This is a genomic window from Streptomyces sp. NBC_00353 (genome assembly GCF_036108815.1).
Classification (GTDB): domain Bacteria; phylum Actinomycetota; class Actinomycetes; order Streptomycetales; family Streptomycetaceae; genus Streptomyces.
On the sequence record NZ_CP107985.1, the window covers coordinates 4751979 to 4808316 of the forward strand.

The following is a 56338-nucleotide window of genomic DNA, read 5'->3' on the forward strand; positions in this document are numbered from 1 at the left end:
GCCGGAGAAGTACGACTCGAACGGGTCGCCCTCGCCCGTACCGACCTGCTGGAGCGCGCCGCGCTCGATCAGCTCGATCATCGGGTCGCCCGCCACCTGGTTGGAGAACCGGGTGCAGCGCGCGCAGAGCACACACCGCTCACGGTCCAGCAGCACCTGGGTGGAGATCGGGACGGGCTTCTCGTACGTCCGCTTCTTCCCGTCGAACCGGGAGTCCGGGTCGCCGTGCGACATCGCCTGGTTCTGCAGCGGGCACTCGCCGCCCTTGTCGCAGACCGGGCAGTCCAGCGGGTGGTTGATCAGCAGCAGCTCCATCACCCCGCGCTGCGCCTTGTCGGCGACCGGTGAGGTGAGCTGCGACTTGACGACCATGCCGTCGGTGCAGGTGATGGTGCAGGACGCCATCGGCTTGCGCTGGCCCTCGACCTCGACGATGCACTGCCGGCAGGCGCCGGCCGGGTCGAGGAGCGGGTGGTCGCAGAAGCGCGGGATCTCGATCCCGAGGAGCTCGGCGGCCCGGATGACCAGGGTGCCCTTCGGCACGCTGATCTCGATGCCGTCGATCGTCAGCGTGACAAGGTCCTCGGGCGGGACCGCCGCCTCGCCGCCCCCGGAGGGCGCACTTGTGGTGACTGTCATGCGTTCACCCCCTGGTGAGCGTTCTTGTCGTCGGCCCAGGCGGTCGACTTGGCGGGATCGAAGGGGCAGCCCTTGCCGGTGATGTGCCGCTCGTACTCCTCGCGGAAGTACTTCAGCGAGGAGAAGATCGGCGACGCGGCGCCGTCGCCGAGGGCGCAGAAGGACTTGCCGTTGATGTTGTCGGCGATGTCGTTCAGCTTGTCGAGGTCGGCCATCTGTCCCTTGCCGGCCTCGATGTCGCGGAGCAGCTGGACGAGCCAGTAGGTGCCCTCGCGGCACGGCGTGCACTTGCCGCAGGACTCATGGGCGTAGAACTCGGTCCAGCGGGTGACGGCACGCACGACGCATGTCGTCTCGTCGAAGCACTGGAGCGCCTTGGTGCCGAGCATGGAGCCTGCGGCGCCGACGCCCTCGTAGTCGAGGGGCACATCGAGGTGCTCGTCGGTGAACATCGGGGTGGAGGAGCCGCCCGGGGTCCAGAACTTCAGCCGGTGGCCGGGGCGCATGCCGCCGCTCATGTCGAGCAGCTGGCGCAGCGTGATGCCGAGCGGCGCCTCGTACTGGCCGGGGCTGGCGACATGCCCGCTGAGCGAGTACAGCGTGAAGCCCGGGGACTTCTCGCTGCCCATCGACTTGAACCAGTCCTTGCCCTTGCTCAGGATCGCGGGAACCGACGCGATGGACTCGACGTTGTTCACCACAGTGGGGCAGGCGTACAGACCGGCGACCGCGGGGAAGGGGGGCCGCAGCCGGGGCTGGCCGCGTCGCCCTTCGAGCGAGTCGAGCAGCGCGGTCTCCTCACCACAGATGTACGCGCCCGCGCCCGCGTGCACGGTGAGTTCCAGGTCGAGCCCCGAGCCCAGGATGCTCGTCCCGAGGTAGCCCGCCTCGCGGGCCTCGCGCACGGCCTCGTGCAACCGCCGCAGTACCGGGACGACTTCACCGCGCAGATAGATGAAGGCGTGCGAGGAACGGATCGCGTAGCAGGCGATCACGATGCCCTCGATGAGGCTGTGCGGGTTGGCGAAGAGGAGCGGGATGTCCTTGCAGGTCCCGGGTTCCGACTCGTCGGCGTTGACCACCAGGTAGTGCGGCTTGCCGTCGCCCTGCGGGATGAACTGCCACTTCATGCCGGTGGGGAAGCCGGCGCCGCCGCGGCCGCGCAGTCCGGAGTCCTTGACGTACGCGATGAGGTCGTCCGGCGACATGGCGAGGGCCTTGCGCAGCCCCTCGTAGCCGCCGTGGCGCCGGTAGGTGTCCAGGGTCCAGGACTCGGGCTCGTCCCAGAAGGCGGAGAGCACGGGCGAGAGCAGCTTCTCGGGGCTGGCCCCGCTGCCGTTGCCGCCCCCGTCGTTGATTTCGGCTGCCAATGTCATCACTCCCCCTCCTCAGCTGCGGGACCGGCCGGGTGGTCCGGGTCGGCCGGCTGCGGACGGTCCTGCGGAGCTTCCGCGCGGGCTGCCTCGCCGCGCGGGGCGACGACCTTCGGGTGCGGCTCCTCGCCCCTCGCCAGCCGGAGGCCGACGAGCGAGGCGGGGCCGGCGCCGCCGGTCGCCTCGACGGCGCCGGGGCGCTGGTCGGGGAAGCCGGCCAGGATCCGGGCGGTCTCCTTGTACGAGCAGAGCGGGGCGCCCCGGGTGGGTTCGACGGTGCGCCCGGCGATCAGGTCGTCGACGAGCTGTGTCGCGCTCTCGGGCGTCTGGTTGTCGAAGAACTCCCAGTTGACCATTACGACGGGTGCGAAGTCGCAGGCCGCGTTGCACTCGATGTGTTCGAGGGTGACCTTGCCGTCCTCGGTCGTCTCGTTGTTGCCGACACCGAGGTGCTGCTTGAGCCGGTCGAAGATGGCGTCGCCGCCCATCACCGCGCACAGCGTGTTGGTGCAGACGCCGACCTGGTAGTCGCCGCTCGGCCTGCGCCGGTACATCGAGTAGAAGGTGGCGACTGCGGTGACCTCGGCGGTGGTGAGGCCGAGCAGCTCGGCGCAGAGCGCCATGCCCGTACGGGAGACGTACCCCTCCTCGGACTGCACCAGGTGCAGCAGCGGCAGCAGCGCGGAGCGGCTGTCGGGGTAGCGGGCGATCACCTCCTTCGCGTCCGCTTCGAGCCTGGCGCGCACCTCGGCCGGGTAGGCGGGGGCGGGGAGCTGCGGCATCCCCAGACTGACTTCCTGACGTACTTCGGTCACCGGTCGACGCCTCCCATCACGGGGTCGATGGACGCGACGGCGACGATGACATCGGCGACCTGGCCGCCCTCGCACATCGCCGCCATGGCCTGAAGATTGGTGAAGGACGGGTCGCGGAAGTGGACCCGGTAGGGGCGGGTTCCGCCGTCCGAGACGACATGCACGCCGAGCTCGCCCTTGGGCGACTCGACGGCGGTGTACGCCTGGCCGGCCGGGACCCGGAAGCCCTCGGTCACCAGCTTGAAGTGGTGGATCAGGGCCTCCATGGAGGTGCCCATGATCTTCTTGATGTGGTCGAGCGAGTTGCCGAGCCCGTCGGGTCCGAGCGCGAGCTGCGCGGGCCAGGCGATCTTCTTGTCGGCGACCATCACCGGTCCCGGGGCGAGCCGGTCGATGCACTGCTCGATGATCCGCAGCGACTGGCGCATCTCCTCGAGACGGACGAGGAAGCGGCCGTAGGCGTCGCAGCTGTCGGCGGTGGGGACGTCGAACTCGTAGTTCTCGTAACCGCAGTAGGGGTCTGTCTTGCGCAGGTCGTGCGGCAGCCCGGCGGAGCGCAGGATCGGACCGGTGGCGCCCAGCGCCATGCAGCCGGTCAGGTCGAGGTAGCCGACGTCCTGCATGCGGGCCTTGAAGATGGGGTTGCCGGTGGCGAGCTTGTCGTACTCCGGCAGGTTGTTCCTCATGGTCTTCACGAACTCGCGCAGCTGGTCGACCGCGCCCGGCGGCAGGTCCTGGGCGAGTCCGCCGGGCCGGACGAACGCGTGGTTCATCCGGAGCCCGGTGATCAGCTCGAAGAGATCGAGAACCAGTTCACGATCGCGGAACCCGTAGATCATGATCGTGGTGGCGCCGAGCTCCATACCGCCGGTGGCGATGCACACCAGGTGCGAGGAGATCCGGTTGAGCTCCATCAGCAGGACGCGCAGGACGCTCGCCCGGTCGGGGATCTGGTCCTCGATGCCGAGCAGCTTCTCGACGCCCAGGCAGTACGCCGTCTCGTTGAAGAACGGCGTCAGGTAATCCATGCGCGTGACGAACGTGGTGCCCTGGGTCCAGTTCCGGAATTCGAGGTTCTTCTCGATGCCGGTGTGGAGGTAGCCGATGCCGCAGCGGGCCTCGGTGACGGTCTCGCCGTCGATCTCCAGGATCAGCCGCAGCACGCCGTGCGTGGACGGGTGCTGGGGACCCATGTTGACGATGATGCGCTCGTCGTCGGACTTGACCGCCGACTCGACGACCTCGTCCCAGTCACCGCCGGTGACTGTATATACAGTCCCCTCGGTCGTGGCCCGGGGCGTTGCATGTGGAGTAGACATCAGGAGTACGACCTCCGCTGGTCCGGAGCCGGGATCTGGGCGCCCTTGTACTCGACGGCGATGCCACCGAGCGGGTAGTCCTTGCGCTGCGGGAAGCCCTGCCAGTCGTCCGGCATCATGATCCGGGTGAGAGCCGGGTGCCCGTCGAAGATGAGCCCGAAGAAGTCGTAGGTCTCACGCTCGTGCCAGTCGTTCGTCGGATAGACCGTGACGAGCGACGGGATGTGCGGGTCGCTGTCCGGGGCCGAGACCTCCAGCCGGATCAGCCGGCCGTGAGTGATCGACCGCAGGTGGTAGACGGCGTGCAGCTCCCGACCCTTGTCGCCGAGGAAGTGGACACCGCTCACCCCCGTACAGAGCTCGAAGCGCAGAGCCGGGTCGTCGCGCAGGGTCCGAGCCACGGTGGGCAGGTGCTCGCGGGCGATGTGGAAGGTGAGTTCGCCGCGGTCGACGACGGTCTTCTCGATGGCGTTCTCGGGAAGCAGGTCCTGTTCCTCCAGGGCCCCTTCGAGTTCGTCGGCCACCTCGTCGAACCAGCCGCCGTACGGCCGGGGCGTGGCGCCCGGCAGCGTCACCGTGCGGACGAGGCCGCCGTAGCCGGAGGTGTCACCGCCGTTGTTGGCGCCGAACATGCCCTTCCGTACGCCGATGACCTCGCCGGTCTCGTCGCGCGGCGCGGGTACGCCGTTGCTGTTCTGCTCGTCGCTCACCGCAGCAGCCCCTTCATCTCGATCAGGGGAAGCGCCTTGAGTGCCGCGTCCTCCGCCTCGCGGGCGGCCTCCTCCGCGTTGACCCCGAGCTTGGAGCTCTGGATCTTCTGGTGGAGCTTGAGAATGGCGTCCATCAGCATCTCGGGACGCGGCGGGCAACCCGGCAAATAGATATCGACCGGGACAATATGATCAACACCTTGCACAATGGCGTAATTGTTGAACATCCCACCCGATGACGCACAAACCCCCATGGAGATAACCCACTTGGGATTCGGCATCTGGTCATAGACCTGCCTCAGGACGGGTGCCATCTTCTGACTGACCCGCCCTGCCACGATCATCAGATCCGCCTGCCGCGGCGATCCGCGGAAGACCTCCATCCCGAAACGGGCCAGGTCGTAGCGCCCGGCTCCGGTCGTCATCATCTCGATGGCGCAGCAGGCGAGGCCGAAGGTGGCAGGGAATACGGATGACTTCCGCACCCAGCCGGCGGCCTGCTCGACAGTGGTCAACACGAAGCCGCTGGGCAGCTTCTCTTCGAGTCCCATGGTGTGCCCCTCAGCCCCTCAGTCCCATTCCAGGCCGCCGCGACGCCATACATACGCATAGGCGACGAAGACGGTGAGCACGAAGAGCAGCATCTCGACGAGCCCGAAGATCCCCAGGGCGTCGAAGGTGACCGCCCAGGGATAGAGGAAGACGATCTCGATGTCGAAGACGATGAAGAGCATCGCCGTCAGGTAGTACTTGATGGGGAAGCGGCCGCCTCCGGCTGGAGTGGGGGTGGGTTCAATACCGCACTCGTACGCTTCGAGCTTTGCTCGGTTGTATCGCTTCGGGCCGATAAGCGTGGCCATGACCACGGAGAAGATCGCAAACCCTGCCCCGAGGGCGCCGAGCACGAGGATGGGCGCGTAGGCATTCACGCTCCTCGCTCCTTCCAGTCGTCCTTGACCGTTGGACCGCATCGGGCGACCGGCTCGCCACCTCACCAAGATCGTGCACATGTGAGGCAGTTCACAAGCCCGACTGCCCCGCATCCTATGCCTGCCGTCCTGTGATCTGCGACACGGGGTGCTACACGGGCTTTGTGATCTCCACCACCAGGCGAAGGATCATGAAGCCGGATGAGAGGTGATCTTCGTACGCAAAGCGGCCGGGTGATCACGAGACGTGACATCTGATGTTGTTACCGCTGGTCAAAGCGATGTTCCACTAACAATCAGACGCCTCGACATGCAAATTGGCAATGGGCGACGGGGAGTGATAAGAGGATCCGTCCCGATCTGAACTCACCCGCGCGAGGGGTTCACGGGGAGCGAAGTGGACACGTGCGCACATTCGCGATCTTCCGGGTGAAAGGCCACTCGCCCGGCACCGCCGACGGCACCAGGTGCGCCGGGCGCTCTTATGCCCGCCACGTAACAGTCATGCTGTGACCTGTGTCACTCCACTCGACCTTCAACAAAAGCGGGCTTGGCCATTGGTGTGAACGGATGGTAAGCGGCGGGCAATTCGGGCGAATTCCCGAAAGACCGTGATCACAGCGGTGATCACCCCTGCCCGTTTTGCCCGTTACGGCGTCAATAAGGGTCGCCAGAAAGCGGATTCACAGATTCCGTACGTAACTGTGTCGCAACACACGTTTCTTGAAGGGACCCCTGAGGCCCTGATAGCGCTAGTACCCATGTCCCACACCGCTCACATACCCAGCCACCGGAAGCCCCGCCGAAACGCCTCGAAGACGGCGCTGCGGGCCGGAGTTGCCGGTGGCGTCCTCAGCACCATCGCGGTCGCCGCAGCCGCCGGTCCGGCCCAGGCCGAGCCGGTGACTCAGACCATCGAGATGCCCACCCTCACCTCCGGGCTCTCCACCGCCGTCGCCGCATCCGCCGAAGCCACGCAGCAGGTCGCCCTGGACCTGGAGACGCAGGCCCACGAGGACGCCGCCGCCACCACCGCCGCCAAGGCCGCCAAGACGGCCAAGGCCGAGGCCGTGCGCAAGGCGGAGGCCAAGAAGAAGGCGGAGGCGGCCGCCAAGGCCAAGGCCGAAGCCGCCCTGCGCGCCTCCCGCTCCGAGGCCCGTACGACGCTCAGCGCCACGTCCGGCTCCACCTCCGTCGCCTCCTCGTCGAGCGCAACAGGTTCCGCCGCGTCCGTCGTCTCGTTCGTCAAGGCTCAGGTCGGCGACGCGTACGTGTCCGGCGGCACCGGCCCCAACTCCTGGGACTGCTCCGGTCTGGTCCAGGCCGCGTTCCGCTCGGTGGGCGTCGACCTCCCCCGCGTCTCGCAGGCCCAGTCGACCGCCGGCACCCAGGTCTCCCTGAGCAACCTTCAGCCGGGCGACATCCTGTACTGGGGCGGTGCGGGCTCCGCGTACCACGTCGGTGTCTATGTGGGCGGCGGCCAGTTCGTCGGCGCGCAGAACCCGAGCACCGGTGTGGTGCTCCGCTCCCTGGACTACGACCCGCCGTCGGGCGCGGTCCGCGTTCTCTGAGTTCCCCGGGTTCTCCGAGTTCACTGAGTTCTCGGATTCACAAGCGCATGTGATCCGGCTGAGGGCCGTCACTCCCCGCTCGGGAGTGACGGCCCTCAGCCGTGCGTACCGCCCCGGTCGACTCCGAACTCGCCCCGGGTCGAAGGTGTTCGGAAGCCCCGGCCCGAAGCGCACCTCGTCGATGCGCTCGAGGGGTTCCAGCTCGGGCGGCCGGCAATGACCCCCAGGTCTGCTCACGGGTGCACTGCTCGGCTGTCTTCCCGTAGGGAATGCCCGGCTTGTCCCACTCGGAGGCGATCGCCGGGACACAGACGGGACCGTCGCGGCCCACGCCCCGGAGAACGTGGGCCGTCATCCCGGCTTCAGGAGCGCGGGGCCACCTTCGCCAGGCCGTTGATGATGCGGTCCATCGCGTCGCCGCCCGTCGGGTCGGTGAGGTTGGCCAGCATCTTCAGCGTGAACTTCATCAGCAGCGGGTGCGTCAGACCGCGCTGCGTGGCGATCTTCATGACCTTCGGGTTGCCGATCAGCTTCACGAAGGCCCGGCCCATCGTGTAGTAGCCGCCGTAGGTCTCCTTGAGGACCTTCGGGTAGTTGTGCAGCGCCAGTTCGCGCTGGGCGGGGGTCGCACGGGCGTGCGCCTGGACGATGACGTCCGCGGCGATCTGGCCCGACTCCATGGCGTATGCGATGCCTTCGCCGTTGAACGGGTTGACCATGCCGCCCGCGTCACCGACGAGCAGCAGCCCCTTGGTGTAGTGCGGCTGGCGGTTGAAGGCCATCGGGAGCGCGGCGCCGCGGATCGGGCCCGTCATGTTCTCCTCGGTGTAGCCCCAGTCGGCAGGCATCGAGGCGCACCACGCCTTGAGGACCTCGCGCCAGTCCAGCTCCTTGAACGCGGAGGACGAGTTGAGGATGCCGAGGCCGACGTTGGACGTGCCGTCGCCCATGCCGAAGATCCAGCCGTAGCCGGGCAGCAGCCGGTCCTGGGGGCCGCGCCGGTCCCACAGTTCCAGCCAGGACTCCAGGTAGTCGTCGTCGTGCCGGGGCGAGGTGAAGTACGTACGCACCGCCACACCCATCGGGCGGTCCTCGCGGCGGTGCAGGCCCATGGCGAGCGACAGCCGGGTGGAGTTGCCGTCGGCGGCGACGACGAGCGGAGCGTGGAAGGTGACCGGGGTCTTCTCCTCACCGAGCTTGGCGTTCACCCCGGTGATGTGGCCGGTGCGCCCGTCGACGATCGGAGCGCCGACGTTGCAGCGCTCGTACAGCCGCGCGCCCGCCTTCTGTGCCTGGCGGGCCAGCTGCTCGTCGAAGTCGTCGCGCTTGCGGACCAGACCGTAGTCCGGGTACGAGGCGAGTTCCGGCCAGTCCAGCTGGAGGCGGACGCCACCGCCGATGATGCGCAGACCCTTGTTGCGCAGCCAGCCGGCCTCTTCGGAGATGTCGATGCCCATGGAGACGAGCTGCTTGGTGGCTCGCGGGGTGAGGCCGTCGCCGCACACCTTCTCGCGCGGGAAGGCGGTCTTCTCCAGCAGGAGAACGTCGAGTCCGGCCTTGGCGAGGTAGTACGCGGTCGTGGAGCCGGCTGGGCCTGCCCCGACGACGATCACATCCGCGCTGTGTTCGGAGAGGGGCTCGGTCACGGTCGGATCTCCCGAAGACTCGAAATCGCGTGCCGCGCGGCACATGTCCCGTGCAGTCTATGGGGGCCTGCTGATCGACCTTCCGAAGGGCTCCCCGATGTCGGCCGTGCCCCCCGCCGCCCCTTCCGTGCACCTGCGTGTCCCGACGGACGAGGACGCCTTCTCCTGGCACCGGGCGTTCGACGACCCCGAGGTCATGGAGTTCTTCGGCGGTACACCGGCGGAGCTCTCTCTCTACGAGGAGTGGACCGCCCTTCCCCAAGCTCTCAGCTTCGTTCGAGCAGGGGAGACCCCATGCGCAGGCACGACGCCGAACTCGGCTACTGCCTGTGGACCGTGCTCGGCGAGGACGGTGAGGTGGTCGGCTTCACCGGTGCGCAGCCGTGGTCGCAGACCGCGTACGGCCCGGTGGGCGAGACCGAGATCGGCCGGCGGCTCGGCCGGGCGGCCTGGGGCCGGGTTACGCCACCGCCGCCGCGCGCCTCACGCCGGAGCGGCTGCGCGCGGCCGGGGTGGAGCGGGTGGTGGCGGCGATCGACTCGCGCAACGAGCGGTCGATCGCCGTGGCCCGACGGCTGGGGACGAAGCGGGCGGAGACCTTCACGACCGAGCGGTCGGAACAGGTGGTGCAGTGCTTCCGGCCGGCGCTGAATGCGTGACGAGCCGGATCAGTCGATGTCGTTGAGCATCCAGGTGGACAGGGCGGTGTCGAAGATCTGCCGGGCGTCCGACCAGTAGCGGTCACGCTCGGTGGTGTAGATCGCGTACTCGGTGCCGTCGTCGGCGATGTAGCTCTGGTCGATCGCGTGGATCGTCTCGCCGCTCTGCTTGTCCTCGTACGTGTACTCCCAGATCGCGCCCCGGAGTCCCTGGAAGGTGTTGGTACCGAGCTGCAGCCGCCGGTAGTTCTTCTGGTTGGCGTCGGCGGTCCGCTCCAGGTTCTGGAAGTTCTCGTACGAGGTGTACGGGGCGTTGCGGATGACGCCGACCTTCAGCTCGGCCCGGCCGGTGGAGCCCGCGTACGTGATCTGGTGGTTCTTCTCGCTCTCCCGGTCCCACTGGACCGGGACGGCGAAGGAGAAGCCGGCGCTGTCGGAGACCATCCGGTAGCCGTCGGGGACGGTCGGCGCGGCGGGGGGTGTGGTCGCGGACGCGCTGGGGGACGTGGTCGGGGACGCGCTGGGGGACGTGGTCGGGGACGGCTTCGGGGTGGCTTCGGGGGGCGCGCTGTCGCTGCTCCCGGACGCCGCGGGCTTGTTGTCCTCACCGGCCGCCGCGGACGGGTGCTGGTGGTCGCTCCTGTCGTTCTTGAGGAACAGGACTCCGGCGGTGACCCCGCCGCCCAGCACGATGGCCGCGACGAGGGTCACGCTCCAGACGACGACGGAGCGCCTGCGGGCGGCGGTGGCCGCTGCGTCGGCGCCGTCCGGGGGCCGAGCCACTGCGGGGCCGAGTTGTACGGTCCGCGGATCGTACGGGGGGTACGGGGTGGGCGTGGGAGTGGGCGTGGGGACGGTCGCGGGCGGCGTCTGCGGCGGGGGGTTCCAGGCGGGAGGCTGAGGCTGCGTTCCCGGACCCCACGCCGGCGCCGGAGCCACCGGACCGGCCGGACGCCCCACCAGCCGCAGCAGATGCGGCGCCACCAGCACCGCTCCCCCCACCCACAGCAGCCCGAAGAGCAGCGCGTCCGGCACGCTCGGGGCGATCTCCGCCATGCCCTGACCGCCCACACCGGCGACATCGCCCGAGAGTTGCGCGGACACCCCGCTGAACCCGGTGAGCAGCAGATACAGCACGAGGAACAGCCCACCGGCGATGGCCTGTTCACGACGGTCCGCCGAGCGGCGGGCGGCCGACACACCGGCGTGGAGCGCGCAGACGACGCCGGTCAGCACCGCACCGGTCACCGCCCACCCGTTCACCGCGTCGCCCAACTCGGAGAGTCCGAAGCCGCCGTGCTCCATCCCGGAGCCGAACCAGCCGAACTCGCCTCGCACGTCGTACTCGACCGGGGCGCCCCAGCTCACCCCGAGCACCGCCAGACCGATGTTGGGCAGCACCGGCAGTGTGAGCAGCATGGCCGTGCCGTCCACCCCGTCGACGTCGGCGTACGCGATGAACCCGATCAGCGCGCAGAGCGCGATGACCGCTCCGAGCGCCCGGACCGCCGTGCCCGTCGCACGGACCACGGCGTGCGCGGCAGGGCGCTGCGTCAGCCACTGGGCCGCCGCGTCCTGTTGCAGGACGCCGCCGGTGACGAGCAGCGAGAGCACGAGCGCGCCGAGCGCCGCGAGCAGCGGGGAGGACGAGACCGAGACCCCGGCGATGTCCGGCTGGGCGAACAGCCCGAGGACCAGGATCGCGCCGGTGACCAGGGCGCTGATCCGCACTGCCGCCTCCATGCCGCCGCCCTGCTTGCGGGCCGCCCGGGTGGCGAGCAGCAGCGCACCCACCCAGAGCACGGTGACGGTGAGCGGTACGAGGGAGAGCGTGGCACCGGCCTGTCCGGCGGCTCCGTAGCCGGCGCCGAACGCGTCGGAACCTCCGGATCCGTCGGAACCGGAGCCGTACGGCGAGCCCGGCCCCTCCGCACGGAGCTCGAAGCCGCCGCCGAACGCCTGGAGCAGCATGGCGAGTGCGATCCGCAGGCGGTCGCTCCAGCCGACGACGATCTCGTCGCCCTGACCGTACGAGGGGATGGCCAGCGCCACCGCGAGCGCCAGGATCAGCCCGGTCGGCCAGGCGGCCGCCCTCAGCGACCCCGCCCAGTCGCCGCGCATCGCCCGGCCGAGGAACTCCCCCGCGGGCGACGGCCGGACGGGTGTGTGACCGGGCGGGGGCGCGTAACCGGGCGGCGCCGGTCGGGGTGCGTGGCCGGGCTGCGGGGCCGTGGGCGGCAGCGCGGGAGGAACCGGGTCCGCCGCTCCCGCCGCGGTCGGCTGTTCTCGCCCGCATTTCATGCAGAAACGCGCCCCTTCGGGCACGGCGGTTCCGCAGTGCGGGCAGTAGGTCGGCGGCATGGGAAGACTCCGGTGCAGCGACGGGGACACAGAGAACCGGTGACACACGGGAACGGAGAAAACGCGTGCCGTATCAACGGACACATCTTCCCGCCCACCGGTTCCCGCATTCACCGAACCCGGCAAATCCGTCCGGCGGAGGGGTACACCACGGTTCATCGCGGCCGCGCCGCCTCCGAACCGCCTCGGCACCGCCGCCTCCCGACCGCCGCAGGGGTCAGGGGCGTACGCCCCGGTGCAGTGCCACGACACCGCCGGTGAGATTGCGCCAGGCCACCTTCGACCAGCCGGCCTTCTGCAGCAGCTGGGCGAGCCCGGACTGGTCGGGCCAGGCGCGGATGGACTCGGCGAGGTAGACGTACGCATCGGGGTTGGACGACACGGCACGCGCGACCGGCGGCAGTGCCCGCATCAGGTACTCGGTGTAGACCGTGCGGAACGGCGCCCAGGTCGGCTGCGAGAACTCGCAGATCACCACCCGGCCGCCCGGCTTGGTCACCCGGTACAGCTCGCGCAGCGCCGTATCCGTGTCCTGGACGTTGCGCAGCCCGAAGGAGATCGTCACCGCGTCGAACGTCTCGTCGCGGAACGGCAGCTTCGTGGCGTCGCCCGCGGTGAACGGCAGCCAGGCGTGCCGCTTCTTGCCCACCTGGAGCATCCCGACGGAGAAGTCGCACGGCACGACGTACGCACCGGTCGCGGCGAACGGCAGCGAGGACGTCGCCGTGCCCGCGGCCAGGTCGAGGACCTTCTCCGCCGGGCGGGCGTGCACCGCCTTCGCGACCTCCTTGCGCCACAGCCGGGCCTGGCCGAGCGACAGCACGTCATTGGTGAGGTCGTAGTTCGCCGCCACGTCGTCGAACATCGAGGCGACTTCGTGCGGCTGCTTGTCCAGGGATGCTCGGGTCACCCACCCATTCAAGCAGCCCGGCCGACGGCGCCTCGCGCCGGTCGGCACCCGACCCGCCGGAAGCCGGCTTCGACCGTTCGGGTGCGTGGGGGCACTGCGCGTCGCGTGGAAATCCGCCGGGGCGAGAGGCGGCCCTCCACCGCCCGCCCCGGCGCGGGCTCACACCCCCGGGATGCCCCGGTCCTGGAACGCCTTCCGCACGGCATCCGCCGCGCTCCCGCCGTACATCTGCTGCGCGGTCGCGATCGTCGTCAGGGCCGCGTCCTGGAAGGACGTGTCCGGCGCGAAGCCGAACTGGGCGTTGACGATGATCCGGTCGGCCTCGCGCGCGCCGAGCGCGCCGCGGATGTCGAACAGGGCCCGCGACCAGATCTCACCGTCCGCGTGCACCTCGCCCACCTTGTCCGCGTAGGTCTTGTCGCCGTCGACGCGGCGCAGGCAGTGCGGCACGGAGGAGGTGTACGAGACGGAATCCCAGTCCGCGACGCAGCCCGGATCGGTTCTGCGCGGCCAGCCGTACTTGGAGTCCGCGTACGCGCCGACCGACACGGCCAGGTAGTCGCCCCAGGCCTCTCCGATGGACCCGGCCTCCTCCGACGTACCGAAGCCGGGAACCTGGGCGTTGTGCACGGCGTGCCCGTACTCGTGGACGATCACCTCCGCGTCCTCGGCATCGTCGACCCCGCCCTTGCCGAAGCGGATCTCGGCCTTCTTGTCGGTGAAGAAGGAGTTGTCGGCGCCCCACTGGTTGATACGGACGGGCTGGGCCCGGTCGTTGGCACCGGGCAGCTCGCTGCCGAAGCCGAGGCTCTGCAGGTACTCCTGCGCCTCGTTGACCCAGAAGTAGGCCATCACCTGCTCGAACTGGTCGTCGTTGCGGGTGTACGTGCCCGCGTCGGCGACCTTCGCGGAGGATCCGGTGTCGGATCTGATGTACGCCCACTTGCCGGAGAGCCCGCCGCTGCCGTCCAGGTTGCGCAGGGCGGCCAGGGCGTAGGCGTCGGCGGGCACGGCGGTGGCCGAGTCCTTGGCGTCGGCCAGGTTCTGGTCCCCGGAGGACTGCACGGGGTTGACCATGAAGACCCGCCCCTGCGGGGAGCCGGCGGCCGATGCCGTGACGGGGGCGGCGAGGGCGGCGAGCGCCACGGTGGCGGTGGCCGCGGCGAGCAGAACGCGGGATGTGCGGCAGGCCATGAACATCCTCCTGGTGGGAGTACGTGGGCGGCGTGCGGGGGGCGGTAGTGCGCTGCGGGATCTTCCCGCACCCCGGGCCCGTGTGACCAGGGGCCCGACGTCACGGTTCGCCCCGGTCGCCCACGCCGGAACACCGCCCCGGTCACCGCCGCCGGTACACCAGCCGTCCGCCCAGCACCGTGGCCACGCATGTCGCCGCCCCCGCGGCGCACAGCGCCGCCTCGTCCGGTACGTCGAAGACCGCGAGGTCGGCGCGGCCACCGACGGCGAGCGGGCCGTGCGCAGAGCCGGGCAGGTCGTGCCCCTCCGCGAATGGGTCCAGGCTCGGTTCGCCGATGAGGATGCCGGGGGCGCCGACGGCCGAGACCTCCGTCAGACCCGAGCGGGCGACGGCGGTGCGCACAGCCGGGTCGTGGAACCGGCCCGCGAGGTGTGTCGTCCCGTACCGCAGCATCTGCTGCAGCCCGCGCCGTACGCTGCCCGCCCGCCGCGTCGCGTCCATCCCGTCGGCCAGCCGCTCGAACGCCTCGCCCCACAACGGCCGGTCGCCGAGCTCGTCCGCCTCGCGCGGATCGGGGTGGTAGCAGCGGGTGAGCAGCCAGAGGCCGTGCCACTGCCGCAGGCCGGGAGTGATGACGCCGGGCCACTGGCGGACGCGGGCCGTCGGATGGGCGGCCACGACGTCGTCGTACGGGCCGAGGGCGGCGATCCGGTCGCCGTCCACCGCCACCGCGCCCTGCCGGACGGCAGCCGCGCCGACCGGAACAACCAGCGGCGCGGCATGAACGGTCAGCAATGCGGCCTCAGTTGGCGCTCAGGAGCTTCAGCTCCGGATGCGCGGTGCCACCCTCGATCGCGGTGGACGAGATGTGCGAGACGACGCGCTCGTCGACCGGGTCGTTCGCCGGGTCGTCGTGGACGACGAGGTGCTCGTACGTCGTGGCGCGCTGCGCCGGGACGCGGCCCGCCTTGCGGATCAGATCGATGATCTCCAGCCGGTTGGAGCGGTGCTTGGCACCCGCCGAGGAGACGACGTTCTCCTCCAGCATGATCGAGCCGAGGTCGTCCGCGCCGTAGTGCAGCGACAGTTGGCCGACCTCCTTGCCGGTGGTCAGCCAGGAGCCCTGGATGTGCGCGACGTTGTCGAGGAAGAGCCGGGCGATGGCGATCATCCGCAGGTACTCGAAGAGCGTGGCCTGCGTCCGGCCCTTCAGGTGGTTGTTCTCCGGCTGGTACGTGTACGGGATGAACGCGCGGAAGCCACCCGTCCGGTCCTGTACGTCGCGGATCATCCGCAGGTGCTCGATGCGCTCGGCGTTGGTCTCACCGGTGCCCATCAGCATGGTGGAGGTGGACTCGACACCGAGCCGGTGCGCCGCCTCCATGATCTCCAGCCAGCGCTCGCCGGACTCCTTGAGCGGGGCGATCGCCTTGCGCGGCCGGGCCGGCAGCAGTTCGGCGCCGGCTCCCGCGAAGGAGTCGAGACCGGCGGTGTGGATCCGCTGGATGGCCTCCTCGACGGAGACCTTGGAGATCCGGGCCATGTGCTCGACCTCGGAGGCGCCCAGCGAGTGGATCACCAGCTGCGGGAACGCCTTCTTGATCGCGGAGAAGTGCTCCTCGTAGTACTCGACGCCGTAGTCCGGGTGGTGTCCGCCCTGGAACATGATCTGCGTGCCGCCGAGTTCGACGGTCTCCGCGCAGCGGCGCAGGATGTCGTCGAGATCGCGGGACCAGCCCTTGGCGGTGTCCTTCGGCGCGGCGTAGAAGGCGCAGAACTTGCAGGCCGTGACGCACACGTTGGTGTAGTTGATGTTGCGTTCGATGATGTACGTCGCGATGTGCTCCGTGCCGGCGTAACGGCGGCGGCGCACGGCGTCCGCGGCCGCACCCAGCGCGTGCAGCGGCGCCGACCGGTAGAGGTCCAGGGCCTCCTCCGGAGTGATCCGCCCGCCCTCGGCGGCTCGGTCGAGGATGGGCTGGAGGTCGGCCTTCTCGGTCACCGGGCTGTCACCTTTCGGCGGTTTTTCAACGGATCTACGGACCGGTTCAGCCTACGCCAGCCCCTGCCGGGGTCAGCGGCCGGACCGGCTGAGCGTGCCGTACGGCAGGCCCGCGCCCCTCTCCTCGGACCTGAAGCGCAGTGTGCCGTCGCCGGCGAGGGTGAAGACGACATCGGTGGTGGTGCTCGTGCACAGCCCGGCGGTGTTGGGGCGGTCCGGATCGGTGCGCTCCCGGAGCGTCAGTTCCTCGGCGGTGCCCGAGGAGAGCCGGGCGATGCTGTTGCAGCTGACGCTCACTCCGAGCGTGGAGACCGTGGTGTTCATGCGGACGACGTCCGTGCCCTTCTTCCCCTCGGCGAACACGGCGGTGAGGGTGCCGTGCGGCTGTCCGGTCGTCTTCTCGGTCAGCGGCCCCTTCCAGGTGCCGACGAACGCCTTCGGCACTGCGGTGACCGGGCCCGCGCCGCCGGTGCCCGCGTCCGTCGGGGTCGACGGCCGGGTGGCGGACGTGCTGGGCGGGGGCTTGGCCGCACCGTCGTGCTCCCCGGCGCCGCCGCCACCGCTGCCCGGCAGCAGATCGAAGAGGAAGGCGCTGCCCACGGTCACGGCGGCGAGCGCGCCCGCCACCGCGAGGGCGACGGTGCAACTGAGCCTGCGGCCGCGGTTCCGGTCGGGGCGGGCGGGCCCGGAGTCGGCGCCGACGGTGAGGGAGAAGCGCGAGTCGGGGGTGCGGGGGCCGGGCAGCCCGGCCGAGTTGTCCCCGACGGCCTCGGCCGGGTGATGCGTCCGAGGAGGGAAGGCCGGCTCGATCGGCGGCCCGAACACCCCTAGCGCACCGCCGGCCCGGCCCACGGACTGCGCCTCGTTGCCACCCGGTGTCCCGCCGGCCCGGCCGTCGAGGAACGCGTTGCTGAACGGCACCGGCCCCGACTGCACGGGCGCGTCCTGCGGCTCCAGGTCCAACAGGGCCACCGCGGCCCGGCTGAGCTCACGCACCAGGGTGCCGGGCAGCCAGCCCGCCGCCACCCGCGCGGCCGCCCCGTCCGGCGCCAGCCGCCGGGCCAGCTCCGAAGGGGTGGGCCGGAGCGCCGGGTCCTTCGCCAGACACGCGGCGATCACCTCCCGCAGCTCGCCCTCGATCTCGCCCAGCTCCGGTTCCTCGTGCACCACCTTGTAGAGGAGCACCGCCGAGGAGTCGCCGAGGAATGGGGCGAGGCCCGTCGCCGCGTACGCGAGCACCGCGCCGAGCGAGAACATGTCGGCCGCACCCGAGATGTCCAGGCCCCGGATCTGCTCCGGTGCCATGTAGCCGGGCGAGCCGACCGAGACGCCGGTGGAGGTGAGCGAGGCGGTGGCGTCGATGGCGCGGGCGATACCGAAGTCGATCAGGCGGGGGCCGTCGAGGGCGAGCAGCACGTTGGACGGCTTCACATCACGGTGGATGAGTCCCTGCCCGTGCACGGCGGCCAGCGCCTCCGCCAGTCCGGCGCCCAGGGTCCGTACCGACTGTTCGGGCAGTGGTCCGTGCTCGGCGACCGCCCCCGACAGCGGAGGCCCGGCGACATAGCCGGTGGCCACCCACGGCACGGGCGCGTCCGGATCGGCGTCCAGGACGGGCGCCGTCCACTGCGCCCCGATCCGCCGCGCCGCGTCCACCTCGAGGCGGAACCGGGCCCGGAACTGCTCGTCGAGCGCGAAGTGCGGATGGACCACCTTGACCGCGACGGTGCGTCCCCCCGCGCTGCGCCCCAGATAGACCCGGCCCATGCCGCCCGCACCGAGCCTGCCGAGCAGACGGTAGGTGCCGATGGTGAGCGGCTCGCCGGCTTCCAGCGGCTGCATATGGACTCCCCCTGTGGACCGGCCGGACCTCCGACCGAAGCCTAGGGGCGAAGGTCATGCGATCACAGAGAAACCATCCGCCGATTTCGCCCCTATGGGAACGAACAGCGGTTTTCGACACAGCAAAAGGCGCGAATGTGTCGTTCACTCGAACGATTCCTGGACTCAACCGGGACTCACCCCGGACGCCATCCGCTAATCGGATACGGCGTGCGGGGTGACCGGCAGCGGCATTCGCGGCATTCGCCGGAAGGGAATCCCCGGGACCGGGCAATAAATACCGGGCTATAAATAACGCCGACGCGGACGGGAAGGGCAGAAGAAGGTTCAGCATTCACCCATTGCCGGTCCCTTTCCCGTACGCACGGATCAGTGGTCGAGCAGCTCGACGTTCACATCCGCCGGGAAGCCGGTCGTCGGCCCCGTCCGGCGCGCGAACTCCCGTACACCCTCCAGCTGGGCCGCACCGAAGCGGAAGTCCAGCGTCGTGAAGTACCGCTCCAGCAGTTCCGCGTCGAAGACCTCCCACCGCGCCGCGGTCTCCGAGACCTTGGTGACCTCTTCCAGGGACAGGTCGCGCGAGGCGAGGAACGCCCGGTGGACCTCGTTCACCATGGCCGGGTGGGCGGCCAGGTAGTCCTTGCGGGCCGCCCAGACGGCGAAGACGAACGGCAGCCCCGTCCACTCCTTCCACATCTGCCCGAGGTCATGGACCTGCAGGCCGAGCCGCGGCGCGTCGTGCAGCGAGGCGCGCAGCGCTGCGTCGCCGATGAGCACGGCGGCGTCCGCCTCCTGCATCATCAGGCCGAGGTCGGGCGGGCAGGTGTAGTAGTCCGGCGACACCTCGTAACGCTCGGCGAGCAGCAGCTGAGCGAGGCGGACCGAGGTGCGCGAGGTGGAGCCGAGCGCCACCCGGGCACCGTCGAGCTCCTCCAGCGGCCGCTGGGAGACGATCACGCATGACATGACGGGCCCGTCGCAGCCGACCGCGATGTCAGGGAAGGCCACGAGCTGATCGGCGTTGCGCAGGTACTCGACCAGGGTGATGGGGCCGATGTCGAGATCACCGCGGACCAGCTGCTCGCTGAGCTTCTCCGGGGTGTCCTTCGACAGCTCCAGGTCGAGCAGGGTTCCGGTCCGTGCCAGGCCCCAGTAGAGGGGGAGACAGTTCAGGAACTGGATGTGGCCGACGCGCGGCCTGCTGCGACGGTCGTCGCCTGCTACGGGAGAGACGGTTGAATTGTCCACATCGCGAGGCTAGACCCGCGCGGGAACCCCGGCGCCACCGGGGCTCGCAGCCTCGCCCGGACCCGCTCTCCGGACCGCCTCGGACCGCTCCCCGAGCACCCCCGGGTCCCTATGTTCGTCAGCTGATCAGCACGGCTATCAAACATCCGAGTGAAGTGATCTTTCCCTCTACCCCTCCGCACATGCTGCGTGCTAGGCTCATCGCCAAGTTGCAGTTTGGTTTCCCTTGCAGTACAGAGCCTGCGGAGCATGTAACCCGCAGGCTTTTGTAGTTTTCAGACTTCTTTGCAGGTTCTGGAGCAGGGCAACCCTTTGGCCCAAGGAGGGCTTATGGCTACCGGAACCGTCAAGTGGTTCAACGCTGAAAAGGGCTTCGGCTTCATCGCCCAGGACGGCGGCGGCCCGGATGTCTTCGTTCACTACTCCGCGATCAACGCGTCCGGGTTCCGCTCCCTCGAGGAGAACCAGGTCGTGAACTTCGACGTCACTCAGGGGCCGAAGGGCCCGCAGGCTGAGAACGTCACCCCGGCCTAGTTGCCCGGGTCGGCCGATCGCGGCCGGCATGCAGTACCCAAGGAGCCCCGCTCCTCCGCTTCGGCGGGGAACGGGGCTCCTGCCTTTTGGTGCCCCGTCGCGGTGCCGGCGCCACGGACGAGGGGTTGACCTTGACACCGTGTGAGGCCGTGCACTGGGAGACATCATGTTCACCATCGGAGACTTCGCCAGGTACGGACGGGTGTCGGCCCGGATGCTGCGTCACTACGACGCCATCGGACTCCTGCCTCCCGACCGCACCGACCCCGCCACCGGCTACCGCTTCTACGGTGCCGCCCAGCTCGCCCGTCTCAACCGCATCATCGCGCTGAAGGATCTCGGCTTCACGCTCCAGCAGGTGCAGGCCGTCCTCGACGACCAGGTCGGCCCCGAGGAGTTGCGCGGAATGCTGCGGCTGCGGCAGGTGGAGCTGGAGGCTGCCATGGCGGCAGCGGCGGCGCGACTGGCACAGGTCGAGGCGAGGCTCCGGTCGATCGAGAGCGAGGGGCACATGCCCGCTGACGAGGTTGTGGTCAAGAACGTTCCGGCCGTACGCGTGGCGGAACTGACCGGGACGGCGGCGAGCTATCAGCCGCAGGACATCACTCCGGTGATCGGACCGCTGTACGACCGGTTGTTCCCGCTGCTGGAGGCGGCCGGGATCAGGCCCACCGGTCCCGGTGTCGCACGGTACGAGGACGCACCGGACGGCAACGGCACGATCGTCGTGCACGCCGGAGTGACGGTCTCGGTGCCGGCCGGCCCGGTCGGCGACACCGGTGTCACGGTGGTGGAGCTTCCCGCGTTCGAGGCGGCGACCATCGTCCACCGCGGCTCGATGGACGGGGTCCTGATCACCGAGCAGACGCTGGCCCGCTGGCTGGACGCCAATGGATACCGGTCGCTCGGCTACACCCGGGAGATCAATCTGGAGTGCCCCGAGGACAAGGACAAGTGGGTGACCGAGCTCCAGGAGCCGGTGACCAGGGCCTGACCACGGCACGCGGGGGCCCGCCGGAGACGGTGGGCCCCGTGCCGTACCACCCGTCGGCGGGGTCCGCGCGCTACGCCCCGGACCCCGCCCACAGCCCGTCGGCCGTGAGCCCCAGAAGGTCGATCGCGTTGCGGCGCACGATCCGGTCCACCACGTCCGGGTCCAGGTGCCCCATCTGCGCCTCGCCGACCTCACGGGACTTCGGCCAGGTCGAGTCCGAGTGCGGGTAGTCCGTCTCGTACAGCACGTTCCCGACGCCGATCGCGTCCAGGTTCTTCAGCCCGAAGGCGTCGTCGAAGAAGCATCCGTACACATGCTCGGTGAACATTTCCGAAGGCGGCCGGTGCACCTTGTCGGCGACCCCGCCCCAGGCCCGGTTCTCCTCCCAGACCACGTCGGCGCGTTCCAGGATGTACGGGATCCAGCCGATCTGGCCCTCCGCGTACATGATCCGGAGGTTCGGGAAACGTTCGAACTTGCCGCTCATCAGCCAGTCGACCATCGAGAAACAGCAATTGGCGAAGGTGATCGTGGACCCGACCGCGGGCGGGGCATCGGCCGAGGTGGACGGCATCTTCGAGGAGGAGCCGATGTGCATCGCGATCACGGTGCCCGTCTCGTCGCAGGCCCGCAGGAACGGATCCCACTCGTCCGTATGTATCGACGGAAGGCCGAGATGTGGGGGTATCTCGGAGAACGCGACGGCGCGCACCCCTCGCGCGGCGTTCCGCCTGACCTCGTCGGCGGCGAGCTGCGCGTCCCACAGCGGGACGAGGGTGAGCGGGATCAGCCGGCCCCCCGCCTCGGGGCCGCACCACTCCTCGACCATCCAGTCGTTGTACGCGCGCACGCCGAGCAGTCCGAGTTCGCGGTCCTTCGCCTCGGTGAACGTCTGGCCGCAGAACCGCGGGAAGGTCGGGAAGCAGAGCGCGGACTGGACATGGTTGATGTCCATGTCGGCGAGCCGGTCCGGCACCGAGAACGAGCCCGGACGCATCTGCTCGTACGTGATGATTTCGAGCTTGATCTCGTCCCTGTCGTAGCCGACCGAGGTGTCGAGCCGGGTGAGCGGCCGGTGCAGATCCTCGTACACCCACCAGTCGCCGATCGGGCCGTCGTCCCCCTTTGCACCCATGACCGGTGCGAACTTGCCGCCCATGAAGGTCATTTCCTTCAGCGGGGCACGGACGATGCGCGGGCCGCGGTCGAGGTACTTGGACGGGAGCCGGTCCCGCCAGACATGAGCGGGCTCCACCGTGTGGTCGTCCACCGAGATGATCTTCGGGAAGGTCTCCATGCGTACCACGGTAGCGCCGATCTGACGAACCGTCAGCTATCTTGACCGGGGCCCCGTACCGGATCGTTGTCGAGGGCTTGTGCAGAGAGTCACCCACTGCTGACGTGTCCGCCCATAACAAGGCAGACTGTTGAGCGCGATAGCAACGGTAGGGCGCAATCCGGATCCACCCGGCGCACATGGGTGCACCGGTGGACATTCCGAGCAGAAGCACCAGCGGGACCAGCGTGACCGGCAGGACTGGCGGGGCGAGCAGGACAGGGGGCATCAATGGACCGTGACAACGGGCCACGCGTGCGTGTTCCGGAGCAGCGGGCTCCGCAGCAGCAGACGGCCGACACCGACCTCCGCTTCGCCGTACTCGGACCGGTACGCGCCTGGCGGGGCGGCGAACCGCTGCCCTCCGGCTCACCGCAGCAGCGAGCCCTGTTGACCGCCCTGCTCCTGCGCGACGGCCGCACGGCCACCGCCGCCGAACTCATCGACGCCATCTGGGGCGAGGAGCCGCCGTCCCAGGCGCTCGCCGCCGTACGGACATACGCTTCCCGGCTGCGCAAGATCCTCGACCCGGACACGCTGATCAGCAACGCCGGCGGATACGCGATACGGACCCGGCCCGACGCGCTCGACCTCACGGCGGCGCAGGAGCTGGCCGCGGACGCGGAGAAGGCGCGGGCCGGCGGCGACCGGTCCCGGGCCCGCGCCCTGATCAACGAGGCACTGGCGCTGTGGGACGGCGAGCCGCTGGCCTCCGTCCCGGGGCCGTACGCCGAGAACCAGCGCACCCGGCTGGAGGAGTGGCGGCTCCAGCTCACCGAGACCCGGCTCGACCTCGACCTGGAGCTCGGCTGCCACGCGGAGGCGGTCTCCGAACTGACCGCGCTCACCGCGGCGCACCCGCTGCGGGAGCGGCTGCGCGAACTGCTGATGATCGCCCTGTACCGCAGCGGCCGTCAGGCGGAGGCACTCGCCGTGTACGCCGACACGCGCCGGCTGCTCGCCGACGAACTCGGCGTGGACCCGCGCCCGGAGCTCTCGCAGCTCCAGCAGCGGATCCTGCAGGCCGACGAGGAACTGGCCCACCCGGCCGACGAGGCGGCGCCCGCACCCGCCGCCGTCCGCCCGGCCCAGCTCCCGGCCACGGTCCCGGACTTCACCGGCCGCGTCTCCTTCGTCCGCGAACTGGGCAACCGGCTGGCGACGGCCGAGGGTTCGGTCATGGCCGTGTCGGCGCTGGCGGGAATCGGGGGCGTGGGCAAGACGACGCTGGCCGTGCACGTCGCGCACCAGGCGCGCCCGCACTTCCCGGACGGCCAGCTGTACGTCGACCTGCAGGGCGCGGGCGCACGCGCCGCCGAACCGGAAACGGTCCTGGGTGCCTTCCTGCGCGCCCTGGGCACGGCCGACTCGGCGATCCCCGACTCCCTGGACGAACGGGCCGCGCTGTACCGCTCCACGCTCGACGGCCGCCGCATCCTGGTCCTCCTGGACAACGCGCACGACGCGGCCCAGATCCGCCCGCTGCTCCCCGGCACGGCGGGCTGCGCGGCCCTGGTCACGAGCCGCGTCCGCATGGTCGACCTCGCGGGCGCGCACCTGGTGGACCTCGATGTGATGTCCCCCGAGGAGGCGCTCCAGCTCTTCACTCGCATCGTCGGCGAGGAACGGGTCAACTCGGAGCGCGAGGCGGCCCTGGACGTGGTGGCCGCGTGCGGCTTCCTCCCTCTCGCCATCCGCATCGCCGCCTCCCGCCTGGCCGCCCGCCGCACCTGGACGGTCTCGGTCCTGGCGGCGAAGCTCGCCGACGAGCGCCGCCGCCTGGACGAACTCCAGGCGGGCGACCTGGCGGTGAAGGCGACGTTCGAACTCGGCTACGGCCAGCTGGAGCCGGCCCAGGCCCGCGCGTTCCGGCTGTTGGGTCTGGCGGACGGCCCGGACATCTCACTGGCGGCAGCGGCGGCGCTGCTGAACCTGGAGGTGCATGCGGCGGAGGACGTACTGGAGTCCCTGGTCGACACGAGCCTGCTGGAATCGGCGGCGCCGGGCAGGTACCGCTACCACGACCTGGTACGGCTCTACGCGCGTGCATGCGCGGAACGCGACGAGCAGCCGCCGGAGGAGCGGGAGTTGGCGCTGTCGCGGCTGCTGGACTTCTATCTGGCCACGGCGGCGGGGGTGTATGCGCTGGAGCGGCCGGGGGATCGGCTGGTGGACCACTTGGAGCCGACGAGCTATCCGGGCCTCGCATTCGCGGACCGGCACGCGGCGCTGGACTGGCTCTACGCGGAAGCCGGCACGCTTCTCGCCTACGTACGCCAGTCGACCGGCCCCGGCACCTTGCGCCGGGCCGTGGACCTTCTCTGGGCGGCGCTGGATCTGGGCGAGTCCGGTGCCAACTCGAAACAGTACGAGACCACCGCTTTTGCCGTACGGGACGCTGCCCGCACCTGCGACGACCGACGCACTGAGGTGCGCGCTCTGGTCACACTGGCCGATGTGCACCACACGTCGGGACGCTTCGACCAGGCCGAGCAGGAGGCAGAGGACGTCATGCGGCTCGTCGAAGCCGACCTCGATCCGTTGCCCGGCTGCTGGGCCCCCAACGCTCGCGGCATCATGGCGCTCTACCAGAGTCGGCACGACGACGGCGAGACATATCTGACCCGAGCCATCGACAGCTTCCGTCGGATCCAGGACCGGCCGGGCGAGGCGAGCGCGCTGTGCAACTTGTCGCGCATTCACCTGGCCACGGGCCGCACCGGCAGTGCTGTGTCTCTGGCCCAGCAGGGCATAGACATATACGACAGCCTGGGTCATGCCCTCCGAAGTGCCAACGGTCGCTATGCGCTCGGCATGGCCCTCACGCAGAGCGGCCAGTTCACCGCCGCCACGGAGAGACTTCTGGAAGCACTGGACGTCTTCCGGGACAGCCGCCAGCGCCTGTGGGAAGGGATGACTCTCTTCAGGCTCGCCGAGGTCGACCTCGCTGCCGGATGCTCGGCCGATGCCGCGACCAAGGCCGAGCAGGCTCTGACCGCGCTGCGAGGCATCGGTGGCGAATGGCGGAGGGGCAACGTGCTCACCGTGCTCGGGCGCGCTCTTGGGGAGATCGGGCAGTTCGGGCGCGCTCAGGTCTGCTGGCACGAGGCCCTGGCCATCTACGAGGAACTGGGTTCGCACGAGGCGGCCGATGTGCGCACCCTGCTGTCTGCCGTTGCCTCCGTGACGGCTGCGTAGGACGCCTGCCGGAGGCGTTCATCGTTCGTTTATCACGACCCGGCACTCTTCTTCTCAGTCGATCCGTCGCGTCGGGGGGCAGACGGGGCGACAGACGGCCGCGGCACTAAAGTGAGCGGCCCTTGAAAGGCCCGTCCGGCAGTCCACGGGGGAACAGCCGGGCGGGCCTTGCCCACCCATCACGAAGAAATGCCAAGGGGAGCAGATCAACATGGCTGACGCGACGAAGAAGGACACGGAGATCAAGCCGCAGGACATGCACGCCACGGGTGGTGACGCCGACCAGATCACCACTCAGGACATGCACGCGACCGGTGGAACGATCAAGCCGCTGGACATGCACGCCACGGGCGGTACGGCCACGACCGACGACATGCACGCGACGTCGGAGCCCACGAACTAGATCTACTTTTCGGCGGGGGTACGGGGGACGGCCGCGGCGGCGCGGAGGGGGAGCCGTCGCGGCCGCCGCGCGTTCATCACCTTGACCACATTCGCGTCGATGCCGCAATCCTCGCGCGCGCCCTCGAATCTCGCCGGCCTTATAGCATTGGAAATGCTAAAATAAGTCCATGGCCGATAACCCAGACTTCGCACCCGGCGACGGTCCCAGCAGCGGCATCTCCGTATCCCTTACCGCCGGAACCCTGCGTGCGATCCGCGAGCGGGTCGGCAAGCGGGGTGTCTCCGCATACCTGGAAATGGCCGCGCAGCGCCAGATTGAACGCGACAATCTGGACGAACTCCTCGCCGACTTCGAGAAGGTCAACGGACCAGCCGATCCGGGCGCAGTGGCTGACAAGCGCGCCAAGCTCACGAGCAGCCCGCCCGAGACCGGAGCAGCGGCGTGAGCGGTGCGTTGGTACTGGACAGCGAAGGGCTCGCGCAGGCCGTTCAACGGGGCCGAGATGTCCAGGAATGGCTGGAGGCCGCCCGCGATGCGGATCTTCCGGTCATCACCTCGGCAGCGGTGCTGGTCGAGGTGATCCATCCGCGCATCAACCACGCCGCGCTCCACTGGACGCTGTCACGCCTCCGCGTCGAACCGGTCAGCCACGCTCTCGCACAGACCGCTGCGACCCTGCTCCGGGACGCCGGACTGCACGGCCACAAATACGCGATCGACGCGATGCTCTGTGCGACCGCCCTGGCGCACCCCGGCCGCGTGACGATCCTGACGTCCGACGTGGAGGACATCCGACTGCTCACCGCCGGCCATCCCCGGGTGGCAGCGGAGAAGGTCTGATCGATCAGGCGCCCCCTACCTCTGTCCCCGCCCCCGCAGCTCCCCCTTCACCACCTTGCCGCTCGCGTTCCGCGGCAGCTCGTCCACGAACTCCACCGTCCTCGGGACCTTGTAGTTCGCCATCTCCCGCCTCGACCAGGCGATCAGGTCGTCGGCCGTGAGCGTCGCGCCCGGGCGACGGACCGCGTACGCCTTGCCGACCTCGCCCAGCCTGGGGTCCGGGATGCCGATCACCGCCACGTCGGCCACATCCGGGTGCAGGCCCAGGAGTTGTTCGATCTCCGCGGGGTACGCGTTGAAGCCGCCGACGATGAACATGTCCTTGATCCGGTCCGTGATGCGCAGGTTGCCCGCCTCGTCGAGGATGCCTATGTCGCCCGTGCGGAGCCAGCCGTCCGGGGTGATGGTGGTGGCTGTGGTGCCGGGGTCCTCGAAGTAGCCCTGCATCACGTTGAAGCCGCGGACCAGGACCTCGCCGGGGGTGCCGGGGGCCGCCAGGACGCGGACCTCCGTGCCGGGGATCGCGCGGCCGGAGGTGGAGGAGATCACGTCGGGCCGGTCGCCGCGGCGGCACATCGTGACGATGCCGCTCGCCTCGGAGAGGCCGTATGCCGTGAGGACCGTCGCGATGCCGAGCTCCGTGCGCAGGCGTTCCACCAGTTGGAGCGGGACGACCGCCGCACCCGTCACCACCAGGCGCAGGGCCGAGAGGTCGTGCGCACCGCGCGCCGGGTGGTCCAGCAGGGACTGGTGGAGGGTGGGTGGGCCGGGGAGGACCGAGATGCGTTCGGCGGCGATGTTCGCGAGGACCGTGTCCACGTTGAACACCGACTGCGGGATCATCGTCGCGCCCCGCATCAGGCACGCGATGATGCCCGCCTTGTAGCCGAAGGTGTGGAAGAACGGGTTCACGATCAGATAGCGGTCGCCCTCGCGCAGGCCCGCCAGCTCGCTCCAGATCGCGTAGCAGCGCAGAGTCTGGGTGTGGGTGATCACGGCGCCCTTGGGACGGCCCGTGGTGCCGGAGGTGTAGATGATGTCGGAGGGGGACGAGGGGGCGATCGCGTCCGCTCGCGCCCGTACCTCCGCCGGAGAGATCCGCTCACCCGTCGCCAGGAAGTCCTTCCAGGTGACGTAGGACTCGGGGGCCGCGTCCGCCAGCACCACCACCCGTTCCAGGTGCGGGAGTTCCACCTCCGCCCGGCGCAGCGACGCCACGTACGACGTGCCGAGGAACGTGCCGGTGATGAAGAGCAGCTTCACCCGGCTGCGCTGCAGGATGTACGCCGCCTCCGTGCCCTTGAAGCGCGTGTTGAGAGGGACCAGGACCGCGCCGGCCGTGACCGCTCCGAGCGCCGAGACGATCCAGTCGAGGGTGTTCGGCGCCCAGACCGCGACCCGGTCCCCCGGCTCCACGCCCGACGCCATGCACGCGGCGGCGGCTCGCTCGACGCGGTCGCCCAGTTCGGCGTACGAGATGCGGGTGCGGCCCTCGACGACCGCCTCCCGGTCCCCGTACCGCCGCGCCGCCGTCCGTACCAGCCCCGGGATGCTGCCCCATTCCTCGTCGCCGCGCATCGCATGCCCTCCCGCCGAACCGCAATAGCTGACTATCCGTCAGATTAGCTGTAGCCTCTGCGGCTGTCAGCAGTCATGACGATCGCGGAGGTGGCGGATGGCGACGCTCAAGGACGTGACGGCGATAGCCGGGATCGGGCAGACGGCCTTCGCGAAACACCTTCCCGAGTCCGAGAAGACCCTGGCCTGCCGGGCGATCGTCGCGGCACTCGACGACGCCGGCATCGCCGCGTCGGAGGTCGACGCGTTCGCCTCGTACACGATGGAGGAGACCGACGAGGTCGAGGTCGCCAAGGCGATCGGCGCCGGTGATGTCACCTTCTTCTCCAAGGTCGGCTACGGAGGCGGGGGTTCGTGCGCGACGATCGCGCATCTCGCCGCCGCTGTCGCCACCGGGCAGGCGAGTGTCGGGGTCGCCTGGCGGTCACGGAAGCGCGGCTCGGGGCCCCGGCCCTGGAAGAACACCACCGTGCAGCTGCCGACCCCCGCCCAGTGGACCCGCCCGTACGGCCTGCTGAGGCCGGCCGACGAGATCGGGATGCTGGCACGGCGGTACATGCACGAGTACGGGGCCACCCGCGACCACCTCTTCAATGTCGCGCTCGCCTGCCGCAACCGCGCCAACCAGAACCCCGACGCGGTGATGTACGAACGCCCCCTGACCCGCGACATGTATATGACCTCGCGCTGGATCAGCGAGCCGCTCTGCCTCTTCGACAACTGTCTGGAGACGGACGGGGCGCTGGCCTGCGTCATCGTCTCCGCCGAACGGGCCCGCGACTGCCGGCACAAGCCCGTCCACATCCACTCCGTCGCCCAGGGCCTGCCCGCCCAGCACCACGGGATGGTCAACTACTGGAACGACGACCCGCTCACCGGACCCGCCTGGACAGCTGCCCGGCAGCTGTGGAAGCAGGCCGACTTCGGTCCGGACGATGTCGATGTCGCGCAGATCTACGACGCGTTCACCCCGCTCATCCCGCTCTCCCTGGAGGGCTACGGCTTCTGCGGGCGCGGCGAGGGTGCCGCGTTCACCGAGGGCGGGGCGCTGGAGAGCGGCGGCCGGCTGCCCATCAACACGGGCGGCGGTGGACTCAGCGAGGGGTACGTGCACGGATTCAACCTCATCAACGAGGGCGTGAAGCAACTGCGCGGCACCTCCACCGCCCAGGTGCCGTCCGCCGCCACCTGCCTGGTCACCGCCGGTGAGGGCGTTCCCACCTCCGCCGTACTGCTGAGGAGCTGACATGGAATCGCTGTTGCTGCCCGTCGTCGACGAGGACGGCGCGCCCTTCTGGGAGTACACCGCCCGGGGTGAACTCCGCGTCCAGGCGTGCGCCGCCCCCGACTGCGGCAGGCTCCGCTTCCCGCCCCGGCCCTGCTGCCCGCACTGCCGGTCGTTCGAGAGCGAGTGGCGGGCGATGAGCGGGCGCGGGCGCATCTGGTCGTACGTGGTGCCGCATCCGCCGCTGCTGCCCGCGTACGCCGCACAGGCCCCGTACAACGCCGTCGTCGTCGAACTCGCCGACGCCCCGCACATCCGGCTGGTCGGCAATGTGGTCAGCGGACCCGACGCGCCGCTGAACTCGGTCGATCCGGGGAGGTTGCGGATCGGGGCGTCGGTGAAGGCGGTCTTCGCACCGGTGAGCCCGGAGCTGACCGTGGTCCGCTGGCAGTTGGAGCGATGAGGGGCAGGAGACATGTGGTGAGGGGACGACGATGACACTGCGGACGGAGACCGACAAGAAGACCGGGGTCGCGGTCGTCACCCTCGACCGGCCCGAGAAGCTGAACGCGATCGATCTGGCGACGGCCGATGAACTGGCCGGTGTCTGGCGGGCGTTCCGCTCCGATGACGAGGTCCGGGCCGTCGTCGTGACCGGCGCGGGCGGGCGCGCCTTCTGTACGGGTCTCGACCGGGACGTGGAGGTGCCTCAGCCCTCGTCCCCGTACACGATCGACGATCCGCTGATCGCGATCGGGCCGAAGGCGAACGACCTGTGGAAGCCGGTGATCGCCGCCGTGGAGGGGATGGCGTGCGGCGGGGCGTTCTATCTGCTGGGCGAGGCGGAGTTCGTCGTCGCATCGGAGGAGGCGACCTTCTTCGACCCGCATACGACGTACGGCATGGTCAGCGCGTACGAGGCGATCCACATGGCGCAGCGGATGCCGTTCGGGGAGGTGGCCCGGATGTCCCTGATGGGTACGGCCGAACGGGTGACGGCCCGCCGTGCCTACGAGACCGGGCTGGTCAGCGAGGTGACGGCGCCCGGCGGCGCGGTGGAGGCGGCGGTGCGGGCGGCGGACGTGATCGCGTCGTATCCGACGGAGGCGGTGCAGGGGACGGTACGGGCGGTGTGGTCCGCGAAGGAGGCCGCGAGGTCGCAGGCGCTGGCCCATGCCCCGCAGCTGATCGCGCTCGGGAACCTGCCGGTGGAGCGGCAGGGGGAGCTGTTCAGGGGGCGGGGGCGGGGCAGCGGGGAGTTCCGGCTGCGGTGACGCGAGGCCGGAACTCCCGCTGCGGTGAGCCGGAGCCCCCGTCCGCTGCGGTCAGTAGCTGAGTTCGGCCTCGGCCCGGCACTTCTTCACCCGGGACACCTTGCCCGGGCTGTCCATCCGCACGGAGACGGTCGCGCTGTCGACTCCCGTCAGCTCCACGTTCGCCTGGCCGGTGTCGACGGTGTTGCCACGCGCGTCGAGGAAGGTGACATCGACCTCGTACATGTGCGTGCCGAGCTCGCTCGAACTGACCCGGACGGTGGAGGAGGTCACAGCCCGCCGCTTGCCCTTGCGGGGCTGGGCGCAGCGGATCACGGTCGCCCCGGGCTCGTCGGTCGCCGTGGCGCCGGGGGTCGCGGTCTCGTAGGTGGAGCTGCCGGACGAGCTGCTCGACGAGTCGTCGTAGATGTCGTCGTCGTAGTCGTTGTGGTGGTAGCTGCCGTTGCTCTTCTTGGAGTTGGAGCAGCCCCCGCCGCTACTGCTCGAACCGTGGCTCCTGCTGCCCCGGCTCTTGCCGCCGTGGCTCGACGTCGAGAAACCGGTGAGTGCGAGCACCACCACGACCAGAACCGCCGAAAGTTTCAGATGCTGCCGCATCATCGATGCAGCCCCCCTTGATTTGTTGTCATGTCGCTGTCCACAGACCGCGCGACACCGTAGCGCATGGCCTATGCAGGAACAGGTGCCAGGCCGGTCCGCCCCTGGTGGCGAGGGTCTGCGGCCGGGCGTAGCGTCGACGCCGAGAGCGGTGCAGATCCACGACGCCGATCCGCACACCCGCAGGAGGCCGACGATGATCCGCAACATCCTCGGCTCGATCGTCGCTCTCGCAGGAGCGGCGGCCGTCGTGCTGAGCCCCTTCCGTGTCTGGTACGACGGCCGTCTCGGGCGCCATTACCGGGTCGCGGACCTTTTCAACGGCATCAGTGGTGCGCAGCCGGGTCCGTTGGCGTCGATCTGGCTGCCGTTTCTGTTCGCGGCCGCCGTGGCGGCGGTGGGCGTGGTGCTGCGATCGCGGCTGCTGGTGGCCTGCGCGGGCGTGATCGTGCTCGGCTTCACCGTGCTGTGGATGGTGCGGCAGGGGCAGGTGGCCGGGAACCTGACGGTGGCGGCGGACGGGTCCGGGCTGCAGCTGGGAGTGGCGTATGCGGCGGGCGGCGGGGTGCTGCTCCTGCTGGGCGCGCTGCTGATGTCGGGACGGCACGGCAGTGGCAGTCGCCTCGGCCGCAGGGCCCGCAACCAGCCGTACACCGCGCCGGGGGCGGAGGATCCGGATACCTGGCCGCCGACGCAGGAGCCGGGGCCGTCGGTGCAGACGAGTCCGTGGCCGGAGCCGGAGGTCGACCCGTACACGGGTCCGGACACGCACGGGAAGGACCAGGACACAGCGCCGTACCCGGTGCAGGGGGAGGGCCCTGACACAGCGCCGTACCCGGTGCAGGGGGAGGGCCCTGACACGCGACGCCCTCCCCGGCCGTGACACGTCCCCGGTGCAGGGTTTCCGTCCTCGAACGCCGGACGGGCGGGAAGCGGCCGCTGAGTGGCCGCTTCCCCTACGCCCGTGCTCTGTTCCCCGTACCCGTTCCCTTCAGCGCGTCCAGCGCGTACACGCAGCGGTCCTTGCTGCACGCGTACACCACGCCGCCCTGCGCCACCGGTGAACCGGTGATCTCGCCGCCCGTCGCCAGCTTCCATCTCAGCTGGCCACCTGCCGCGTCCAGCGTGTACAGCACGTGGTCGGCGGAGCCGAAGTGGACCCGGCCGTCGGCCACGACCGGGGCGCCGACGACCTCGCCGCCCGCGGCGAAGCGCCACTTCGGGGTGCCTGTCACCGCGTCCAGCGTGTAGAGCGCGTGGCCGCTGCCGACGTGGACGTTGCCCGCTGCCACGAGCACCGGTTCGATCGACTGGCGGGCCTCCGTCGCGATGCGCCAGCGGTCCTTGCCGGTCGACGCGTCGAGCGCGTACACCGTGCCGAGGTAGTCGGCCAGGTACACCCCGCCGCCTGTGACCGCGGGGCCCGGTGCATAGGCCGGTGGGGAGAGGAAGACCGCGGGGGACTCGAAGTGCCAGCGCACCCGGCCCGCCGCGATGTCGACGGCGAGGACCCGGGTGCCTGCGGCGATGTACACGTAGCCGTCCGGCGCCGGGGTCACCCGGACGGGCACCCCGCCGCAGGAGGCCGCGTCGCCGATCGGGTACGACCAGCGCTCGATGCCCGTGCGGGCGTCGACGGCGCGCAGCCGGGCGTCCTGCCACAGGTACACGGTGCCTTCGTGGATCGCGGGCCCGGCCTCCGCCGTCTCGAAGTCGGTCTGTACGCCGCTCGTCTCCCACAGCTTCTCGCCGGTGGACGCCTCCCACGCCTGGACGCCGCCGCCACGCGTGCCGGTGACGACCGTGCCCCGGTCGGCCTTGAGGGAGTACACCCAGGCGTCCGTCTGCAGCCGCCACCGCTCGGCGCCGGTCAGCGCGTCCAGGGCGTACAGCGAAGGGCCGTCGGAGCCGTGGATGCGGCCGCCGTCGAGCGCCATCGACCAGGCCACGTCACGGGTCTTGAACTGGCGCCGGCCGTTGCCGACGTCCAGGGCATGCACCTCGAAGGACGTCACGTACAGCAGGTCCCCGGCGACAACCGGCGTGCCCCACACGTCGTTCGACATCCGGAACCGCCAGGGCCGCCAGCGGTCCGGCCCGGCGGGGGCCGCTTCAGGGGCGTGCGCCGGAGCGGGTACGGGCGAGGCGGCGGCCGGGGCCGTGCCGTTCAGCCCGGCGGGCGGGCGCACCCAGCCGGTCGTGGGACCGGCCTCGGCGCCGGCCATGGCACGCACGTCACCGGCGCGCGGCCCGGGCCCGATCGGCACCTTCGCACCGCTCAGCCGCACCGGACCGCCCCCGTCCGGAGCCTGAACGGGCGACGGGGAGAAGGAGGGTGCCGGGGACGGGGATCTCAGGTCCGCACCGCTGCGCCACGCCGGCTCCCAGTCCGCGCCCGGCGGGCGATGGGGCGGCGGGGGCGCCGGAGCGGGCGCGGGTGCGGGTGCGGACGCCGCGGGTGGCGCCGTACGCCCTCCCCCGCGCCGCTGCTCGATCATTGCCGTGGCCGATGTCGGCAGCCAGGCCGACGCCGTACCGCTGTCGTCGCTGCCGGAGGCGAAGAGGTGCGGGGCCAGCTGGGCCTGCAGATCGGCGGGGCTGGGCCGCAGCGCCGCATCCATCTGCATACAGGACTCGATCAGGGGCCGCAGATCGTCGGGCAGGCCCTCCACATCGGGGCCCTCCCGCAGCAGCATGAAGACCGTCTCGACCGGGTTGGCCCCATGGAACGGCGCATGACCGGTGGCGGCGAACACCAGCGTCGAGCCGAGCGAGAAGATATCGCTGGCCCCCGTCACACTGCGCGAGTCCCGCGCCTGCTCGGGCGACATGTAGGCGGGGGTGCCGACCGCCACGTTGGTCATCGTCAGCCGGGTGTTGGAGACGCCGGACGCGATCCCGAAGTCGATCACCCGCGGGCCGTCCTCGACCACCAGCACGTTCGACGGCTTGAGGTCGCGGTGGACCAGGCCCGCGCCATGGATGGACTGCAGGGCCTCGGCGATCCCGGCGGCCAGCCAGCGCACCGCCTGGGTCGGCATCGGACCGCACTCATTCACTATTTCCTCGAGCGAGGGAGCGGGCACGTACGCGGTGGCCAGCCACGGCACTGCGGCGCGCGGATCGGCGTCCACCACGGCCGCCGTGTAGAACCCGCTGACCGCCCGGGCGGCCTCCACCTCGCGCGTGAAGCGGACCCGGAACAGCTGATCCTCGGCAAGTTCTGTACGTACGGTCTTGATCGCCACCCGTCGGCCCGACGCCGAGCGGGCGAGATAGACCAGCCCCATGCCGCCGGCCCCGAGCCGTCCGAGTACCTCGAACGGGCCGATCCGTCTCGGGTCGTGCTGCGTCAGCTGCTCCACCACTTACCTGCCACCTCCCCGTACGGACCTCAGCAACAGAGGCCCGCGAAAAACCGCCCCGTGCAGGGTCTGACCACTGGGCACCACCCGGCGGTGCGCACCCCGATTGTTGCTGGCTGAAGCGATGGTTGCGAACCCGGGGGCGGATCGGGGTGTCACATGTCACTCTGCCCTCTATCGGGACACCGGGGGCTGAAGTACGGCGAACTCGGCACCCTGATTGTCGTGCAGGACCGCCATCCTCCCGTACGGGATGTCGAAGGGCGGCACGGAGACCCGTCCGCCGAGGTGGACGCCGGTCTCGGCCGTGGCGTCGCAGTCCGCGACGGCGAAGTAGTTGAGGAAATAGCTGGGCATCTCGGCCGGGAACGCGTCGGTGATGACGCTGCGCCCGCCGATCGCGGTGTCGGGGCCCGGTTCGGTGCCTGCCGGGGACCACATCCGGAAGTCGGCCCCGGGCATGTCCGCGCCCGATCCGCCGATACCGGACTCGACCGGGCCGGACTCGGGCGTCTCGGGCGTCTCGGGCTCAGGAGTCTCGGACTCAGGGGGCTCTGACTCAGGGGGCTCGGACTCGGGGGTCTCGGACTCACCCGTGCCGGGTTCACCGGTCCCGGCCTCGGTCGAACCGGGCCCGCCGGTGCCGGGCTCCTTCGTTCCGGACTCGCCCCTGCCCGACTCACCCATGCCGGCCGCGCCGAGATCCGTGCCACGGAATCCGAAGACCCGCTCGTAGAACGCGTCCACGCGGTCCTTCTGCCGGGTGTACACCTCGGTCCAGCAGAAGGATCCCGGCTCGTTCTGCTTCTGGAACCCGCTGCGGTCCCCCGCCTGCCAGAGTCCGAAGACCGCGCCTCCGGGGTCGGCGGCCTGCGCGAGCACCCCGGCGCTGCCCACCCTGACGGGTTCGGTGATCACCTGGCCGCCCGCCTGCCGGATCCTGGTGACGGTCGCGGCGATGTCGTCGGTGGCGAAGTAGATGCCCCAGGCGGTCGGCATCCGGCCGTCCTGCTTGGCGGCCAGTGCGGCAACGAGCTTGCCGCCGCTGAGGGCATCGACACCGGAGCCGCCCCTCTCCACCTCCTCGCCGGCCCGGAAGGTCCATCCGAAGAGCTCACCGTAGAAGCGCTTGCCCGCTTCGAGGTCGGGGAGCTGCACATCCACCCAGCACGGCGCGGAGTGCGCGAATGCGGCCATGGGCCCGGATCCTTCCGCAGTAGTGACGCTCGTCACACCCAAAGTAGCCGCGCGCCGTCCGCACCGCGCTGCAACGAGCAGTCGAACACACTCTCGATATTGGAGTCCCCTGCCCACCGCGTCACGGAAAGTTATCCACGGAAGTTGTCCACAGGCTGTTGATAACACAATTCAAGCTGTGGATCGGATCCGCCGAAATCCGGCCACTTGCCCCACACCACCCCACCGCACCTGCGGAACTCCCCATTTGCAGTCGGCCGAATCGCGCTCCGATCACCCCTCGGTAAGCTGACGGCATGACAGGACAAGTGCGCACCGTCGACGGCCGCGTGGCCGGTCGACGCGGACAGGCGACGCGGCAGAAGCTGCTCGACTGCCTCAGCGAGATGCTCAGCTCCTCGCCGTACCGGGACGTCAAAGTCATCGACGTCGCCCGGAAGGCAGGGACTTCACCCGCGACCTTCTACCAATACTTCCCCGACGTCGAGGGCGCCGTCCTCGAGATCGCGGATGAAATGGCCAAGGAGGGCGCCGGGTTGACGGAACTGGTCGCAGGCCGCTCCTGGGTCGGCAAGTCCGGCTGGCAGACCGCCGAAGAACTCGTCGAGGGATTCCTCGACTTCTGGCGGCGCCACGACGCGATCCTGCGCGTGGTCGACCTCGGCGCGGCCGAGGGCGACAAGCGGTTCTACAAGATCCGCATGAAGATCCTGAACTCGGTCACCAACTCGCTTACGGATTCGGTGAAGGATCTCCAGGCCAAGGGCAAGGTCGACAAGGACATCAGCCCCGCGGCGATGGCGGGCTCACTGGTCGCGATGCTGGCCGCGGTCGCCTCGCACCAGAAAGGCTTCCAGACCTGGGGTGTCAAGCAGGCCGAACTCAAGCCGAACCTGGCGCTGTTGGTGCACCTGGGCATCACCGGCAAGAAGCCGACGAAGTAGCGCCGGCTCCCGGCTTCCCCTTCCGCTCCGGGCACCGCACGGCCATCCCGGGCTGCCCATGTCCTGTCGCGCCGACGGCGGACCACGCAATGTGGTCCGCCGTCGGCGTATCCCCGCGCCTCATGAAGTCGCGCGCCGCTGCAGCCGGAAGAGCCGGATCTCCCGCTCCACCCGGGCCTGGTACGTGGCGTACGGCGGCCAGAACCTCAGCGCCGCCTGCCACACCTCCTCCCGTTCCGCGCCGTCCAGCAGCCGGGCGCGTACCGCGATGTCGCGTCCCTTCCAGTTGATGACGGCGTCGTCCGGATGGGCCAACAGGTTCGCAGTCCAGGCAGGATGACCCGTACGGCCGAAGTTGCTGCCGATGAGAATCCACGTCCCGTCACCGTGCTCCGGGGTGGGCATACAGGCCAGTGGGGTGGTCCGCAGCTGCCCGCTCCTCGCGCCGCGCACCGTGAGGATCAACCCCGGCAGCATCTGCGCGCTGAGCAGTACCTTGCCGCGGGTGAGCCGGTGGACGGTCCGGTCCATTGCGGGTATGACGTGCGGGGCGATCTTCGCGAAGGTGCGGGTCGAGGACACCTTCTGGATCAGCCGGACTCCGGGTGCCATCAGACCGCCACCTCCATGCGCGGGCCGTGCCCCTGCCCCTCTCCCTGCCCCTGGGTGTCCTGCGTGAAGAGCCCGGCCTGCTCGGCCGCGTGGTCGCGCAGCCGGTGGACCGGCCCGAAGAGCAGTTCGTCGGCGGCGGCCCGCTTGAAGTAGAGATGCGCCTCGTGTTCCCAGGTGAAGCCGATCCCGCCGTGCAGCTGGACGGCCTCGGCGGTGGTGATCCGCTGGGTTTCCAGCGCCTGGGCGAGGGCGAGCCCTCCGGCCGCCGGGTCCCAGGCTGCGTAGTAGGCCGCAGACCTGGCTGCCTGCACCCGCACGTACAGATCGGCGAGCCGGTGCTTCACGGCCTGGAAGGAGCCGATGGCGCGGCCGAACTGCTCGCGTGCCTTGACGTATTCGACGGTCCGGTCGAGTGCGCTCGCCGCGGCTCCGACCGCCTCCGCCGCCAGTACGGCGGCGGCGGTGCGCCCGACAGAGGCCAGGGCGCCCGCCGGGCCGGCCACATCGACCGCGTCGTCCGCGCCGAGCAGGTCCGCCGCGGTGTCGCGCAGTTCGATGCGGGCCAGCGGCCGGGTCTCGTCCAGCGAGGTCTGCCGGGTTCGGGCGAGCCCGGTCGCCGTGTCCGCGCGGACCAGGAAGAGGAGCGTACGGCTGCGCGGGAAGCCGCCCGCGTGGGCCGCGACCAGCAGCAGTCCGGCGCTGTGCCCGTCGAGGACCCGCGCGGCCTCCCCGTACAGCCGCCACCCCTCCCGGCCGGACCGGGCCTGTACGCCACCGGCCCGCCCGCCGCCCGCCCAGGCGCCGCCGGTGGTGTCGCCGGTGAGACCGAGGGCGGTGGAGAGCGAGCCTCCGGGGACGGCGAGGGTCGCAGTCAGTTCACCCGCGGCGATGCGCGGCAGCAGGGCGGTGCGCTGGGCCTCGGTGCCGAGTGCGGCGATCAGAGGCGCGGCGAGCGCGGCGGTGGCGAGCAGCGGGGACGGCAGCAGCGCGCGGCCGGTCTCCTCGCAGGCGACGGCGAGTTCGACGGGCCCGCAGCCGACCCCTCCGTACTCCTGCGCGAGCGCTAGCCCCGGCAGCCCGAGGTCCTGGGCGAGTTGCCGCCACAGGGCCTCGTCATATCCGTGCGCGGTCCGCACGGCGCTCCTGACCTCGCCGGGTCCGCAGCGTTTGACCAGCAGTTCGCGCAGGGTGCGGCGGATCTCGTCCTGCTCCGCGGTGAAGGCGGCGTCCATCGTCGGGCTCCTTCCCCTCAGGGGCCGTAGGCCTCTGATCTGACGGGTCGTCATGCTAGGCGTGATGTTGTGAGAAACCCAGAGCCGCGCACGCGCTCACCCCACCCCCTCACGGCACATCTGATGTACCGTCAGATTCATGCCTTCCTCACCCTCCTCTCCCCCGCGCAAGGTCGCTGTCGTCGGCATATCCCTCGCGGACTGCGGACGCGTCGACGGCGCCACCCCGTACGCCCTGCACGCTCAGGCCGCCCGCCGGGCGCTCGCCGATTCCGGCCTGGACCGCTCGGTCGTCGACGGCTTCGCCTCCGCCGGACTCGGCACGCTCGCCCCGGTCGAGGTCGCGGAGTATCTGGGCCTCAAGCCCACCTGGGTGGATTCCACCGCGGTCGGCGGGGCGACCTGGGAGGTGATGGCCGCCCATGCCGCCGACGCCGTCGCGGCCGGCCGCGCCAACGCCGTACTGCTGGTGTACGGGTCCACGGCGCGCGCAGACATCCGGGCCGGGCGCCGCACGTCGAATCTCTCGTTCGGCTCGCGCGGCCCGCTCCAGTTCGAAGTGCCGTACGGGCACTCACTGATCGCGAAGTACGCGATGGCCGCCCGCCGCCATATGCACGAGTACGGGACGACGCTCGAGCAGCTCGCCGAGGTGGCCGTGCAAGCCCGCGCGAACGCGGCGGCCAACCCGGACGCGATGTTCCGGGACCCGATCACGGTGGACGACGTCCTGTCGGGCCCGATGATCGCGGACCCCTTCACCAAGCTGCACTGCTGCATCCGTAGCGACGGCGGGTGCGCGGTACTGCTGGCGGCCGAGGAGTACGTACCGGACACGGCGAAGGCCCCGGTGTGGATCCTCGGCACGGGCGAGTACGTCTCGCACTCCACGATGTCCGAGTGGGACGACTTCACGGTCTCCCCCGCCGCGGTCTCGGGCCGGCTGGCCTTCGGGCGCGCCGGGGTGCGGCCCGCGGACATCGATCTGGCCGAGATCTATGACGCCTTCACCTATATGACGCTGGTGACGCTGGAGGATCTGGGGTTCTGCGCGAAGGGCGAGGGCGGCGCGTTCATCGAAAAGGGTCGAATCGGTCGGTCCGGCGAACTTCCGGTGAACACCGACGGGGGTGGGCTTTCGGCCTGCCATCCTGGGATGCGCGGGCTCTTCCTCCTAGTGGAGTCCGTCCGCCAACTCCGTGGTGAGGCGGGGAAACGGCAGGTCAGAAGGGCAGACGGCAGCTTTCCCGAGCTGGCCGTTGCCTCGGGAACGGGTGGCTGGTTCTGTTCCTCGGGCACGGTCGTGCTGGGCCGGGGCTGAGAAGCCCAGATCCGGGCGGGCGCTGCCTGAAAGCGCTCTCTCTATAACTTTTTGACCCGGGCACCTCAAGCCTCTAGGTTCTGGCGTCCAGGCTCGGTCCAGCGAGGACGAGCTTCCATCGTCCTTGGGGGGACAACATGCACTGGTATCTCGATGTCCTGAAGAAGTACACGGTGTTCAGCGGCCGTGCGCGCCGCCAGGAGTACTGGATGTACGCGCTGTTCAACGCCATCGCTGCCATCGTCGCGTTGGTGCTCGACCTGGTGCTCGGCACGTTTCCGATCATCATCGCGATCTACTACCTCGCCGTCCTGCTGCCCAGCCTCGGTGTGCTCGTGCGCCGCCTGCACGACACCGGTCGCTCCGGCTGGTGGGTGCTGTTCGCAGCCATCCCCCTGGCGGGCCCGATCACACTGCTCGTCTTCCTGGTATCCGAGGGCGAGCGCAGCGACAACGCGTACGGCCCGGACCCGAAGTCCGGGTACGCCGCGGCCTAGTGGGTCCCGCGGTCGGCCCGCCGTCCGACCGCACGCATGACCGCATGACCGTGCGCTCACCGCTCTGGGCGCACACCACACAGGGCGTCGCCCGGCAACCCACTGCCGGCCGACGCCCTGTGGGCGTCCGGCCACGGCCGCGCTCCCGGGGATCGTCGTCCCCCACCCGGTCCTCGGCGCCGAAGGACTCGTCCGCCTCATACCACCGCGCACCGACCCGGCGGCCCCGCGCCCCGGCGGGCATGATGGGGCCGCATGACCGATGTGACGCCTGATCCGCACTCCGCCCAGCAGGCCTTCCGGGACCTCCTGCACGCCCAGCGGGTATGGGACGTCGAGCTGCCCGCGTTCGATCCCGCCGCCGCGCCCCTCACCCCGCTCCCCCTCTTCCACGCCTGGTTCGCCGGGGCGGTGGCCGCCGGACAGGCCGAGCCGCACACCATGACGCTGGCCACCGTCGACGCCGAGGGACACCCGGACCTGCGGACGCTGATGCTGCACGACGCGGACGACCGTGGCTGGCACTTCGCCACGCACGCCACCAGCGCGAAGGGCCGCCAGCTCGCCGCGCACCCGCACGCGGCGCTCGGCTTCTACTGGCCCGCGCAGGGGAGGCAGGTGCGGGTACGAGGTCCGGTCACCGCCTGCACCCCTGCCGAGAGCCGGGCCGATCTGCATGTCCGCTCGACCGGGGCGCTGGCGTCGGCGCTGGTGGGACGGCAGAGCGAGGTGCTCGGCTCGTACGAGGAGCTGAACCGCGCCTCGGACGCCGCCTGGGAGCGGGCACAGGCGGAACCGGAGGCGGACGTGGCGAGCTGGACGCGGTACGTGGTCGAGCCGCGCGAGGTCGAGTTCTTCCAGGGTGACGCGAGGCGGCGCCACATCCGGCTGCGCTACCGCCGGGACTGCGGGGTGTGGGAGCGGGAGCTGCTGTGGCCGTGACCGGCCCGTCCGACTCACTCGTTCCGTCCGGTTTCATTCCGCTTATCGGGTTCCGACGTAAAAGGAGCACTATGGGAGACAGGTGAGTTGCTGGAGGCATTCCATGACACGAACCCGTTCCCGCTACGCCCCCGACCACGGTCTGACCACGCGCATGGTCACCACCATGTTCCTGATCGGACTGCTGTACGTGATCCTGGTGGGCGTGCTCCTCGCGGTGCTGCGGGGCGCCTGGCCGATCATCCTGATCTTCACCGGCGGCCTGTTCATCGCCCAGTTCTGGTTCAGCGACCGCATCGCCGCATTCAGCATGGGTGCCCGCGAGGTCACCCCGGAGGAAGCACCCGAGCTGCACGGCACCGTCGACCGGATCTGCGCCCTGGCGGACATGCCGAAACCCCGGGTGGCCATCGCCCGGAGCGACGTACCGAATGCCTTCGCCACCGGCCGCGGCGAGAAGACCGCACTCGTCTGCGCCACCACCGGGCTCCTGCGCAGACTCGAACCCGAGGAGCTGGAAGGCGTCCTCGCGCACGAGATGTCGCACGTCGCCCACCGGGACGTCGCCGTCATGACGATTGCCTCGTTCCTCGGCGTCCTGGCCGGCATCGTCACCCGCGTCGCCCTCTGGGGCGGCTTCTCCCGCAGCCGCAGCAGCGACCCCGTCGGCATCGCGATCATGCTGATCCCGTTGATCAGCGCCGTCGTGTACTGCCTGAGCTTCCTGCTCACCCGGCTGCTCTCGCGCTACCGCGAACTCTCTGCCGACCGCGCCGCCGCCCTCCTCACCGGCCGCCCCTCCGCGCTCGCCTCGGCGCTCACCAAGGTCAGCGGCCAGATGGCCAGGATCCCGACGGAGGACCTGCGGAAGGCGGAGCCGTACAACGCCTTCTACTTCGTCCCGGCGTTCTCCTCGAAGGAGAGCCTCAGCCGGCTGCTCTCCTCCCACCCGACCCTCGAACAGCGCCTCGACCAGCTGGCCCGCATCTCCGCCGAACTCGCCCGCCCGTAAGGAACCAGGGAGTCCGCAGTGGGTCTTCTCGACACCATCCTCGGCCGCAGCAAACCGGTCCGCCCCGACCTCGACCAGCTCTTCGCCGTACCGTCCGCCGCCCTCACCCTCCAGGCGGGTGCCGGCTTCACCCCCACCGGACTGGGCTCGGTCTGCTTCGCGGGGGTGGAGGGCGGCACCTTCGCCCGTATCCGGCAGGACGTACAGGAACTGCTCGACGCGGACACGGACCGGGGCGGCATCCCGGTGGAGTTCAGCCAGGACACGTACGGCTACACCTGGCTGCTCTCCCGCCGCTCCCCCGACGATGTGGCCGCCCTGGTAAACGACCTGCACGCGGTCAACACCCTGCTCCAGGACGGCGGCTTCGGCCCGCAGTTGCTCTGCTCGCTGATCGGCTTCCAGGACGCCGAGGGGCGGTCTCTGGCGCTGGTCTACCTGTACAAGCGCGGCACGTTCTATCCGTTCGCCCCGGTGCGGGGCGGCGGCGAAAAGCGCGACAACCAGTTGGAGTTGCAGATCAGGGCGACACTCGGGGACGACCTGCGGGTCGAGAAGGATCTCTCCCGGTGGTTCCCGGTCTGGGGGGCGCCCGGACTGTGAGCCGGGCGCCGAGCCGTTCCGTATCATCAGGTTCATGACTGCTGAGCGCCCGAACTCCGTCAGTCGGCTGCGCGCTTCCGACGCCGACCGTGAAGCGGTGGTGGACCAGTTGAGGGAGGCCGCGGCCGAGGGCCGTATCGACCTCGACGAGCTGGATACCCGGCTTGGCCAGGCGCTGGTCGCCAAGACCTACGCCGAGCTGACGCCCCTCACCGCCGATCTCGGGCCCGCGCCGCAGGACGCGGGGAAGCCGCTGGTCCTCAAGGGCGGCATCCACGGCGCGGTGCGCACCGGGCGCTGGAAGGTGCCTGCGCACATCGATGTGGACGGCGGCATGGGCGGCGCCAGGCTCGACTTCACCCGGACCGACTGCCGACTGCGCGAGATCGAGCTGGAGGTCAACGGGCAGATGGGCGGGGTCAGGATCATCGTGCCCGCGGGCTGGGCCACGGAGACCGACGAGATCGATCCCGGCCTGGGCGGCTTCAAGGACCGGACCACGGACGAAAGGCTCCCGGGCACCCCGCTGATCCGCGTCACCGGCACGGCCGGCATGGGCGGCGTGGTCATCCGCCACCCCAACGTCTGGGAGCGGTGGAAGCTGCGGCGCGCGCTGCGGCGCAGCAAGTCGTTCTGAGTCGTGCCGGGCGAACGGCCGAGTCGGGGCCGGCTCACGGCCGGAAGACCGGGACTGCCTCGCCGCCCTCCTCCTGCCGGAAGGTGACGCGCAGTTCCATACCGATGCCGAGGTCGGACTCTGCGCAGTCGACGATCTCCGTCATCATGCGCGGCCCCTCGGCGAGGTCGACGACGGCCGCCGTGTACGGGACGCGGGCGCCGAACGGCGGCAGGTCGTTCCGATGGACGACGGACCAGGTGTAGAGCGTGGCACGGCCGCTCGCCCGCTCCCAGGTGACGTCCTCGCTCCAGCAGCGCGGGCAGAACTCGCGTGGGTAGTGGTGGGCCCTGCCGCAGGCGTGGCAGCGGCGCAGCAGCAGGTGCCCCTCGGCGGCCGCGTCCCAGTAGGGCCGGGTGAAGTCGTCCGGTTCGGGCAGGTCGAAGCGGGGGGCGGCCGTGGTCATCCGAAGAGTCCGATCACGTCGTCGAGGGACCAGACCTGCCAGGACATGGCGAAGAGGGCGACGAGGGAGATCAGCGCCATCATCGCGTTCTGCCCCTGCTCGGCCCAGTCGTGGATCATCAGCACCAGGTAGAGGAGGTTGAGAAGCAGTCCGCCGAGGAGCGCGACGGGTGTCAGAAAGCCGGCGATCAGGCCGAGCCCCAGGGCGAGTTCGGCGTAGACGACGAGGTAGGCCATGGCCTTGGGGCGGGGCGCGACGATCCGCTGGAAGCCGGTCCGTACCGCCGCCCATCGATGTTTGCCCGCGACGTCCGCCGCCCAGGCGATTCCCGTACCGCGCTCGAACCAGCCCTTCTTGTCCTTGTGCCGCCAGCTCTCCAGCCACCACAGGCCGAGCCCTATTCGAAGGACGGCGAGCCACTCGGCTCCGCCGAGCCAGATCGTCTGCATCGGGGCCCCTCCCACTCAAGGGATCTGACGGTACGTCAGTTCACCCGATCCGGCACCGCCGCGCAAGAGGTGCACAGGACACGGGCCGGACGCACACACTCGTGATCAATTCGCAATCGATTCCGGTCTTGACCGAGACCCATCAAGTAATCGGGCGATTACGCTCCGATCCATGCCCAACAGCACCTCCACCTCCGGCAGTAGTCCCGTGCCCGCGCCCGCCCCCGCGCCCACCGACACCACCGAACACCGGCCCGTCTACGTCGTCGGCGGCGGTCCCGGCGGTCTCGCCGCCGCGGCGGCCCTGCGCGAGCAAGGAGTACGGGCCGTCGTGCTGGAGAAGTCCGGAAGCATCGGCGCGTCATGGCGAGGCCATTACGACCGGCTGCACCTGCACACCACCCGACGCTGGTCCGCGCTGCCGGGGCTCGCGATGCCACGCCGGTTCGGACGCTGGGTGTCCCGCGACCATGTGGTGCGCTACCTGGAGAAGTACGCCGAACACCACGAGCTGGAGGTGGTGACGGGCGTCGAGGTGACCCGCATCGACCGGGCGGCCGACGACACCGGGTGGCAGCTGACCGCGACCGGCGGCCGGGTGCTGACCGGGCGAGCCGTCGTCGTGGCCACCGGCTACAACCACACCCCGCGGATCCCGGACTGGGCCGGCCGCGACACCTTCGCAGGCGAGCTGGTGCACGCCCGCGACTACCGCAACCCCGCCCCGTACGCGGGCAAGGACGTCCTCGTCGTCGGGATCGGCAACACCGGCGCGGAGATCGCCGTGGACCTGGTGGAGGGCGGCGCTTCCCGGGTACGGATCGCGGTACGCACCGTTCCGCACATCGTGCGCCGCTCGACGGCGGGCTGGCCCGCCCAGGCGACCGGCATCCTGGTCCGCAGACTGCCGGTGCGGCTGGTCGACCGGGCCGGCCGGCTGATGGCCAAGGCCGCCGTGCCCGACCTCGCCGAACAGGGTCTGCCCCGCCCGGACACGGGCCTCTATTCACGGGTCAAGGACGGCGCCATCCCGGTCCAGGACGTGGGGCTGATCGACGCCGTGCGGGGCGGCCGCGTGGTGCCGGTGGCAACGGTTGAGTCGTTCGACAAGGAAGCGGTCGTGCTGGCCGACGGGACCCGGATCACCCCGGACGCGGTGATCGCGGCGACCGGCTACCGGCGGGCTCTGGAACCGCTGGTCGGACACCTCGACGTGCTGGACGCACGCGGGCGGCCGGTGGTGCACGGCAGCCGCACACCGAAGCACGCACCCGGGCTCTACTTCACCGGGTTCACCAATCCGATCAGCGGCATGTTCCGCGAAATGGCCCTGGACGCACGGAAGATCGCCAGGAAGCTGGCGAAGGACACCGGCCACCGCCGCCCCTGACCCGGACCTTTTGGCCGCGTCGACATCACCACCGGGCAGCCCGCGGGCCCGCCTGCCCGGCAATCCGTGCATGGAGAAGGGCCTCCACAGCCGTGGAGGCCCTTCTCGCTTCTGCCGGGCCCTACTTGGTGAAGGTGAAGTACTTCCAGGCGCCGTGGGTGGTGGAGTTCACGTTGTCGCCGGAGGAGTTGTTGACGTAGGAGGAGCGCATGCGCATCCGGTAGCCGGTGTCGTGCGTGCCGCCGAGCGTCACGACGGACTTCCCGCTGGTGCCGAGCTTGAAGTACTGCCAGCCCGCGTCGTACCACTTGCCCTGGTAGTAGATCTCCAGGCTCAGCTTCTGGGAGCGGCCCTTGTAGTACGTCATGGTCGTGGTGAAGACCGGGTCGGTCTTCTTGTGGAAGTACGCGTACGAGGTCGAGCCGATCTTCGCCGTCTTGTACTGCTTGGCGACCGACGTGGAGACCTTGACCTTGGCGTACGCGACGGACTTCGCGGTCTTCGACGCGTAGCGGGCGTCGCCCGCGAAGACGGCGGTGACCGTGGTGTCACGGGTCATGTCCACGGTGGCGGACAGGTTGCCCTTGGAGTTGACCGTGCCCCGCTTGACCAGCTTCTTCGGCTTGTCCGTGCCGAACGGGTCGGCCCAGATCTCGACCGTCCGGTTCTTGTACGTCGTACCGAGGTGCGCCGTGAACGAGACATCGGCGCCGTACGAGTACAGGGCGCCGTTGTGGTTCAGCGTCAGCGAGGGCGTCGCCCGCGAGACGGCGACCGAGGCGGACGCGGAGGCCGTGGTGTGCGTGGCGTCACCTGCGTACTGCGCGGTGTAGGTGACATCACCGCCTGCGGGCGGGGTGTCCGTGAACGAGAACGCGCCGTTCGCGGCGACCGTGCTCGTACCGAGCGACTTGCCCTTCGGGCTGTCGAGGTCGGTACGGATGACCGTGACCTTCGCGTCCGCCGGGAACGGCTTGTCGGAGGTCAGCCTCCCGGTGGCGTCGAGCTGCTTGCCGCGGGTCGCCCGGGCGGGAGCGGAGACGGTCGCCGTGACCGGGTAGCGGGCGGCGTCGTCGAGGACGCGGAGGTACGTCTTGCCCTGTCCCCGGGCGATGGCGAACAGCCGACTGCCGTCCGGCGCCCAGCTCAGCCCCTGGGCGGCGATGATGTCGCCACCGGACGCGGACGCGCCGTACGTGTACGTGCGGAACGGCTCCGTCATGCCCGGCTTGAAGACGAAGACGTCCTTGTCGTACGGGCTGTCGGCGGCCAGGGCGACCGTGCCGTCCGGTGCGATGGCGGCGGAGTCGGGGCCGTACGCGTCGATCGGGTAGCCGCCGGTGCGGGTCAGGTCACCGGCGTTGATCGCGGTCGCCTCGTAGGAGGAGGTACCCGAGGTGGTGACGATCTGCGCGCCGTCGGCACTGAGCGCGAAGTCCGCCATATCGCTGCGGGCATCGGCCTGCGTCCCCTCCTTGCGCAGGACGGGGGCGCCGGTGGACACGTCGTACACGGCCAGCTCCGACCAGGTGCCGTGGAATCCGAGCACCAGGGTGTTCCCGGCGGACTCCAGCTCGGGGGCACCGGTCCACGCATTGCCGGGGAGCTGGTCGAGAGCGATCTCGGGGGTGCCCTGCGCGGGGTCGAACGAGCCCAGGTTGCGCGAGGACTCCTGCCCGTACGCGAACCAGACCCGGCCGCCCGCCACCGCTACGGTCTGCGGATCGGTGTTCTCGCCGGTGGCGTACCGGGCGGCCGCGGTCGAGCCGGTCGTCTCGATGGCCACGACGGCGTCGGCGCCCGGGAGGGCCGCGTAGACGAATCCGGAGTCGGGCGAGATCGCCAGATCCCGCACGCCGGAGAGATCCGGGACGGTTGCCACGACCTGGCCCGTGTAGTCGGTGACGACGACCTTGTTGCCGGTCGGGTCGCTGATGTACACCCGCTTGTGGACGCCGTCCACGGCGATGTCGCCGTACGAGGTGATCGGCAGGGCGCCGGCGGAGTCGGCCGCCGCCGGTCCTGCGGTGCCGACGGCCATGACCGTCGAACTGAAAAGGACCGCGAGCGCGGTCGCCACGGTGCGCATGCGCACGTTGATGAACCCCCAGGGAGAAACCCGGTTCGGTCGGCCGGGTGACGAGTCGGGCCGCGCGACACCCACACATCGTCATGTGAAGAACGTGAAGACAACGTGAAGGGCGCGGCCGCACGCGCAGCGTATGTCATGACTGCGGCAAATGGGGAGAGGTTCCTGTGGGGCGGCTGTGCGGCCCGGGGCCCGACGCGCCGCCGGCCCCCGGACCTCGGGCACGCAAAGGGGCGGGGAATCCCGGCCAGGGCCCGTCCAGCCTTTGCCTTCCTACCCATTCCTGACGGAGCGTCAGTTCAGTAACCTGACAAGGCGTCAGCTAATTGGATACGGGCGCCCCGAGCCCGGACGGACCTCTAGCAGGAGTGGGCGGAACGATGCTTGGATCGACTCACGGCACCCTCACCACACACTTCCGCGCCCGGGTGGTGGCCTGCGGCGAGGAGCCGCACGCCGCCGTCCACTGCATGACGGCCGCCGCCGCGGAAGGCGATCTCGACGTCAGCGGCCGCCCGCTGCACGCGCCCGTGCCCGACCTGGACCGGTTCTTCCGGCCCGAGTCCGTCGCCGTCATCGGGGCATCCGACACCGAGGGCCGGCCCCGTACCGGCATCACCCGGCAGCTCGTCGCCTGGGCCGAGCGGGTCGGGGCACGCCTGCACCCGGTCCATCCCACCCGGGAGTCCGTCTTCGGCCGCCCCTGCTCTCCTTCCGTCGCGGACCTGCCGGAGCAGGTCGATCTGGCGGTGCTGCTGGTCGGCGACCCGCTCCCGGTGATCGAGGAACTCGGGCAGGCCAAGGTGAAATTCGCGGTCGCCTTCGCCTCCGGGTTCGCCGAGACCGGCGAAGAGGGCGCCGCCGCCCAGGCGCGGCTGGCGGCCGCGGTGGAGCGGTCGGGGCTGCGGCTGCTCGGGCCGAACACCAACCTCAACGCGTTCGAGGCGTTCCGGGACGACCTCGACGGGCCGGCGATCGCCCTGATCACCCAGTCCGGCCACCAGGGCCGCCCCGTCTACACACTCCAGGAGCTGGGCGTACGGCTGTCGCACTGGGCGCCCACGGGCAACGAGGCGGATCTGGAGACGGCCGACTTCATCTCGTACTTCTCGCAGCGCCCCGAGGTCGGGGCCATCGCCTGCTACGTGGAAGGGCTCAAGGACGGGCGTTCCTTTCTGCTCGCCGCCGACCGGGCGGCACGGGCCGGGGTTCCGGTCGTGGCGGTCAAGGTGGGGCGTACGGAGACGGGGGCCAGGACGGCCGCGTCACACACCGGCAAGCTGACCGGCGCCGACCAGGTGGTGGACGCGGCGATGCGGCAGTTCGGCGTGATCCGGGTGGACGGGCTCGACGAACTCCAGGACACCGCGGCCCTGCTGGCCCGGGCACGGAAACCGCAGGCCGACGGGGTCGTCGTGTATTCGATCTCGGGCGGCACGGGCGCGCACTTCTCGGACCTCGCAACGGGGGCGGGACTGAAGCTCCCCACCCTGTCCGAGGAGAAGCAGCGCGAGCTGCACGAGTGGATTCCCGGCTATCTGAACGTGGCGAACCCGGTCGACAACGGCGGGCATCCGGTCGGCGACTGGCGCGGCCGGAAGATCATCGACGCTCTCCTCGCCGACCCGGACGTCGGGGTGCTGATCTGCCCGATCACCGGCCCGTTCCCCCCGATGAGCGACAGGCTCGCGCAGGACCTGGTGGACGCGGCGGAGACCACGGACAAGCTGGTGTGCGTGGTGTGGGGATCGCCGGTCGGTACGGAGGACGCGTACCGCACGACGCTGCTCGGCTCGTCGCGCGTCGCCACCTTCCGCACGTTCGGCAACTGCATCACCGCCGTGAAGGCCTATCTGGACCACCACCGGTTCGCCGGCTCGTACCGCTCGCCCTTCGACGAGGCGCCGCGCACGCCGTCGCCCTCGTTCCGCAAGGCGCAGGCCCTGATGCGTCCGGGCCACCAGCTGAGCGAGCACGCGGCGAAGCAGCTTCTGCGGGCGTACGGCATCCGCGTCCCGCGCGAGCAACTGGTCACCAGCGCGGCGGCGGCCGTCCGGGCGGCGGGCCTGGTCGGCTACCCGGTCGTCATGAAGGCGTCCGGCGCGCGGCTGGCCCACAAGACGGAGCTCGGTCTGGTCAAGGTCGGGCTCACCTCCGCCAGCCAGGTCCGCGACGCGTACCGCGAACTGACCGACATCGCCCGCTACGAGGGCATCGAGCTGGACGGCGTCCTGGTCTGCCAGATGATCGAGCGGGGCGTCGAAATGATGGTCGGCGTCACGCACGATGCCCTGTTCGGGCCGACGGTGACGGTCGGGCTCGGCGGCGTCCTCGTGGAGGTGCTGCACGATGCGGCGGTGCGGGTGCCGCCGTTCGGCGAGGACCAGGCGCGGGCGATGCTCGGCGAACTGCGCGGCCGGGCCCTGCTGGAAGGCGTACGCGGCGGACCGCCGGTGGATGTCGACGCGCTCGTCGAGGTCGTGCTGCGCGTCCAGCGGATGGCACTGGAACTGGGCGACGACCTCTCCGAACTGGACATCAACCCGCTGATGGTGCTGGGCCGCGGGCAGGGCGCGGTGGCGCTGGACGCGCTCGCCGTCTGCCGCTGACCCCCCACGCCACCTGCCGAGGAGCCGCCTCATGCCGTCCTCCCCCGAAGACACCCCCGGGTCCGCCGACCCGCTTGACTCATTGGTACTCCACGCCACTGACAACGGCGTCTCATGGATCACTCTCAACCGCCCCGAAGCGATGAACGCCGTCACCTGGAACCAGCGCGAACGCCTCATCGCCCTCCTCTCCCGGGCCTCCGCCGACCCGGCGGTCCGGGCCGTCGTCCTGACCGCCACCGGCCGCGGCTTCTGCGCGGGCGCCGACCTGCGCGGGGTCCCGTCCACGGGCGACCGGGTCCCCGGCGATGTGGCCCGCACCATCCGGCTCGGCGCGCAGCGCCTGATCGCGGCGGTCCTGGACTGCGAGAAGCCGGTGATCGCGGCCGTCAACGGCACGGCGGCCGGCATCGGCGCACACCTGGCGTTCGCCTGCGACCTGGTACTGGCCGCCGACTCGGCGAAGTTCATCGAGGTGTTCGTACGCCGCGGTCTCGTACCGGACGGCGGCGGCGCGTACCTGCTGCCCCGCCTGATCGGACCGCAGCGTGCCAAGGAGCTGATGTTCTTCGGCGACGCACTCCCCGCGGCGGAGGCGGAACGCCTGGGCCTGGTCAACCGGGTGGTCCCGGCCGAGGAGTTGACGGAGATGGCCCGCGCATGGTCGCAACGCCTGGCGGACGGTCCGACCCGTGCCCTCGCCCTCACCAAACAGCTGGTCAACGCATCCCTGGACGCCGACCGTGCAACGGCGTTCGCCGCCGAGGCAATGGCCCAGGAGATCAACATGACGACGCGGGACGCGGGCGAGGGAGTGGCGAGCTTCGTGGAACGCCGCGCACCGAAGTACCGGGGGCTGTGACGATCCGGGCTCAGCCCTTCCGATCTGACGCTCCGTCAACTTAACTGGGAGATGTGATGGGACACGCAGGCATGGCCGCCACCGCCGTCCGGTACCTCAGGTCCGTCGGCGCCGCCACAACCGCCGGCCCGGCACCGGTCGATCCGCTGCCGCGCCCCGATCTGCGGGCCGTCGCCGACGACGAGCGGCTGCCCGTCGATCCGACCGAATTCCGGCGCGTGCTCGGTCACTTCGCGACCGGTGTCACCGTCGTCACCGCCCACGCCCCGGACGGCCCTGCGGGGTTCGCCTGCCAGTCGTTCGCCTCGCTCTCCCTCGACCCGCCGCTGGTCACCTTCATGGTCGCCCGCACGTCGACGACCTGGCCACGCATCGCCCGCGCCGGGGCGTTCTGCGTCAACATCCTGGGCGCGGAGCAGGACGCGTTGTGCCGGGGCTTCGCGGTGAGCGGGGCCGACAAGTTCGCCGGGGTGACGTACGGGGCCGCTCCCGCGACCGGGTCGCCGCTGCTGGCCTCCGTACCGGCCTGGGTCGACTGCCGCATCCAGGCCGTCCACACGGGCGGCGACCATCTGATCGTGGTCGGGCGGGTGGAGGCGCTGGGGGCGGCGGACGGGGTCGCTCCGCTGCTGTTCCACCGGGGGGCGTTCGGCCGCTTCAGCGGGTGAGCGTGTACCGGCGTGGTGCGTCGATGTCGACGTACTGCCGGCCGGGCTTCGGACTTCGCGCACGGCTCGGCGACCGCCTCAGCCGGTGCCGGTCAGCGCCGCCGGCTCCGGGGTCTGCGCCTGCCGCCGGATCACCAGCGCCATCAGCGCCGCCGTCGCGCACAGCGCCCCCGACGCGTACCAGACCATGTCGTACGAGCCGAACACGTCGCGCGCCACACCGCCCAGGAACGCCACCAGTGCTGCGCCGACCTGGTGGGAGGCGAGGACCCAGCCGAAGACGATCGCGCTGTCGTCGCCGTACTGTTCGCGGCACAGGGCCAGTGTCGGCGGGACCGTGGCCACCCAGTCCAGGCCGTAGAACACGATGAAGAAGACCATCGGCGGGTGCACCGTCGGCGCCATCAGCATCGGCAGGAAGAGCAGCGAGATGCCGCGCAGCGCGTAGTAGACGGCGAGCAGCCGGCGGGCGTCGAAGCGGTCGGTGAGCCAGCCGGAGAAGATCGTGCCGATGATGTCGAAGACCCCGATGACGGCGAGCAGCGAGGCGGCTGCCGTGATGGGCATGCCGTGGTCGTGGGCCGACGGCACGAAGTGCGTACGGATCAGGCCGTTGGTCGATGCGCCGCAGATCGCGAACGTGCCCGCCAGCAGCCAGAACGGTCCGGTGCGGGCGGCGTCGAACAGCACGCGTACGGTACGGGCCGCCGCGCCCCGGGCGGGCGCCGGCTTCTCCACGTACGAGCCGCCGTAGGGGGCCAGGCCCAGATCGGCCGGGTGGTCGCGCATCAGGAGCCAGACGAACGGGACGACGACGAGCGCGGCCAGCGCGACGGTCACCGAGGCCGGCCGCCAGCCGTGCTCCTCGACGATCCAGGCGCACAGGGGCAGGAAGACCAGTTGGCCGGAGGCGCCGGCCGCGGTGAGGATGCCGGTGACCAGGCCGCGCCTGGCGACGAACCAGCGGTTGGTGACCGTTGCCGAGAAGGCCAACGCCATCGAGCCGGTACCGAGACCGACGAGCAGGCCCCAATAGATCATCAGCTGCCAGGAAGCCGTCATCCAGACACTGGCCAGGGCCCCCGCCGCGACCGTGGACAGGGCCACGACGACGACCCGGCGGATGCCGAACCGGTCCATCAGCGCGGCGGCGAACGGCGCGGTCAGTCCGTACAGCGCCATGTCGATCGAGACGGCCAGCCCGATCTCCCCGCGCGACCAGCCGAACTCCGTGTGCAGCGGGTCGATGAGGAGGCCGGGCAGGGAGTTGAACGCGGCGCCGCCGATGATCGTCACGAACGTGACGACGGCGACGATCCAGGCACGGTGGATGCGCAGGCGGGACGGCGTGCGGTCGGCCGGGCGGGCGTCGTCCTGCGCGGGACCTGCGGCGGCGCTATCGGTTGTCTGGGTCACGTCACCCAGCATCCGGCCCCGGGGCATCTCTTCACGAGTGGCCCGAGGGACATGGTTCGTAGGGATCGGGCCATGGGGGAAGGCGTACGATCATCCGTCGGCCGGGGCGAACGCTCACCCGGCCGAATGAGACGGACGAGCCGATCGAACCGGGGGATCTCATGCAATGGGTCGCGCGTCAGCAGTTCCATCACCGTTCCGCACTGATGCAGGCGTGGGGCGCAGGACTGCTGCTCATCGCCGCCGGGCTCTGGATCTGGCTGGCGTTCCTGCTGGTGGATCAGGCGGACGCGTACTGCTACCGCGTCACCATGCAGTGCACGGTGGTGTCGGAACTGCCCAAGCAGCTCACCGTCCTGGCGGTCTGCGGACCGCTCTCCGTCCTCGGCTCCGCGCTGCTCGTCGGTGGCAGTGTGCGCAGGCAGACCAGTGCGCACGTCTTCCAGGTCATCGAGATGCAGAAGTCCGAGGAGCGGGACCGGCAGAAGCGCTGACGGTCGTCGGCCCGGCCGGACTGCAGCCGTCCGGGCAGCCGCCACGCGGTGCGCGGACCGGGCCCCCGCCCCGGTCGCCCGGCTCACCCGATCCGCTCCAGGCGGCGGATCGGGCGGGCTGCCAGCAGCACCCCCACCACCAGCGCGTTGATCACCGCTCCGGCCAGCAGCACTTCCGAAGCGCCCACCGCGTCCGCGACCGGTCCCGCCAGCGCGCGGCCCGCCGCCAGCATCAGCAGGGAGCCCGCCACGTCGTAGGCGTGCAGCCGGTTCAGGGCCTCCGGCGGGACGTGCGTCTGGACCGTCGTCGACCACATCACCAGCCAGAACGCGAACACCGCGCCCGCCACGAACTGCCCGACCCCCAGCGCGAACACCGGCATCCCGAGACCGAGCACCACCAGGTTCACGCACACCCCGGTCAGGGCGATCGCGCCCGCCGCGAGCGGGCGGCGCGGTCTCAGCCGCAGGGCCAGCAGGCCGCCGAGCACGCTGCCCGCACCGTTCACCGCCATCATCACGCCGTACGTGCCCGAGCCGTGCGCCTCGGTGACCTCGACCGCGGTCAGCGGGAGCATCGGGCCCATCACGGTGAAGCCGTACACCGTCCAGATCGCGATCACTCCCCACAGCCAGCTGCGCGCCCTGAATTCCCGCCAGCCATCGACCAGTTCGGCGACGAATGTGCCGCGTGGCGCCTCGTCGGACGGCATCGGGGCGAGGCGCAGCAGGAAGAGGCAGGCGCCGGAGACCGCGAACGTCGACGCGTTCGCCGCGTACACCGCTCCGGCGCTCGCCAACCCGACCAGCAGCCCCGCGAAGGCAGGACCGGCCATGGTCATCAGCGCCTCGGAGACCCGGAGCACCGCATTGCCGCGCTGCACGTCGAGCGCCACCCGGGGCACCGTCGATGCGACGCCCGGCTGGAAGAGCGCGGCGCCGACGCCGGCCACCGAGCTCAGTGCGTACACCGCCCACAGCGGCGGGTTGCCGGTGGCGAAGGAGATGGCCAGCACGGACGCCCCGACCAGCCGCAGCGCGTCGGCGATGATCATCATCCGGCGTGGGGTGAACCGATCCGCCAGTACGCCGCCGAAGAGCACGAAGAGGGCCAGCGGCCCCATCCAGGCGGCCAGCGCGAAGCCCACCGAGGAGTGCGGCCGGCCGGCCCCCAGCAGACCCGCGGTGAGCGCCACGGGGATCATGCCGTCGCCGAAGAGTGCGGCGGTACGGGCGATGAAGAAGAGCCGGAAGTTACGGTTCCAGAGCTCGCTTCCCGGTCGGTCGTCGTCCCATCGCGCAGCCAGGGGCGGCAAGGAAGCCGTGGGGCCGATGGAGGACGAAGGGGATGGGGCGCTCTCGCGGGTCGCGCCGGGAATGCACTCGTGCTCTGCTGACTTTTCCTTCACGTCAGTGACATGTATCAGTTTAAGGTCTATACCACTAGGGGTGAAGGGAGTCCGCCATGCGGCATCGAGTCGTCGTCCTGGCCCTCGACGGGCTGCTCCCTTTCGAACTGGGCATCCCACAAAGGATTTTCGGCCGGGCGTACGGATCCGAGCCCGGTGACCGGGGACGGCAGCTGTACGAAGTCGTGACCTGTTCCGTCCGCCCACCTGGTCCGGTGTCCACCGACGCGGACTTCACCATCACCGTGGAACGTGGCCCCGAGGCGCTGGCCACCGCCGACACGGTCGTCATCCCCGCTTCCTACGAGCTCGGCCCCGTCTACGAAGAGGGCAGGCTGACGGACGAACTGGCCGCCGCGTTCGCGTACATCAGGCCGGGCACCCGCCTGGTCTCGATCTGCACGGGCAGTTACGTCCTCGCCGCCGCCGGACGTCTCGACGGACGCCCCGCCACCACGCACTGGTCGTCCGCCGACCACTTCCAGCAGCTGTTCCCGCAGGTCCGGGTCGACCCCGACGTCCTGTTCATCGACGACGGGGACGTCCTCACATCCGCCGGGGTCGCCGCCGGGATCGACCTCTGCCTGCACATCGTGCGCCGCGACCACGGCACGGCCGTCGCCAATGACGTCGCCCGCCGCACGGTCGTGCCGCCGCACCGCGACGGCGGGCAGGCCCAGTACATCCAACGCCCGGTCCCCGAGGCTCAGTTCGCGACCACGACGAGCGCGCGGGCCTGGGCGCTCGGGCGGCTCGACCGGCCGATCCTGCTGCGCGACATGGCGCAGCAGGAGTCGATGAGCGTACGGACGTTCACCCGCCGGTTCCGGGAGGAGGTCGGGATCAGTCCGGGGCAGTGGCTGACCCAGCAGCGGGTGGAGCGGGCACGGGGGCTCCTGGAGGCCACGGACCTGTCGATCGACCAGGTGGCGCGGGAAGCGGGG

51 protein-coding genes and 1 pseudogene (2 of these 52 only partly in view) are annotated in these 56338 nt (G+C 70.4%); 25 read left to right on the plus strand and 27 right to left on the minus strand.

Annotated features, from left to right (window positions below; genetic code table 11):
• The 7 genes in view from OHA88_RS21430 to OHA88_RS21460 are tightly spaced (at most 29 nt apart) and all read right to left on the minus strand, a layout consistent with a single transcriptional unit that may run on beyond the window.
• Positions 1–639, minus strand: partial view of an NADH-quinone oxidoreductase subunit G gene (locus tag OHA88_RS21430; protein WP_328626687.1) — the beginning only. Its footprint begins 1869 nt before the window's first position; only the first 639 of its 2508 coding nucleotides appear in the window; its start codon is at positions 637–639; its stop codon lies off the left edge, out of view.
• Positions 636–2015, minus strand: a complete 1380-nt coding sequence (gene nuoF, locus OHA88_RS21435) for an NADH-quinone oxidoreductase subunit NuoF (RefSeq protein ID WP_326605214.1) — start codon at positions 2013–2015, stop codon at positions 636–638. Before nuoF ends, OHA88_RS21430 begins: the two co-directional genes overlap by 4 nt.
• Positions 2015–2794, minus strand: a complete 780-nt coding sequence (nuoE, locus tag OHA88_RS21440) for an NADH-quinone oxidoreductase subunit NuoE (protein ID WP_328629751.1) — start codon at positions 2792–2794, stop codon at positions 2015–2017. The genes nuoF and nuoE overlap by 1 nt, the downstream gene beginning before the upstream one ends.
• Positions 2795–2823: 29 nt before the next feature.
• The gene (locus tag OHA88_RS21445) at positions 2824–4146 is read right to left on the minus strand and encodes an NADH-quinone oxidoreductase subunit D (protein ID WP_328626688.1); all 1323 of its coding nucleotides are present in this window, start codon (positions 4144–4146) and stop codon (positions 2824–2826) included.
• Positions 4146–4856 (minus strand): NADH-quinone oxidoreductase subunit C, encoded by a 711-nt coding sequence (locus OHA88_RS21450; protein WP_267003189.1) that lies wholly within the window; start codon positions 4854–4856, stop codon positions 4146–4148. The genes OHA88_RS21445 and OHA88_RS21450 overlap by 1 nt, the downstream gene beginning before the upstream one ends.
• Entirely contained in the window at positions 4853–5407 is a 555-nt protein-coding gene (locus OHA88_RS21455; RefSeq protein WP_030975705.1) for a NuoB/complex I 20 kDa subunit family protein, read from the minus strand. The genes OHA88_RS21450 and OHA88_RS21455 overlap by 4 nt, the downstream gene beginning before the upstream one ends.
• 18 nt (positions 5408–5425) lie before the next feature.
• Positions 5426–5785 (minus strand): NADH-quinone oxidoreductase subunit A, encoded by a 360-nt coding sequence (locus tag OHA88_RS21460; RefSeq protein WP_003992243.1) that lies wholly within the window; start codon positions 5783–5785, stop codon positions 5426–5428.
• A gap of 761 nt (positions 5786–6546) precedes the next feature.
• Between OHA88_RS21460 and OHA88_RS21465 the strand changes: the two genes are divergently transcribed.
• Positions 6547–7356 (plus strand): C40 family peptidase, encoded by an 810-nt coding sequence (locus tag OHA88_RS21465; protein ID WP_328626689.1) that lies wholly within the window; start codon positions 6547–6549, stop codon positions 7354–7356.
• A gap of 362 nt (positions 7357–7718) precedes the next feature.
• Here the strand turns inward: OHA88_RS21465 and OHA88_RS21470 are convergent, their stop codons facing one another.
• A complete protein-coding gene (locus tag OHA88_RS21470; protein WP_267003193.1) occupies positions 7719–9002 on the minus strand; it encodes a geranylgeranyl reductase family protein in 1284 nt (427 codons plus the stop codon).
• 97 nt (positions 9003–9099) lie between these two features.
• Here OHA88_RS21470 and OHA88_RS21475 point away from each other — a divergent pair.
• Positions 9100–9661: pseudogene (locus OHA88_RS21475) on the plus strand (GNAT family N-acetyltransferase).
• A 9-nt stretch (positions 9662–9670) separates the two neighbouring features.
• Here the strand turns inward: OHA88_RS21475 and OHA88_RS21480 are convergent.
• The 7 genes from OHA88_RS21480 to OHA88_RS21510 all read right to left on the minus strand — a co-directional run bounded on the left by OHA88_RS21480 (position 9671) and on the right by OHA88_RS21510 (position 19219).
• Positions 9671–12181, minus strand: coding sequence for a zinc-ribbon domain-containing protein (locus OHA88_RS21480; RefSeq protein ID WP_443044261.1), 2511 nt, complete (start codon positions 12179–12181; stop codon positions 9671–9673).
• A gap of 58 nt (positions 12182–12239) precedes the next feature.
• Positions 12240–12932 (minus strand): demethylmenaquinone methyltransferase, encoded by a 693-nt coding sequence (locus OHA88_RS21485; protein WP_328626691.1) that lies wholly within the window; start codon positions 12930–12932, stop codon positions 12240–12242.
• 159 nt (positions 12933–13091) lie between these two features.
• Positions 13092–14126, minus strand: a complete 1035-nt coding sequence (locus tag OHA88_RS21490; RefSeq protein ID WP_328626692.1) for a M36 family metallopeptidase — start codon at positions 14124–14126, stop codon at positions 13092–13094.
• A gap of 142 nt (positions 14127–14268) precedes the next feature.
• Positions 14269–14922: an imidazolonepropionase-like domain-containing protein gene (locus OHA88_RS21495; protein ID WP_328626693.1), complete on the minus strand. Its 654-nt coding sequence runs from the start codon at positions 14920–14922 to the stop codon at positions 14269–14271.
• Between the two features lie 7 nt (positions 14923–14929).
• Entirely contained in the window at positions 14930–16129 is a 1200-nt protein-coding gene (gene mqnC, locus OHA88_RS21500; RefSeq protein WP_326605206.1) for a cyclic dehypoxanthinyl futalosine synthase, read from the minus strand.
• Between the two features lie 72 nt (positions 16130–16201).
• Positions 16202–17971, minus strand: a complete 1770-nt coding sequence (locus OHA88_RS21505; protein ID WP_328626694.1) for a serine/threonine-protein kinase — start codon at positions 17969–17971, stop codon at positions 16202–16204.
• 369 nt (positions 17972–18340) lie between these two features.
• Complete coding sequence (locus OHA88_RS21510; protein ID WP_267003207.1) at positions 18341–19219, minus strand: menaquinone biosynthetic enzyme MqnA/MqnD family protein; 879 nt, start codon at positions 19217–19219, stop codon at positions 18341–18343.
• Between the two features lie 330 nt (positions 19220–19549).
• Here OHA88_RS21510 and OHA88_RS21515 point away from each other — a divergent pair, with 330 nt between their 5' ends.
• Together OHA88_RS21515 and OHA88_RS21520 are read left to right on the plus strand one after the other, a co-directional pair.
• The gene (locus tag OHA88_RS21515) at positions 19550–19753 is read left to right on the plus strand and encodes a cold-shock protein (protein ID WP_003967102.1); all 204 of its coding nucleotides are present in this window, start codon (positions 19550–19552) and stop codon (positions 19751–19753) included.
• A 166-nt stretch (positions 19754–19919) separates the two neighbouring features.
• Positions 19920–20747, plus strand: coding sequence for a MerR family transcriptional regulator (locus tag OHA88_RS21520; RefSeq protein WP_328626695.1), 828 nt, complete (start codon positions 19920–19922; stop codon positions 20745–20747).
• A gap of 70 nt (positions 20748–20817) precedes the next feature.
• Here the strand turns inward: OHA88_RS21520 and OHA88_RS21525 are convergent, their stop codons facing one another.
• Entirely contained in the window at positions 20818–22044 is a 1227-nt protein-coding gene (locus OHA88_RS21525; RefSeq protein WP_328626696.1) for an amidohydrolase family protein, read from the minus strand.
• A 270-nt stretch (positions 22045–22314) separates the two neighbouring features.
• Here OHA88_RS21525 and OHA88_RS21530 point away from each other — a divergent pair, with 270 nt between their 5' ends.
• The 4 genes from OHA88_RS21530 to OHA88_RS21545 all read left to right on the plus strand — a co-directional run bounded on the left by OHA88_RS21530 (position 22315) and on the right by OHA88_RS21545 (position 26527).
• Positions 22315–25281, plus strand: coding sequence for an AfsR/SARP family transcriptional regulator (locus tag OHA88_RS21530; RefSeq protein WP_328626697.1), 2967 nt, complete (start codon positions 22315–22317; stop codon positions 25279–25281).
• Positions 25282–25492: 211 nt separating this feature from the next.
• Positions 25493–25684 carry a hypothetical protein gene (locus OHA88_RS21535; protein WP_030975677.1) on the plus strand — a complete coding sequence of 64 codons (192 nt, stop codon included), beginning with the start codon at positions 25493–25495 and terminating at the stop codon, positions 25682–25684.
• 169 nt (positions 25685–25853) lie between these two features.
• A complete protein-coding gene (locus OHA88_RS21540) occupies positions 25854–26132 on the plus strand; it encodes a hypothetical protein (RefSeq protein WP_328626698.1) in 279 nt (92 codons plus the stop codon).
• Entirely contained in the window at positions 26129–26527 is a 399-nt protein-coding gene (locus tag OHA88_RS21545; RefSeq protein WP_328626699.1) for a type II toxin-antitoxin system VapC family toxin, read from the plus strand. Before OHA88_RS21540 ends, OHA88_RS21545 begins: the two co-directional genes overlap by 4 nt.
• Before the next feature lie 15 nt (positions 26528–26542).
• Here the strand turns inward: OHA88_RS21545 and OHA88_RS21550 are convergent, their stop codons facing one another.
• Entirely contained in the window at positions 26543–28105 is a 1563-nt protein-coding gene (locus tag OHA88_RS21550; protein WP_328626700.1) for a FadD3 family acyl-CoA ligase, read from the minus strand.
• A gap of 97 nt (positions 28106–28202) precedes the next feature.
• Between OHA88_RS21550 and OHA88_RS21555 the strand changes: the two genes are divergently transcribed.
• The 3 genes from OHA88_RS21555 to OHA88_RS21565 are packed head-to-tail and all read left to right on the plus strand — an operon-like array spanning position 28203 to position 30604.
• Positions 28203–29351 (plus strand): lipid-transfer protein, encoded by a 1149-nt coding sequence (locus tag OHA88_RS21555; RefSeq protein WP_328626701.1) that lies wholly within the window; start codon positions 28203–28205, stop codon positions 29349–29351.
• 1 nt (position 29352) lies between these two features.
• Positions 29353–29793 carry a Zn-ribbon domain-containing OB-fold protein gene (locus tag OHA88_RS21560; RefSeq protein ID WP_328626702.1) on the plus strand — a complete coding sequence of 147 codons (441 nt, stop codon included), beginning with the start codon at positions 29353–29355 and terminating at the stop codon, positions 29791–29793.
• Between the two features lie 31 nt (positions 29794–29824).
• A complete protein-coding gene (locus tag OHA88_RS21565; protein ID WP_328626703.1) occupies positions 29825–30604 on the plus strand; it encodes an enoyl-CoA hydratase/isomerase family protein in 780 nt (259 codons plus the stop codon).
• Between the two features lie 51 nt (positions 30605–30655).
• On the opposite strand, the gene OHA88_RS21570 is transcribed toward OHA88_RS21565, so the two are convergent.
• Positions 30656–31204, minus strand: a complete 549-nt coding sequence (locus OHA88_RS21570; RefSeq protein WP_328626704.1) for a hypothetical protein — start codon at positions 31202–31204, stop codon at positions 30656–30658.
• Positions 31205–31397: 193 nt separating this feature from the next.
• On the opposite strand from OHA88_RS21570, the gene OHA88_RS21575 reads away from it, so the two are divergent.
• On the plus strand, positions 31398–32084 hold the full coding sequence (locus OHA88_RS21575) for a hypothetical protein (RefSeq protein ID WP_328626705.1): 687 nt from the start codon (positions 31398–31400) through the stop codon (positions 32082–32084).
• A 73-nt stretch (positions 32085–32157) separates the two neighbouring features.
• Here OHA88_RS21575 and OHA88_RS21580 read toward each other — a convergent pair whose 3' ends face one another.
• Both OHA88_RS21580 and OHA88_RS21585 read right to left on the minus strand, forming a co-directional pair.
• Positions 32158–34569 carry an outer membrane protein assembly factor BamB family protein gene (locus OHA88_RS21580; protein WP_328626706.1) on the minus strand — a complete coding sequence of 804 codons (2412 nt, stop codon included), beginning with the start codon at positions 34567–34569 and terminating at the stop codon, positions 32158–32160.
• Positions 34570–34740: 171 nt separating this feature from the next.
• Positions 34741–35763, minus strand: coding sequence for a VOC family protein (locus OHA88_RS21585; protein WP_328626707.1), 1023 nt, complete (start codon positions 35761–35763; stop codon positions 34741–34743).
• A gap of 296 nt (positions 35764–36059) precedes the next feature.
• Between OHA88_RS21585 and OHA88_RS21590 the strand changes: the two genes are divergently transcribed.
• Positions 36060–36707, plus strand: a complete 648-nt coding sequence (locus OHA88_RS21590; protein WP_030975659.1) for a TetR family transcriptional regulator — start codon at positions 36060–36062, stop codon at positions 36705–36707.
• Between the two features lie 120 nt (positions 36708–36827).
• Here the strand turns inward: OHA88_RS21590 and OHA88_RS21595 are convergent, their stop codons facing one another.
• Both OHA88_RS21595 and OHA88_RS21600 read right to left on the minus strand, forming a co-directional pair.
• The gene (locus OHA88_RS21595) at positions 36828–37319 is read right to left on the minus strand and encodes a nitroreductase family deazaflavin-dependent oxidoreductase (protein ID WP_328626708.1); all 492 of its coding nucleotides are present in this window, start codon (positions 37317–37319) and stop codon (positions 36828–36830) included.
• Entirely contained in the window at positions 37319–38551 is a 1233-nt protein-coding gene (locus OHA88_RS21600) for an acyl-CoA dehydrogenase family protein (protein WP_328626709.1), read from the minus strand. Before OHA88_RS21600 ends, OHA88_RS21595 begins: the two co-directional genes overlap by 1 nt.
• A gap of 139 nt (positions 38552–38690) precedes the next feature.
• Between OHA88_RS21600 and OHA88_RS21605 the strand changes: the two genes are divergently transcribed.
• The 6 genes from OHA88_RS21605 to OHA88_RS21630 all read left to right on the plus strand — a co-directional run bounded on the left by OHA88_RS21605 (position 38691) and on the right by OHA88_RS21630 (position 43563).
• A complete protein-coding gene (locus OHA88_RS21605; protein WP_328626710.1) occupies positions 38691–39872 on the plus strand; it encodes a thiolase C-terminal domain-containing protein in 1182 nt (393 codons plus the stop codon).
• Positions 39873–40009: 137 nt separating this feature from the next.
• On the plus strand, positions 40010–40369 hold the full coding sequence (locus tag OHA88_RS21610) for a DUF805 domain-containing protein (protein ID WP_328626711.1): 360 nt from the start codon (positions 40010–40012) through the stop codon (positions 40367–40369).
• 255 nt (positions 40370–40624) lie between these two features.
• A complete protein-coding gene (locus OHA88_RS21615; RefSeq protein WP_328626712.1) occupies positions 40625–41311 on the plus strand; it encodes a pyridoxine/pyridoxamine 5'-phosphate oxidase in 687 nt (228 codons plus the stop codon).
• Positions 41312–41414: 103 nt separating this feature from the next.
• A complete protein-coding gene (gene htpX, locus OHA88_RS21620) occupies positions 41415–42323 on the plus strand; it encodes a zinc metalloprotease HtpX (protein WP_328626713.1) in 909 nt (302 codons plus the stop codon).
• An 18-nt stretch (positions 42324–42341) separates the two neighbouring features.
• Entirely contained in the window at positions 42342–42926 is a 585-nt protein-coding gene (pspAB, locus tag OHA88_RS21625) for a PspA-associated protein PspAB (RefSeq protein WP_328626714.1), read from the plus strand.
• 34 nt (positions 42927–42960) lie between these two features.
• Entirely contained in the window at positions 42961–43563 is a 603-nt protein-coding gene (locus OHA88_RS21630) for a DUF1707 SHOCT-like domain-containing protein (protein WP_328626715.1), read from the plus strand.
• A gap of 34 nt (positions 43564–43597) precedes the next feature.
• Here OHA88_RS21630 and OHA88_RS21635 read toward each other — a convergent pair whose 3' ends face one another.
• Complete coding sequence (locus OHA88_RS21635) at positions 43598–44008, minus strand: Zn-ribbon domain-containing OB-fold protein (RefSeq protein ID WP_328626716.1); 411 nt, start codon at positions 44006–44008, stop codon at positions 43598–43600.
• Positions 44005–44457 (minus strand): DoxX family protein, encoded by a 453-nt coding sequence (locus OHA88_RS21640; protein ID WP_328626717.1) that lies wholly within the window; start codon positions 44455–44457, stop codon positions 44005–44007. The genes OHA88_RS21635 and OHA88_RS21640 overlap by 4 nt, the downstream gene beginning before the upstream one ends.
• A gap of 172 nt (positions 44458–44629) precedes the next feature.
• On the opposite strand from OHA88_RS21640, the gene OHA88_RS21645 reads away from it, so the two are divergent.
• A complete protein-coding gene (locus tag OHA88_RS21645) occupies positions 44630–45847 on the plus strand; it encodes a flavin-containing monooxygenase (protein ID WP_328626718.1) in 1218 nt (405 codons plus the stop codon).
• 121 nt (positions 45848–45968) lie between these two features.
• Here the strand turns inward: OHA88_RS21645 and OHA88_RS21650 are convergent, their stop codons facing one another.
• On the minus strand, positions 45969–47936 hold the full coding sequence (locus OHA88_RS21650; RefSeq protein ID WP_328626719.1) for an Ig-like domain repeat protein: 1968 nt from the start codon (positions 47934–47936) through the stop codon (positions 45969–45971).
• A gap of 380 nt (positions 47937–48316) precedes the next feature.
• Here OHA88_RS21650 and OHA88_RS21655 point away from each other — a divergent pair, with 380 nt between their 5' ends.
• The 3 genes from OHA88_RS21655 to OHA88_RS21665 all read left to right on the plus strand — a co-directional run bounded on the left by OHA88_RS21655 (position 48317) and on the right by OHA88_RS21665 (position 52075).
• Positions 48317–50545, plus strand: a complete 2229-nt coding sequence (locus OHA88_RS21655) for an acetate--CoA ligase family protein (protein ID WP_328626720.1) — start codon at positions 48317–48319, stop codon at positions 50543–50545.
• Positions 50546–50576: 31 nt separating this feature from the next.
• Positions 50577–51407, plus strand: coding sequence for an enoyl-CoA hydratase/isomerase family protein (locus OHA88_RS21660; RefSeq protein ID WP_328626721.1), 831 nt, complete (start codon positions 50577–50579; stop codon positions 51405–51407).
• Positions 51408–51478: 71 nt separating this feature from the next.
• Positions 51479–52075 (plus strand): flavin reductase family protein, encoded by a 597-nt coding sequence (locus OHA88_RS21665; RefSeq protein ID WP_328629752.1) that lies wholly within the window; start codon positions 51479–51481, stop codon positions 52073–52075.
• Positions 52076–52153: 78 nt separating this feature from the next.
• Here OHA88_RS21665 and OHA88_RS21670 read toward each other — a convergent pair whose 3' ends face one another.
• Positions 52154–53491: an MFS transporter gene (locus OHA88_RS21670; protein ID WP_443044263.1), complete on the minus strand. Its 1338-nt coding sequence runs from the start codon at positions 53489–53491 to the stop codon at positions 52154–52156.
• A gap of 161 nt (positions 53492–53652) precedes the next feature.
• Between OHA88_RS21670 and OHA88_RS21675 the strand changes: the two genes are divergently transcribed.
• Positions 53653–53985 (plus strand): hypothetical protein, encoded by a 333-nt coding sequence (locus OHA88_RS21675; RefSeq protein ID WP_328626723.1) that lies wholly within the window; start codon positions 53653–53655, stop codon positions 53983–53985.
• A gap of 83 nt (positions 53986–54068) precedes the next feature.
• Here OHA88_RS21675 and OHA88_RS21680 read toward each other — a convergent pair whose 3' ends face one another.
• Positions 54069–55301 (minus strand): MFS transporter, encoded by a 1233-nt coding sequence (locus tag OHA88_RS21680; protein ID WP_328626724.1) that lies wholly within the window; start codon positions 55299–55301, stop codon positions 54069–54071.
• 149 nt (positions 55302–55450) lie between these two features.
• On the opposite strand from OHA88_RS21680, the gene OHA88_RS21685 reads away from it, so the two are divergent.
• A protein-coding gene (locus OHA88_RS21685) for a GlxA family transcriptional regulator (protein ID WP_328626725.1) crosses the window boundary here: on the plus strand, positions 55451–56338 show its 5' portion. The gene runs 102 nt beyond the window's last position; 888 of the gene's 990 nt are visible here — the first part of the coding sequence; its start codon is at positions 55451–55453; its stop codon lies beyond the right edge, outside the window.

Coding starts and splice junctions, on each gene's coding strand:
- OHA88_RS21480 (WP_443044261.1), bottom strand. CDS start 12,181: ATGAACCGTGGTGTACCCCTCCGCCGGACGGATTTGCCGGGTTCGGTG.
- OHA88_RS21570 (WP_328626704.1), bottom strand. CDS start 31,204: ATGATGCGGCAGCATCTGAAACTTTCGGCGGTTCTGGTCGTGGTGGTG.
- OHA88_RS21520 (WP_328626695.1), top strand. CDS start 19,920: ATGTTCACCATCGGAGACTTCGCCAGGTACGGACGGGTGTCGGCCCGG.
- OHA88_RS21535 (WP_030975677.1), top strand. CDS start 25,493: ATGGCTGACGCGACGAAGAAGGACACGGAGATCAAGCCGCAGGACATG.
- OHA88_RS21555 (WP_328626701.1), top strand. CDS start 28,203: ATGGCGACGCTCAAGGACGTGACGGCGATAGCCGGGATCGGGCAGACG.
- OHA88_RS21550 (WP_328626700.1), bottom strand. CDS start 28,105: ATGCGCGGCGACGAGGAATGGGGCAGCATCCCGGGGCTGGTACGGACG.
- OHA88_RS21615 (WP_328626712.1), top strand. CDS start 40,625: ATGACCGATGTGACGCCTGATCCGCACTCCGCCCAGCAGGCCTTCCGG.
- OHA88_RS21665 (WP_328629752.1), top strand. CDS start 51,479: ATGGCCGCCACCGCCGTCCGGTACCTCAGGTCCGTCGGCGCCGCCACA.
- OHA88_RS21600 (WP_328626709.1), bottom strand. CDS start 38,551: ATGGACGCCGCCTTCACCGCGGAGCAGGACGAGATCCGCCGCACCCTG.
- OHA88_RS21660 (WP_328626721.1), top strand. CDS start 50,577: ATGCCGTCCTCCCCCGAAGACACCCCCGGGTCCGCCGACCCGCTTGAC.
- OHA88_RS21595 (WP_328626708.1), bottom strand. CDS start 37,319: ATGGCACCCGGAGTCCGGCTGATCCAGAAGGTGTCCTCGACCCGCACC.
- OHA88_RS21650 (WP_328626719.1), bottom strand. CDS start 47,936: ATGCGCACCGTGGCGACCGCGCTCGCGGTCCTTTTCAGTTCGACGGTC.
- OHA88_RS21465 (WP_328626689.1), top strand. CDS start 6,547: ATGTCCCACACCGCTCACATACCCAGCCACCGGAAGCCCCGCCGAAAC.
- OHA88_RS21605 (WP_328626710.1), top strand. CDS start 38,691: ATGCCTTCCTCACCCTCCTCTCCCCCGCGCAAGGTCGCTGTCGTCGGC.
- OHA88_RS21565 (WP_328626703.1), top strand. CDS start 29,825: ATGACACTGCGGACGGAGACCGACAAGAAGACCGGGGTCGCGGTCGTC.
- OHA88_RS21610 (WP_328626711.1), top strand. CDS start 40,010: ATGCACTGGTATCTCGATGTCCTGAAGAAGTACACGGTGTTCAGCGGC.
- OHA88_RS21455 (WP_030975705.1), bottom strand. CDS start 5,407: ATGGGACTCGAAGAGAAGCTGCCCAGCGGCTTCGTGTTGACCACTGTC.
- OHA88_RS21515 (WP_003967102.1), top strand. CDS start 19,550: ATGGCTACCGGAACCGTCAAGTGGTTCAACGCTGAAAAGGGCTTCGGC.
- OHA88_RS21540 (WP_328626698.1), top strand. CDS start 25,854: ATGGCCGATAACCCAGACTTCGCACCCGGCGACGGTCCCAGCAGCGGC.
- htpX (WP_328626713.1), top strand. CDS start 41,415: ATGACACGAACCCGTTCCCGCTACGCCCCCGACCACGGTCTGACCACG.
- OHA88_RS21490 (WP_328626692.1), bottom strand. CDS start 14,126: ATGGCCTGCCGCACATCCCGCGTTCTGCTCGCCGCGGCCACCGCCACC.
- OHA88_RS21655 (WP_328626720.1), top strand. CDS start 48,317: ATGCTTGGATCGACTCACGGCACCCTCACCACACACTTCCGCGCCCGG.
- OHA88_RS21640 (WP_328626717.1), bottom strand. CDS start 44,457: ATGCAGACGATCTGGCTCGGCGGAGCCGAGTGGCTCGCCGTCCTTCGA.
- OHA88_RS21560 (WP_328626702.1), top strand. CDS start 29,353: ATGGAATCGCTGTTGCTGCCCGTCGTCGACGAGGACGGCGCGCCCTTC.
- OHA88_RS21575 (WP_328626705.1), top strand. CDS start 31,398: ATGATCCGCAACATCCTCGGCTCGATCGTCGCTCTCGCAGGAGCGGCG.
- OHA88_RS21635 (WP_328626716.1), bottom strand. CDS start 44,008: ATGACCACGGCCGCCCCCCGCTTCGACCTGCCCGAACCGGACGACTTC.
- OHA88_RS21675 (WP_328626723.1), top strand. CDS start 53,653: ATGCAATGGGTCGCGCGTCAGCAGTTCCATCACCGTTCCGCACTGATG.
- OHA88_RS21630 (WP_328626715.1), top strand. CDS start 42,961: ATGACTGCTGAGCGCCCGAACTCCGTCAGTCGGCTGCGCGCTTCCGAC.
- OHA88_RS21525 (WP_328626696.1), bottom strand. CDS start 22,044: ATGGAGACCTTCCCGAAGATCATCTCGGTGGACGACCACACGGTGGAG.
- OHA88_RS21530 (WP_328626697.1), top strand. CDS start 22,315: ATGGACCGTGACAACGGGCCACGCGTGCGTGTTCCGGAGCAGCGGGCT.
- OHA88_RS21445 (WP_328626688.1), bottom strand. CDS start 4,146: ATGTCTACTCCACATGCAACGCCCCGGGCCACGACCGAGGGGACTGTA.
- nuoE (WP_328629751.1), bottom strand. CDS start 2,794: ATGCCGCAGCTCCCCGCCCCCGCCTACCCGGCCGAGGTGCGCGCCAGG.
- OHA88_RS21505 (WP_328626694.1), bottom strand. CDS start 17,971: ATGCAGCCGCTGGAAGCCGGCGAGCCGCTCACCATCGGCACCTACCGT.
- OHA88_RS21645 (WP_328626718.1), top strand. CDS start 44,630: ATGCCCAACAGCACCTCCACCTCCGGCAGTAGTCCCGTGCCCGCGCCC.
- OHA88_RS21585 (WP_328626707.1), bottom strand. CDS start 35,763: ATGGCCGCATTCGCGCACTCCGCGCCGTGCTGGGTGGATGTGCAGCTC.
- OHA88_RS21590 (WP_030975659.1), top strand. CDS start 36,060: ATGACAGGACAAGTGCGCACCGTCGACGGCCGCGTGGCCGGTCGACGC.
- nuoF (WP_326605214.1), bottom strand. CDS start 2,015: ATGACATTGGCAGCCGAAATCAACGACGGGGGCGGCAACGGCAGCGGG.